At 61.0% G+C, this 57671-nt stretch carries 47 protein-coding genes and 2 pseudogenes (2 of these 49 only partly in view); 29 read left to right on the top strand and 20 right to left on the bottom strand.

All coding sequences use genetic code 11. The features are described from left to right. The 3 genes in view from tssK to tagH are tightly spaced (at most 50 nt apart) and all read right to left on the bottom strand, a layout consistent with a single transcriptional unit that may run on beyond the window. On the bottom strand, positions 1-1225 hold the 5' portion of the coding sequence (gene tssK, locus HRH33_RS00270; protein WP_034101502.1) for a type VI secretion system baseplate subunit TssK. 110 nt of this gene lie to the left of the window's left edge; the window shows 1225 of its 1335 coding nt (coding positions 1-1225); its start codon is at positions 1223-1225; the stop codon falls past the left edge of the window. Between the two features lie 15 nt (positions 1226-1240). Then, entirely contained in the window at positions 1241-1750 is a 510-nt protein-coding gene (tssJ, locus tag HRH33_RS00275; protein WP_047881779.1) for a type VI secretion system lipoprotein TssJ, read from the bottom strand. Positions 1751-1800: 50 nt separating this feature from the next. Further along, complete coding sequence (gene tagH / locus HRH33_RS00280; RefSeq protein WP_167416947.1) at positions 1801-3162, bottom strand: type VI secretion system-associated FHA domain protein TagH; 1362 nt, start codon at positions 3160-3162, stop codon at positions 1801-1803. A gap of 394 nt (positions 3163-3556) precedes the next feature. Here tagH and tssA point away from each other — a divergent pair, with 394 nt between their 5' ends. The 16 genes and pseudogenes from tssA to HRH33_RS00360 all read left to right on the top strand — a co-directional run bounded on the left by tssA (position 3557) and on the right by HRH33_RS00360 (position 24788). Next, positions 3557-4576 (top strand): type VI secretion system protein TssA, encoded by a 1020-nt coding sequence (gene tssA, locus HRH33_RS00285; RefSeq protein ID WP_167416946.1) that lies wholly within the window; start codon positions 3557-3559, stop codon positions 4574-4576. A 54-nt stretch (positions 4577-4630) separates the two neighbouring features. Then, positions 4631-5137, top strand: coding sequence for a type VI secretion system contractile sheath small subunit (tssB, locus tag HRH33_RS00290; RefSeq protein WP_034101506.1), 507 nt, complete (start codon positions 4631-4633; stop codon positions 5135-5137). 2 nt (positions 5138-5139) lie between these two features. After that, positions 5140-6636 carry a type VI secretion system contractile sheath large subunit gene (tssC, locus tag HRH33_RS00295; RefSeq protein ID WP_167416945.1) on the top strand — a complete coding sequence of 499 codons (1497 nt, stop codon included), beginning with the start codon at positions 5140-5142 and terminating at the stop codon, positions 6634-6636. 113 nt (positions 6637-6749) lie between these two features. Further along, positions 6750-7238, top strand: a complete 489-nt coding sequence (locus tag HRH33_RS00300; protein WP_017526783.1) for an Hcp family type VI secretion system effector — start codon at positions 6750-6752, stop codon at positions 7236-7238. Positions 7239-7328: 90 nt separating this feature from the next. Beyond that, a complete protein-coding gene (gene tssE / locus HRH33_RS00305) occupies positions 7329-7844 on the top strand; it encodes a type VI secretion system baseplate subunit TssE (protein ID WP_034101768.1) in 516 nt (171 codons plus the stop codon). Continuing rightward, on the top strand, positions 7841-9700 hold the full coding sequence (gene tssF, locus HRH33_RS00310; RefSeq protein ID WP_034101508.1) for a type VI secretion system baseplate subunit TssF: 1860 nt from the start codon (positions 7841-7843) through the stop codon (positions 9698-9700). The genes tssE and tssF overlap by 4 nt, the downstream gene beginning before the upstream one ends. Beyond that, positions 9664-10707 carry a type VI secretion system baseplate subunit TssG gene (gene tssG / locus HRH33_RS00315; RefSeq protein ID WP_167416944.1) on the top strand — a complete coding sequence of 348 codons (1044 nt, stop codon included), beginning with the start codon at positions 9664-9666 and terminating at the stop codon, positions 10705-10707. The genes tssF and tssG overlap by 37 nt, the downstream gene beginning before the upstream one ends. Then, the gene (tssH, locus tag HRH33_RS00320) at positions 10700-13357 is read left to right on the top strand and encodes a type VI secretion system ATPase TssH (protein WP_167416943.1); all 2658 of its coding nucleotides are present in this window, start codon (positions 10700-10702) and stop codon (positions 13355-13357) included. Before tssG ends, tssH begins: the two co-directional genes overlap by 8 nt. A 158-nt stretch (positions 13358-13515) precedes the next feature. Next, a complete protein-coding gene (locus tag HRH33_RS00325) occupies positions 13516-15456 on the top strand; it encodes a type VI secretion system Vgr family protein (protein ID WP_173603343.1) in 1941 nt (646 codons plus the stop codon). 15 nt (positions 15457-15471) lie between these two features. Next, positions 15472-15906 carry a DcrB-related protein gene (locus HRH33_RS00330; RefSeq protein WP_167416942.1) on the top strand — a complete coding sequence of 145 codons (435 nt, stop codon included), beginning with the start codon at positions 15472-15474 and terminating at the stop codon, positions 15904-15906. A gap of 12 nt (positions 15907-15918) precedes the next feature. Next, on the top strand, positions 15919-20298 hold the full coding sequence (locus HRH33_RS00335) for an RHS repeat-associated core domain-containing protein (protein ID WP_173603344.1): 4380 nt from the start codon (positions 15919-15921) through the stop codon (positions 20296-20298). An 11-nt stretch (positions 20299-20309) separates the two neighbouring features. Then, entirely contained in the window at positions 20310-20933 is a 624-nt protein-coding gene (locus tag HRH33_RS00340; protein WP_167418682.1) for a hypothetical protein, read from the top strand. 5 nt (positions 20934-20938) lie between these two features. After that, positions 20939-22278 (top strand): annotated as a pseudogene (locus HRH33_RS00345) (RHS repeat-associated core domain-containing protein); the annotation flags it as partial. A 12-nt stretch (positions 22279-22290) separates the two neighbouring features. Further along, positions 22291-22764 (top strand): SMI1/KNR4 family protein, encoded by a 474-nt coding sequence (locus HRH33_RS00350; protein WP_167418681.1) that lies wholly within the window; start codon positions 22291-22293, stop codon positions 22762-22764. 153 nt (positions 22765-22917) lie between these two features. Further along, positions 22918-24366, top strand: a pseudogene (locus tag HRH33_RS00355) (RHS repeat-associated core domain-containing protein); the annotation flags it as partial. 14 nt (positions 24367-24380) lie between these two features. Beyond that, positions 24381-24788 (top strand): hypothetical protein, encoded by a 408-nt coding sequence (locus tag HRH33_RS00360; RefSeq protein WP_167417327.1) that lies wholly within the window; start codon positions 24381-24383, stop codon positions 24786-24788. Positions 24789-24886: 98 nt separating this feature from the next. Here the strand turns inward: HRH33_RS00360 and HRH33_RS00365 are convergent, their stop codons facing one another. The 3 genes from HRH33_RS00365 to HRH33_RS00375 all read right to left on the bottom strand — a co-directional run bounded on the left by HRH33_RS00365 (position 24887) and on the right by HRH33_RS00375 (position 26706). Next, positions 24887-25162 carry an HU family DNA-binding protein gene (locus HRH33_RS00365; RefSeq protein WP_011064269.1) on the bottom strand — a complete coding sequence of 92 codons (276 nt, stop codon included), beginning with the start codon at positions 25160-25162 and terminating at the stop codon, positions 24887-24889. 191 nt (positions 25163-25353) lie between these two features. Continuing rightward, entirely contained in the window at positions 25354-26502 is a 1149-nt protein-coding gene (locus tag HRH33_RS00370) for an NAD(P)/FAD-dependent oxidoreductase (protein WP_040266718.1), read from the bottom strand. Between the two features lie 36 nt (positions 26503-26538). Beyond that, complete coding sequence (locus HRH33_RS00375; protein ID WP_167417328.1) at positions 26539-26706, bottom strand: rubredoxin; 168 nt, start codon at positions 26704-26706, stop codon at positions 26539-26541. A 196-nt stretch (positions 26707-26902) separates the two neighbouring features. Between HRH33_RS00375 and HRH33_RS00380 the strand changes: the two genes are divergently transcribed. Both HRH33_RS00380 and ubiA read left to right on the top strand, forming a co-directional pair. Beyond that, positions 26903-27466: a chorismate--pyruvate lyase family protein gene (locus HRH33_RS00380; protein ID WP_040266714.1), complete on the top strand. Its 564-nt coding sequence runs from the start codon at positions 26903-26905 to the stop codon at positions 27464-27466. Further along, a complete protein-coding gene (ubiA, locus tag HRH33_RS00385) occupies positions 27466-28356 on the top strand; it encodes a 4-hydroxybenzoate octaprenyltransferase (RefSeq protein WP_167417329.1) in 891 nt (296 codons plus the stop codon). Before HRH33_RS00380 ends, ubiA begins: the two co-directional genes overlap by 1 nt. 119 nt (positions 28357-28475) lie before the next feature. On the opposite strand, the gene HRH33_RS00390 is transcribed toward ubiA, so the two are convergent. Further along, entirely contained in the window at positions 28476-28853 is a 378-nt protein-coding gene (locus HRH33_RS00390) for a COG4315 family predicted lipoprotein (protein ID WP_040266711.1), read from the bottom strand. 155 nt (positions 28854-29008) lie between these two features. On the opposite strand from HRH33_RS00390, the gene phoB reads away from it, so the two are divergent. From phoB to HRH33_RS00405, 3 genes are all read left to right on the top strand, one after another. After that, positions 29009-29698, top strand: a complete 690-nt coding sequence (gene phoB, locus HRH33_RS00395) for a phosphate regulon transcriptional regulator PhoB (protein WP_003176964.1) — start codon at positions 29009-29011, stop codon at positions 29696-29698. A gap of 137 nt (positions 29699-29835) precedes the next feature. Further along, entirely contained in the window at positions 29836-31122 is a 1287-nt protein-coding gene (gene phoR, locus HRH33_RS00400) for a phosphate regulon sensor histidine kinase PhoR (protein WP_243269813.1), read from the top strand. 506 nt (positions 31123-31628) lie between these two features. Then, complete coding sequence (locus HRH33_RS00405) at positions 31629-32969, top strand: hemolysin family protein (RefSeq protein WP_034101519.1); 1341 nt, start codon at positions 31629-31631, stop codon at positions 32967-32969. 3 nt (positions 32970-32972) lie between these two features. On the opposite strand, the gene HRH33_RS00410 is transcribed toward HRH33_RS00405, so the two are convergent. The 7 genes from HRH33_RS00410 to HRH33_RS00440 all read right to left on the bottom strand — a co-directional run bounded on the left by HRH33_RS00410 (position 32973) and on the right by HRH33_RS00440 (position 41761). Further along, the gene (locus tag HRH33_RS00410) at positions 32973-33644 is read right to left on the bottom strand and encodes a peptidoglycan DD-metalloendopeptidase family protein (protein ID WP_094064415.1); all 672 of its coding nucleotides are present in this window, start codon (positions 33642-33644) and stop codon (positions 32973-32975) included. A 97-nt stretch (positions 33645-33741) separates the two neighbouring features. Next, positions 33742-34650, bottom strand: a complete 909-nt coding sequence (locus tag HRH33_RS00415) for a response regulator (RefSeq protein WP_034139845.1) — start codon at positions 34648-34650, stop codon at positions 33742-33744. A gap of 168 nt (positions 34651-34818) precedes the next feature. Then, positions 34819-35580, bottom strand: a complete 762-nt coding sequence (gene phoU, locus HRH33_RS00420) for a phosphate signaling complex protein PhoU (protein WP_034115469.1) — start codon at positions 35578-35580, stop codon at positions 34819-34821. 115 nt (positions 35581-35695) lie between these two features. After that, positions 35696-36529, bottom strand: coding sequence for a phosphate ABC transporter ATP-binding protein PstB (gene pstB, locus HRH33_RS00425; protein ID WP_016971675.1), 834 nt, complete (start codon positions 36527-36529; stop codon positions 35696-35698). Positions 36530-36622: 93 nt separating this feature from the next. Next, positions 36623-38293, bottom strand: a complete 1671-nt coding sequence (gene pstA, locus HRH33_RS00430; RefSeq protein WP_034101523.1) for a phosphate ABC transporter permease PstA — start codon at positions 38291-38293, stop codon at positions 36623-36625. Between the two features lie 15 nt (positions 38294-38308). Beyond that, positions 38309-40342, bottom strand: a complete 2034-nt coding sequence (locus HRH33_RS00435) for an ABC transporter permease subunit (RefSeq protein WP_173603571.1) — start codon at positions 40340-40342, stop codon at positions 38309-38311. Positions 40343-40771: 429 nt separating this feature from the next. Next, positions 40772-41761, bottom strand: coding sequence for a phosphate ABC transporter substrate-binding protein PstS (locus tag HRH33_RS00440; protein WP_034101525.1), 990 nt, complete (start codon positions 41759-41761; stop codon positions 40772-40774). 388 nt (positions 41762-42149) lie between these two features. Between HRH33_RS00440 and HRH33_RS00445 the strand changes: the two genes are divergently transcribed. Next, positions 42150-43208 carry a helix-turn-helix domain-containing protein gene (locus HRH33_RS00445; RefSeq protein ID WP_167417332.1) on the top strand — a complete coding sequence of 353 codons (1059 nt, stop codon included), beginning with the start codon at positions 42150-42152 and terminating at the stop codon, positions 43206-43208. After that, positions 43205-43696 (top strand): PIN domain-containing protein, encoded by a 492-nt coding sequence (locus tag HRH33_RS00450; RefSeq protein ID WP_047882279.1) that lies wholly within the window; start codon positions 43205-43207, stop codon positions 43694-43696. The genes HRH33_RS00445 and HRH33_RS00450 overlap by 4 nt, the downstream gene beginning before the upstream one ends. 48 nt (positions 43697-43744) lie before the next feature. Here the strand turns inward: HRH33_RS00450 and HRH33_RS00455 are convergent, their stop codons facing one another. Beyond that, positions 43745-45034 carry an MFS transporter gene (locus HRH33_RS00455; RefSeq protein WP_167417333.1) on the bottom strand — a complete coding sequence of 430 codons (1290 nt, stop codon included), beginning with the start codon at positions 45032-45034 and terminating at the stop codon, positions 43745-43747. 399 nt (positions 45035-45433) lie between these two features. On the opposite strand from HRH33_RS00455, the gene HRH33_RS00460 reads away from it, so the two are divergent. Together HRH33_RS00460 and HRH33_RS00465 are read left to right on the top strand one after the other, a co-directional pair. Further along, a complete protein-coding gene (locus tag HRH33_RS00460; RefSeq protein WP_003176975.1) occupies positions 45434-45838 on the top strand; it encodes an acyl-CoA thioesterase in 405 nt (134 codons plus the stop codon). A gap of 57 nt (positions 45839-45895) precedes the next feature. Beyond that, positions 45896-46795, top strand: coding sequence for a D-hexose-6-phosphate mutarotase (locus HRH33_RS00465; protein WP_034115471.1), 900 nt, complete (start codon positions 45896-45898; stop codon positions 46793-46795). Between the two features lie 57 nt (positions 46796-46852). Here the strand turns inward: HRH33_RS00465 and HRH33_RS00470 are convergent, their stop codons facing one another. The 5 genes from HRH33_RS00470 to HRH33_RS00490 form a co-directional block, all read right to left on the bottom strand. Beyond that, positions 46853-47389 (bottom strand): DUF3299 domain-containing protein, encoded by a 537-nt coding sequence (locus HRH33_RS00470; protein ID WP_034101528.1) that lies wholly within the window; start codon positions 47387-47389, stop codon positions 46853-46855. A 77-nt stretch (positions 47390-47466) separates the two neighbouring features. Further along, positions 47467-47712, bottom strand: coding sequence for a GlsB/YeaQ/YmgE family stress response membrane protein (locus tag HRH33_RS00475; protein ID WP_005792540.1), 246 nt, complete (start codon positions 47710-47712; stop codon positions 47467-47469). 106 nt (positions 47713-47818) lie between these two features. Beyond that, positions 47819-48904 (bottom strand): 5-(carboxyamino)imidazole ribonucleotide synthase, encoded by a 1086-nt coding sequence (locus HRH33_RS00480; RefSeq protein ID WP_034139848.1) that lies wholly within the window; start codon positions 48902-48904, stop codon positions 47819-47821. An 11-nt stretch (positions 48905-48915) separates the two neighbouring features. After that, complete coding sequence (gene purE / locus HRH33_RS00485; protein WP_003195648.1) at positions 48916-49407, bottom strand: 5-(carboxyamino)imidazole ribonucleotide mutase; 492 nt, start codon at positions 49405-49407, stop codon at positions 48916-48918. Between the two features lie 330 nt (positions 49408-49737). Beyond that, on the bottom strand, positions 49738-50646 hold the full coding sequence (locus HRH33_RS00490) for a LysR substrate-binding domain-containing protein (protein WP_010566930.1): 909 nt from the start codon (positions 50644-50646) through the stop codon (positions 49738-49740). A 182-nt stretch (positions 50647-50828) separates the two neighbouring features. On the opposite strand from HRH33_RS00490, the gene aspA reads away from it, so the two are divergent. The 4 genes from aspA to HRH33_RS00510 form a co-directional block, all read left to right on the top strand. Beyond that, positions 50829-52253, top strand: a complete 1425-nt coding sequence (aspA, locus tag HRH33_RS00495) for an aspartate ammonia-lyase (RefSeq protein WP_167417334.1) — start codon at positions 50829-50831, stop codon at positions 52251-52253. A 390-nt stretch (positions 52254-52643) separates the two neighbouring features. Beyond that, positions 52644-54095 (top strand): alanine/glycine:cation symporter family protein, encoded by a 1452-nt coding sequence (locus tag HRH33_RS00500; protein WP_167417400.1) that lies wholly within the window; start codon positions 52644-52646, stop codon positions 54093-54095. Between the two features lie 77 nt (positions 54096-54172). Then, positions 54173-55150: an asparaginase gene (locus HRH33_RS00505; protein ID WP_167417335.1), complete on the top strand. Its 978-nt coding sequence runs from the start codon at positions 54173-54175 to the stop codon at positions 55148-55150. Between the two features lie 107 nt (positions 55151-55257). Next, positions 55258-57671, top strand: the 5' portion of a protein-coding gene (locus tag HRH33_RS00510; protein ID WP_167417336.1) for a coiled-coil domain-containing protein. It continues 2188 nt past the right edge of the window; only the first 2414 of its 4602 coding nucleotides appear in the window; it begins with the start codon at positions 55258-55260; its stop codon lies off the right edge, out of view.

The raw sequence follows: 57671 nt of genomic DNA on the forward strand, positions 1-57671 counted from the left end.
CCAGTTCGTAATAGGTCGAGCCCGCGTGGTACGGCAGTTGGCGCGGCGCCACCGGCAACGGCACCAGGCCGATGCCCGGCAGTTGCAGGTTGACCATGTCGCGGATGTGCTCCACCGAACCCACTTTGCTCTGCTGGCCGAAGCGCGCGCGCAGGGTTTCGCCAGGCACATCGGCACGTACCACCAGGATGAAACTGGCGTTGTCGAGCAGGGTCTTGTCGGCCAGCATCGCCACGTGAATGCCGTAGGCTTTTTCCACAATCGGGATCGGCGTGGCTTTGCTGTCGATCAGCATCGACAGCGCCTCGCGCAACGCCGCCATCACCGGGGCGAAGCTCACGGCCAGGTCGTCGTGCTGGTACTGCGGGTATTCCTGAGGACGCCGGCCCGAGGTGGAGAATGTGGAAAACTCCCCAGCCAGGCTTACCAGTTCACTGAAGAAACGCTCCGGGTGCAGCGGGCTCAACTGGCTGAAATGCTGGATCAGCGGCTGGGCGCGGTTGACCAGTTGCAGCAGCATGAAGTCGGCGATTTCCGACGCGCCGCCAGCGCCCGAGGCCACCACGCGGCCGGCCAGAGCTTCGCCACGCTGGTGCAACAGGCCCAGTAGTTCGCTGCGAAATGCGGTCAGCGGTTTGCTTGCGGCCACGTCCAGCACGGGCGGGATGTAGCTGTCGTCGAGCACCAGCGCGCGGTCGGCGCGTTTTTCCTTGATGCGTACCACACCGATGGCCGCGTAATCACTGATGCCATCCTGGGCGGTCAACAGGCGCAAAGCGCGAGAGCCGACGGCCACCGGCGCGCGGTTTTCGAACGGCGCGTTGTCGTCGCGCACTTCACGCACTTGGCTCACGTAACGCGCGGCTTCCAGGGCCTCGCCTTCGTCGACAGTGTCGCGCACGCCGGCACGCTTGAGCGGCAGGGCCAGGTACACCAGGCCGTCACGCAGGCTGTCATCGATGTTCAGCGGGCTCGGCGCCAGGTCGTCCTGAGGGATATTGAACGGCGTGCCATCCGGCAACAGGCCCCGCGCCGTGACGATGGCCAGCTTGCCCTGGGCCAACAGGCCCTGGTCGATCAGCAACTCGGAAAAGCCCCAGGCACCGGCGGACAACGGGCGGCTGCGGGCGTCGATCAGGTTTTCCAGGTAACGGTCATGCTGCTGGAAGTGCTGCGTTCCGATGAACATGCCTTCCGACCAGACCACGCGATTGTTCCAGGACATGGGGGCTCCGATTGCTTATTGGGCAGGGCTGGATGGGGTAACCACGACGTCGGCGCGCACCGCACGCACATCGAGGCTGATCTGGTATTCGGTGTACTGACGCGCCGGCACGTTGATCACCGTGCGCCACTGCGCGCGGTCGAGTTCGCGGTAGCCCACCAGCAAACCGATCTGGCGCGTAGACGGGTCGAGATCGCGCTGAATGCTCAATTGCTGGCCGGGCTGGACCGTCACTTCGTCCTGGTCCAGCAGGTCCAGGCCCAGGGTCGATTGCGCGCGGTCGGCCAGGGAGAAATAGTCGGAACGGGCAAAGGTGGCGGCGTTCTTCAGTTCGAAAATCCGCACCCGTACCGGCGCGGCCTGGCCATTGGCGCTGGGGTTGAGCCCGGCAATCGCATGGAAGTGCAGCTCGACCGCCGCGGTATCGGCGTCAGCCTCGGCGGCGGTGTCGGGTTTGGCGGCATCTTTGGCACACGCCGTCAGCAGCAGCGCGGTGGCGACTGCGAGTAAAAACCTGGGAATCATCCTGCGTCCTCAATGACGTACTTAGCTATCCGTTAATCCGTGTGTGGCGGTCAGCGCCGCTGTCGGGCGCTGTGTTCTTCGTAGGCCCGGCTGAATTCGCGGCCGAACAGGTCCTGGAAATCCTCCTGGGCCTCACGGGAAATATTGCTGTAAAGCTCGGTGAACTGCTGCCAGTACTGGGCCTGGCGCGAACCGCTGAAAATACCCGAGAGCCCGCCGGGCTTGCCCATGCGCTCTTCGAGTTGCGCCGGTTCGAAGCGCTTGAGCAGGTGTTTGATCGCCGCTTCCACACCCGCCATCACCGCCAACTGGTGGGCGCGCAGGTCGTCGAAACTTTCCCGCACGGCGACATCCGGCGCCATAAACGCTTGGTTGCCGTGACGCAGCAACAGCAGTAACGCTTCATCGGCATTCGGTGCGAATTTCAACGGATTGTTTTCAGCCGGCTGGATCATGGTCTGCTGCATGCGGAACTCGCCCTTGAGGCTGGCCCGGGCGCGCAGGACATCGATCAGACCTTCGACCATCAGCCGGTAGCTGCGGCCGATGCTTTCCATCTGCGCGCAAGCGTCGGCCTTGTCCAGGCGCAGCTGGTCCAGGCCAGCGCCACGAAGGAAGGCTTGCAGCAAGTCCGGCTGCCCGGCGCTGGCCACCGGCGGTGCTACGTCGGGCGCAGGGGCGGACGGAGTCAGCGAAGGTGGCGGCGGTGGCGGTGATGGCATCGGTGCCGGTGCCGGCGCGCTGATAATCGGCGGCGGCGCGTCGCTGAGCAGGTCCCAGTCTTCGGGGATCACCGAAGCAGACACCAGCGGCGGTTCTGCCACCGGCACACTGACCGGCGTCGGCGGGCGGAAATCGTGTTGTTCGCTGGGGACGTGGTCGGCCACGGTGGGCGGCGGCACGGCGGTGGGGCTGAGGAAGTCAAACAGGTCCGGCAGCGTGTCCATCGACGAGGCGCCCTGGAACTGCGGCGCGATCACTGGGGTCGGCATGGGCGCAGGCACCGAGGGGCTGGCGACGGCCCCCATCAGCGCTTCGAAGCTGTTCGGCGACTCACCGGCAAAGGGTTGGCTTTCAACCGCTTGCACGCTGAAATCAATGCGTGCCTGGATTTCGTAGTCGCCGATGCGGATCAGCTCGCCGTCCTGCAGAGGTTCGCTATTGCCACGGCGCATACGAATACCGGCGTTAACCAACTCCACACCGTTTGTACTGTTATCGGTTAAATAATAACGGCCGTCTTTGTATTGAATAACGCAATGTTGGGACGACACGAGGCGCTCGGGATCAGGCAATACCCAGTCATTATCCGAGCTGCGGCCGATCGCCATCGAGCCCTGATTCATGGACTTTTCGGGACATTGCCCGGGGGTAATCTTGTGATAACTAGTGATAGTCAAACACAGCGACATCTTGCCTCCTTGCTGATACTTCGCGCGCGGTCGATTCCCGGGCCGAACATTGCCGGGAAATCCCCATCAGGTCGTGCAATCGACCCTTCACAACCCGCAGTTGCCAGCATGATCGCTGATCTTAACTGGGCCGCATGACAAAAATCCTGCCTCGGTACGTGCTTCGACCCATCAGTCGTACAGGTTGTTAAGCACCGCACATCTGTCACAGAGGGCGAATAGCTTACCTTGACAAGGCATAAGTACTACACCAAAAATGCACAACTTCTTGAACACCAGTGATGGCACATTAATAGCAATGTGCTTATATGACCAAGAAAACATGCAAAGTTCCTCGCGCAACTAATGCATGAATTGCCCGGCATTTAACGGGCCGATAGGGAGATCGATTTCAGTGGATGTGCCTTTGCTGCTCGCCGCCGTTTCCGCGAACTCGCCATGTGGCGAAGACATGGAATATGACGCGGATTTTCTCCAGCTAGAGCGTGATGCCAAGGGCCAACCCGAGCGCAGCATGGGCGACGCTATTCTGCCCGCCGAACCGCCTGAATGGCGCAGCATCCAGCAGCAGAGCCTCGACTTGCTGCAGCGCAGCAAAGACCTGCGCATCACCCATTTTCTATTGCAAAGTTCCCTGGCCCTGCAGGGCGTGGCCGGTCTGGCCGAAGTCCTCACGCTGATCGACGCACTGCTGCGCGAATACTGGGCCGACTTGCACCCGCGCCTGGACGCCGACGACGATAACGACCCCACCGTGCGCATCAATGCACTGGCCGGCCTGACCAGCGACGCGACCATTCGCCTGCTGCGCGAAAGCATCCTCACGCGCTCGCGCACCTTCGGCCCCGTGAGCCTGCGCGCCGCGCTCAATGCCAGCGGGCTGATGCACTTTCCAGATGAACAACTGGGCGCCCAGCAGCTCAACGCGGCGTTCCTCGACAGCGACCCCGACCACCTGCAAGCCACCCGCGACGCCTTGAGCACCGCGCGGGCAGCCTGCGAAGCCATTGAGCAACAGGTCAACGAACAAGTCGGTTCCGCCCAGGGCGTGGACCTGAGCGCATTGAAGCAGCCACTCAAGCAAGCGCTGCAAGTCCTCAATCAGGCGGTACCCGGTACCGACAGCAGCAGCGAACCCGAGGCCGTCAGTGAAGACAATGCCCCCTCGGTCGACTTCGCCCCTGCCCCAGCGGCGCCACGCCCGGTTGGCGATATCGCCAGCCGCGACGACGTGCTGCGCAGCCTCGACAAAATCCTTGCGTATTACACCCGGCACGAGCCTTCGAGCCCGCTGCCGGTGTTGTTGAACCGGGCCAAAAATCTGGTCCATGCCGATTTCGAAGCGATCGTGCGCAACCTGATCCCCGACGGCATGTCCCAATTTGAAAACCTGCGCGGCCCGGACGGCGAGTAAGCCGCCCGGCTGTGCAGTAACAACACCGTCGCTCAAGCGACCAGGAGCAGCAACGTGGCGAAGCAAAGTTCTCAGAAATTCATCGCGCGCAACCGCGCGCCTCGAGTGCAGATCGAGTACGACGTCGAGCTCTACGGCGCCGAGAAAAAGGTCCAGCTGCCCTTCGTGATGGGTGTGATGGCCGACCTCGCCGGCAAGCCTGCCGAGCCGCTGGCGCCCGTGGCCGACCGCAAGTTCCTTGAAGTGGATGTCGACAACTTCGACTCGCGCCTCAAGGCCATGCAGCCGCGCGTGGCATTCCATGTGCCGAACGAACTGACCGGCGAAGGCAACCTGAGCCTGGACATGACCTTCGAAAGCATGGACGACTTCAGCCCGGCCGCCGTGGCCCGCAAGGTCGATGCGCTGAACCAGTTGCTCGAAGCCCGCACCCAGCTGGCCAACCTGCTGACCTACATGGACGGCAAGACCGGCGCTGAAGAAATCATCATGAAGGCAATCAAGGACCCGGCACTGCTTCAGGCACTTGCCAGCGCGCCGAAGCCTGCAGGGGATCAGTAATCATGACCGACAACACCGCACGCGAAGGCGTCCAGAGCCTGGGCGCCACTGAAGAAACCAGCGAATTCGCATCCTTGCTGATGCAGGAATTCAAGCCCAAGACCGAACGTGCCCGCGAAGCCGTGGAAACCGCCGTGCGCACCTTGGCCGAACAAGCCCTGGCGCAGACCGATCTGGTGTCCAACGACGCGATCAAGTCGATCGAATCGATCATCGCTGCCATCGACGCCAAGTTGACCGCCCAGGTCAACCAGATCATCCACCACCCGGACTTCCAGCAGCTGGAAAGCGCCTGGCGTGGCCTGCACTACTTGGTCAACAACACCGAGACCGATGAGCAGCTCAAGATCCGTGTGCTCAATATCTCCAAGCCGGACCTGCACAAGACCCTGAAGAAATTCAAGGGCACCGCGTGGGACCAGAGCCCGATCTTCAAGAAGATGTACGAAGAAGAATACGGCCAGTTCGGCGGCGAGCCGTACGGCTGCCTGGTGGGCGACTACTACTTCGACCAGTCGCCACCGGACGTCGAACTGCTGGGCGAGTTGTCGAAAGTCTGCGCCGCCATGCACTCCCCCTTCATCGCTGCGGCATCGCCGACCGTGATGGGCATGGGCTCGTGGCAGGAACTGTCGAACCCGCGCGACCTGACCAAGATCTTCACCACCCCGGAATACGCCGGCTGGCGTTCGTTGCGTGAATCGGAAGACTCGCGCTACATCGGCCTGACCATGCCGCGCTTCCTGGCGCGCCTGCCGTATGGCGCCAAGACCGATCCGGTGGAAGCCTTCGCGTTCGAAGAAAACACCGACGGTGCCGACAGCTCCAAGTACACCTGGGCCAACGCCGCTTACGCGATGGCGGTGAACATCAACCGTTCGTTCAAACACTACGGCTGGTGCTCGCGCATCCGTGGCGTGGAGTCCGGCGGTGAAGTGGAAAACCTGCCGGCCCACACGTTCCCTACCGACGACGGTGGCGTGGACATGAAGTGCCCGACCGAGATCGCTATCAGCGACCGTCGCGAAGCGGAGCTGGCGAAGAACGGTTTCATGCCGCTGCTGCACAAGAAAAACACCGATTTCGCTGCCTTCATCGGCGCGCAATCGTTGCAGAAACCCGCCGAATACGACGATCCGGACGCCACCGCCAACGCCAACCTGGCCGCGCGTCTGCCGTACCTGTTCGCCACCTGCCGTTTCGCCCACTACTTGAAGTGCATCGTGCGCGACAAGATCGGTTCCTTCAAAGAGAAGGACGAGATGCAGCGCTGGTTGCAGGACTGGATCCTCAACTACGTGGACGGCGATCCGGCGCACTCCACCGAAACCACCAAGGCCCAGCACCCGTTGGCGGCCGCCGAGGTGATCGTGGAAGAAGTGGAAAGCAACCCGGGTTACTACAACTCCAAGTTCTACCTGCGCCCGCACTACCAGCTCGAAGGGCTGACCGTGTCGTTGCGTCTGGTGTCGAAGCTGCCTTCGGCGAAAAGCGCCTAAACCACAGATGAGCCGGCTCTTGTGTAGGAGGGGGTGTGCCCCCTCCCACACAAAAGCACTGCCCATTTGGAGTGACTCAAATATCAGTGGCAAGCGCCACACAGGGAGAAAACATGGCTGTTGATATTTTCATCAAGATCGGCGACATCAAGGGCGAGTCCATGGACAAAGCCCACAAAGACGAAATCGACGTGTTGAACTGGAGCTGGGGCATGTCCCAGTCCGGCAACATGCACGTTGGCGGTGGCGGCGGTGCGGGCAAGGTGAACATCCAGGACCTGTCGCTGACCAAGTACGTCGACAAAGCGTCGCCTAACCTGATGATGCTGTGCGCCAGCGGCAAGCACATCGACAAGGTCAAGCTGACTGTGCGCAAAGCCGGTGGTGAAAGCCAGGTCGAGTACATGGTGATCAACCTGGAAGAAGTGTTGGTGACGTCGCTGAGCACCGGCGGTTCGGGCACCGATGACCGTCTGACCGAGAACGTCACCCTGAACTTCGCCCAAGTGATGGTGGACTACCAGCCGCAGAAAGCCGACGGCACCAAAGACGGCGGCGCGGTCAAGTTTGGCTGGAACATCCGTTCCAACACCAAGCGCTGATAGCCCTGGTGCCGTGGCCCTGCGCCACGGCACTACGGTCTCAAGCGCAGCCTCTTGTTCCTCTCGCAATCCGTCCGTGGAGCTGCTTTGGTGGTAACTGAAATCGCTTCCCGCGACCGTCTGCAACCGTCCCTGTTGGACCGGTTGACCGACGAAGACCCAACCAATCCCAAGGAAAGCGCCGACAAACGCGTGCTGTCCCTGACCCAATTGAAAGCCTCGGTGCTGCGTGACCTGGCGTGGCTGCTCAATACCACGTCGTTGCTTGATGCCGATGCGACGCTGCACACCCCGGCCGGTACGTCGGTGATCAATTACGGCCTGCCGGCGCTGGCGGGCAACAGCGTGTCCAGCGTGGACATCAAAGCGCTGGAGGCCCTGATCTATCAGGCCATCGCCACCTTCGAGCCGCGCATCCTGCGCCACACCCTGCGCGTCAAAGCCCGGGTCGGCCACGGCGAGATGAACCACAACGCCTTGAGCTTCGAGATCGAAGGCGACCTGTGGGCACAGCCGGTGCCGTTGCGCCTGCTGCTGCAAACCGACCTGGACCTGGAATCCGGCCATGTGCGCGTGGTCAACGCTGACCAACGGAGGCGCTTATGAACCCGCGCCTGCTGGAGCTGTACAACCAGGAACTGCACCACGTGCGCGAAAGCGCCGCCGAGTTCGCCAAGGAATACCCGAAGATCGCCAGTCGGCTGACCCTGTCCGGTATGGACTGCGCCGACCCGTACGTCGAACGCCTGCTCGAAGGCTTTGCCTACCTGACCGCCCGCGTGCAGCTCAAGCTCGACGCCGAGTACCCGACCTTCACCCACAATTTGCTGGAAATCGCCTACCCGCATTACCTGGCGCCGACCCCGTCGATGACCGTGGTGCAATTGCAGACCGACCCCGACGAAGGTTCGCTGGTCGGCGGTTTCCCGTTGCCGCGCGACACCGTCCTGCGCGCCGCCCTCGGCCGCGAGACCCAAACCTGCTGCGAGTACCGCACCGCGCACCCGGTGACGCTGTGGCCGCTGCAGGTGAGCAATGCCGAGTACTTCGGCAACCCGGCCACCGTACTCGGGCGCCTGGCCGCCAGCGAGCCGAAGGCCAAGGCCGGCCTGCGTCTGACCCTGCGCACCGGCGCCGAGCTGCCATTCAACAGCCTCGATCTGGACAGCCTGCCGCTGTACCTCAGCGGCGCCGACGAGCAACCGTTCCGCCTTTACGAGCAACTGCTGGGCAACGCCTGCGCGGTGTTCGCGCGCAAGCCCGGTGGCGATTGGGTCGAGCGCCTACCGCAAGACGCACTGCGTTCACGCGGGTTCGACGACGCGGACGCGGCCATGCCGGTAGTGGCGCGGGCGTTCCAGGGTTATCGGTTGTTGCAGGAGTACTTCGCCCTGCCCCAGCGGTTCCTGTTCGTGGAGTTCGCCGAGCTGAGCCGGGCGGTCAAGCGCTGCGACGGTCAGGAGCTGGAATTGATCGTGCTGTTCGACCGTCACGAGCCGAGCCTGGAAGGCAGTGTCGGCGCGGCGCAGTTCCTGCCGTTCTGCACCCCGGCGATCAACCTGTTCCCCAAACGCCTGGACCGTATTCACCTGTCCGACCGTGTCAATGAACACCATGTGATCGCCGACCGCACCCGGCCGATGGATTTCGAGGTGCATTCCCTCACCGGCCTGACCGGCCATGGCACCGGACCGGAGCAGCCGTTTCTGCCGTTCTACGCGGTGCGCGACCCGTCGCGCTACGGGCGGGACAAGGCCTACTACACGGTGCGCCGCGAGCCTCGTGTGCTGTCCAGCGACCAACGCCGCAACGGCCCGCGTTCCACCTACGTGGGCAGCGAAACCTTTGTGAGCCTGGTGGACAGCCAGCAAGCGCCGTACCGTCACGACCTGCGCCAACTCGGCGTAACCGCCCTGTGCACCAACCGCGATCTGCCGCTGTTCATGAGCGTGGGCAATGGCAAGACCGACTTCACCCTGGCCGACAGCGCCCCGGTGCTGGCCGTGCGCTGCGTAGCCGGCCCGAGCCGCCCGCGCGCCAGCCATGCCCATGACGCCAAGGCTTGGCGCCTGATCAGCCAGCTGTCGCTCAATTACCTGTCCCTGAGCGAACAGGGCCAGGGCGCCGGCGCTTTGCGCGAGCTGCTGCGGCTGTATGGCGACAGCAACGATGCCGCGCTGCAATTGCAGATCGAGGGTTTGCGCGAAGTCAGCAGTAAAGCCGTGACCCGGCGCCTGCCGATGCCCGGCCCGATCGTGTTTGGCCGGGGCCTGGAAATCACCTTGGAATTCGATGAAAACGCGTTTCGCGGCACCGGCGTGTTCCTGCTCGGTGCGGTGTTGGAACGCTTCCTGGCACGTTACGTGTCGATCAACAGCTTTACCGAGACGGTGATCCGTACCACCGAACGCGGCGAGATCATGCGATGGAAAGCCAAGCCCGGACGTCGTCCGACCCTGTGAGTACCCTGGAAGCGATGCACCAGGAGCCCTGGGAATACGATTTCTTCCAGGCCCTGCGGCGCATCGAATGCGAGTCGCCGCAGCTGCCGCGCCTGGGCCATTCCCTGCGCCTGGCGGACGACCCGTTGCGCCTCGGGCAACAGGCCGACTGCACGTTCGCCCCGGCCACCCTGGCGTCGCTGGAGCCTGGCGGTGACGACCGGCCGGCGCGGCTGGAGCAGTTCTTCTTCGGCCTGGGCGGCCCCAACGGCCCGCTGCCGTTGCACATCACCGAATACGTGCGCGAGCGTCAACGCAACAACGCCGACAGCACCAGCAAACAGTTTCTGGACGTGTTCCACCATCGTCTGCTCAGCCTGTTCTACCGAGCTTGGGCCGAGGCGCGGCCGACGGTCAGCCATGACCGCCCCGACGATGACTACTGGTCCGCGCGCCTCGCCGCGTTGAGCGGTCGCGGCATGCCGAGCCTGCTCAACCAGGGGCTGATTCCCGACACGGCCAAGCTGCATTACAGCGGCCACCTGTCGGCACAGACCCGCTATCCGGACGGTCTCAAAGCCATCCTCAGCGAGTACTTCGGCCTGCCGGTAGAGATCGAGGAATACGTCGGCCAATGGCTCGAACTGCCCGAACGCAGCCGCGTGGGCGTCAACGCCAACCGGCTGGGCGTGGACCTGTGCCTGGGCAGCCATGTGTGGGACCGCCAGCATAAATTCCGTATCCGCCTGGGCCCGCTCACGCTCGATGACTACATGGGCATGCTGCCCGGCCACCAGCCGTTCAACGAACTGGTGGCGTGGGTAGCCGAGTATCTGGGCCACGAATTGGACTGGGACTTGAACCTGGTCCTGCAACAACCCGAAGTACCGGCGCTGCGGCTTAACGGCCAGTTTCGCCTGGGCTTCAACACGTGGCTCGGCCAACCTGCGCACGACGCCAACGACCTAATCCTGGCCCGGCATTACGCCGATCAAGCCACCACCTCAAGGAATCCAGAGCATGGGTGAAATCAGTCGCGCCGCACTGTTCGGCAAACTCAACAGCGTGGCCTACAAAGCCATCGAAGCCGCCACCGTGTTCTGCAAGTTGCGGGGCAATCCTTACGTGGAACTGGCCCACTGGTTCCACCAGTTGCTGCAACTGCAGGACTCGGACCTGCACCGCATCATCCGCCAGTTCAACGTCGAGCCGGCGCGCCTGGCCCGCGACCTGACCGAAGCCTTGGACCGTCTGCCGCGCGGCTCGACTTCCATCACCGACCTGTCGTCCCACGTAGAAGAAGCAGTGGAACGTGGCTGGGTCTACGGCAGCCTGATGTTCGGCGAAAGCCAGGTGCGCACCGGTTATCTGGTGCTGGGCATTCTCAAGACCCCGAGCCTGCGCCATGCGTTGTTGGGCTTGTCCGGCGAGTTCGACAAGATCAAGGCCGAGGCCCTGAGCGAGCGTTTTGACGAATACGTCGGCGACTCGCCGGAAAACGCCTTGACCGCCAGCGACGGTTTCAACGCCGGCGCCGTTCCGGGCGAAGCCAGCGGCGCCATGGCGCCCAGCGCAATGGGCAAGCAGGAAGCCCTCAAGCGCTTCACTGTGGACCTGACCGAACAGGCGCGCAGCGGCAAGCTCGACCCGATCGTGGGGCGTGACGAAGAGATCCGCCAGTTGGTCGATATCCTCATGCGTCGGCGCCAGAACAACCCAATCCTCACCGGTGAAGCCGGGGTGGGTAAAACCGCCGTGGTCGAGGGGTTTGCCCTGCGCATCGTCGCCGGCGATGTGCCGCCGTCGCTCAAGGATGTGGAACTGCGCAGCCTGGACGTGGGCTTGCTGCAAGCCGGCGCCAGCATGAAAGGCGAGTTCGAACAGCGCCTGCGCCAGGTGATTGAAGACGTGCAGGCTTCGCCCAAGCCGATCATCCTGTTTATCGACGAAGCCCATACGCTGGTGGGCGCTGGTGGCGCCGCCGGCACCGGCGATGCGGCCAACCTGCTCAAGCCTGCGCTGGCCCGCGGCACCCTGCGCACCGTGGCCGCCACCACCTGGGCCGAGTACAAGAAGCACATCGAGAAAGACCCGGCCCTGACCCGCCGCTTCCAAGTGGTGCAAGTGGCCGAGCCCTCCGAAGATAAAGCCCTGTTGATGATGCGCGGCGTGGCCTCGACCATGGAACAGCACCACCAGGTGCAGATCCTTGACGAAGCCCTGGAAGCCTCAGTGAAGCTGTCGCACCGCTACATTCCGGCGCGCCAGTTGCCGGACAAATCCGTGAGCTTGCTGGATACTGCCTGCGCCCGTGTCGCCATCAGCCTGCACGCGGTGCCGGCCGAAGTGGACGACAGCCGCCGTCGCATCGAGGCCCTGGAAACCGAGCTGCAGATCATTGCCCGCGAGCATGCCATTGGCATCGACACCGGAGCGCGCCAGAGCAACAGCGAAGCCCTGTTGGCCGCCGAACGCGAGCGCCTGGCCACCCTCGAAAGCCGTTGGGCCGAAGAGAAAGCCCTGGTGGACGAGCTGCTCGCAACCCGTGCCACCCTGCGCGAAAAGGCCGGGGTGGTGGACAGTGGCAACGACGAATTGCGCACTCAATTGGTCGACCTGCAACAACGCCTCACCGCTCTGCAAGGCGAAACCCCGCTGATCCTGCCGACCGTGGATTACCAGGCCGTGGCCTCGGTGGTCGCCGACTGGACCGGCATCCCGGTGGGCCGCATGGCCCGCAACGAATTGGAAACCGTGCTGAACCTGGATCAGCACCTGAAAAAACGCATCATCGGCCAGGACCATGCCTTGCAGATGATCGCCAAGCGCATCCAGACCTCTCGCGCCGGCCTCGACAACCCGAGCAAGCCGATCGGTGTATTCATGCTGGCCGGCACCTCCGGCGTGGGCAAGACCGAAACCGCCCTGGCCCTGGCCGAAGCCATGTATGGCGGTGAGCAGAACGTCATCACCATCAACATGAGCGAGTTCCAGGAAGCCCACACCGTGTCGACCCTCAAGGGCGCGCCACCAGGCTACATCGGCTACGGCGAGGGCGGTGTGCTGACCGAAGCGGTACGGCGCAAGCCCTACAGCGTGGTGCTGCTGGACGAGGTAGAAAAAGCCCACCCGGACGTGCACGAGATTTTCTTCCAAGTGTTCGACAAAGGCGTAATGGAAGACGGCGAAGGCCGGGTGATCGACTTCAAGAACACCTTGATCCTGCTGACCACCAACGCCGGCACCGAGCTGATTTCCCAGGTCTGCAAAGACCCGGCGAACATCCCCGAGCCCGAGGAGATTGCCAAGGCCCTGCGCCAGCCGCTGCTGGAGATCTTCCCACCGGCCCTGCTCGGCCGCCTGGTGACGATCCCTTACTACCCGCTGAGCGACGAGATGCTCAAGGCGATCACCCGCTTGCAGCTCAACCGCATCAAAAAACGTGTGGAGAACACCCACAAGGTCGCCTTCGACTACGACGACGCGGTGGTCGACCTGATCGTCTCGCGTTGCACCGAAACCGAAAGCGGCGGACGCATGATCGACACCATCCTTACCAACAGCCTGCTGCCGGACATGAGCCGTGAATTCCTCACGCGCATGCTTGAGGGCAAGGCGCTGGCGGGTGTGCGGATCAGCAGTCGGGATAATGAGCTGCACTACGACTTCAACGATTGACCTGACGAAACGCGATCAAAACTGTGGGAGGGGGCTTGCCCCCGATGGCGGTGGGTCAGCCAGTAATTTCTAACCTGATACACCACTATCGGGGGCAAGCCCCCTCCCACATTTTTAAACCGGTTTCGTCAGTTATTAAGTCATTTACGGGTTAACCGATGCTATTCAACCAAGCCTCACGCCTGGCCAAGATCACCAGCCCCCTCGGGCCGGATGTGCTGCTGCTCAATGAAATGGGCGGTGGTGAAGAGCTGGGGCGCCTGTTCAATTACGAGCTGCAACTGACGTCCCTGGACGCCAACATCGACCTCAACCAGTTGCTCGGCAAACCCATGAGCGTCGGCCTGCAATTGGCGGACGGCGGCGAGCGGCACTTCCACGGCATCGTCGCGCGGTGCAGCCAGAACATTGATCAAGGCCAGTTCGCCAGTTACCAAGTGACGCTGCGCCCGTGGTTCTGGCTGCTCACGCGCACCTCGGACTGCCGGATTTTCCAGAACCTGAGCGTCCCGCAGATCATCAAGCAGGTGTTCCGCGACCTGGGCTTTTCCGACTTCGAAGACGCCCTGAGCCGGCCGTATCGCGAGTGGGAATACTGCGTGCAGTACCGCGAAACCAGCTTCGATTTCGTCAGCCGTTTGATGGAACAGGAAGGCATCTACTACTTTTTCCGCCATGAGCAGGACCGCCATGTGCTGGTACTGGCCGATGCCTATGGCGCCCACACCACCGTGCCGGGCTACGCGTCGGTGCCGTACTACCCCAAGGATGAGCAACAGCGCGAACGCGACCATATGCACAACTGGCATTTGGCGCAGGAGGTGCAGCCGGGCTCCCTGGAACTCAACGACTACGACTTCCAGCGCCCCAGCGCCAGCATCGACGTGCGCTCGGCCATGCCGCGCCCACATACCGCCGGCGACTACCCGCTCTACGACTACCCCGGCACCTATGTGCAAAGCGAAGACGGCGAGCACTACGCGCGTACCCGCATCGAAGCCCTGCAGACCCTGCACGAACAGATCGAGTTCGCCGGCAATGCGCGCGGCCTGGGTTCGGGCCATCTGTTCAGCCTCACCGGCTTCAGCCGCCAGGACCAGAATCGCGAATACCTGATCGTTGGCATCCGCTACTACATCGTCCAGGAAAACCTCGAAAGCGGCGGCGGTTCGGCCTCGGCGCAGTTCGAAAGCAGCCTGACCTGCATCGACGCACAGCAAAGCTTCCGCCCGTTGGCCACCACTCACCGGCCCATCGTCAAAGGCCCGCAAACCGCACTGGTGGTCGGCCCCAAAGGCGAGGAAATCTGGACCGACCAGTACGGCCGCGTAAAGGTGCATTTCTATTGGGACCGTCACGACCAATCCAACGAAAACAGCTCGTGCTGGATTCGTGTGTCGCAGTCCTGGGCCGGCAAGAACTGGGGCTCGATGCAGATTCCGCGGATCGGCCAGGAAGTGATTGTGAGCTTTCTGGAAGGCGACCCGGACCGACCGATCATCACCGGGCGGGTGTACAACGCCGAGCAGACCGTGCCCTACGACCTGCCCGAGAACGCAACCCAGAGCGGCATGAAAAGTCGCTCCAGCAAGGGCGGCACGCCGGCCAACTTCAATGAAATCCGCATGGAGGACAAGAAGGGCCTGGAGCAGTTGTATATCCATGCCGAGCGCAATCAGGACATCGTGGTGGAGGTGGATGAGAGCCACTCCGTCGGGCACGACCGCAACAAGAGCATTGGCCACAACGAGACGGTCACCATCGGCAACAACCGCCTGCGCATCGTCAAGCAGGAAGACATCCTCTCGGTGGGCCAGCGCAAGACCGACAGCATCAGCCAGAGCTATGTGATCGAGGTGGGCGAAAACCTGCGCCTGGTCTGCGGCGAAAGCATCCTGGAGTTGAATGCCAGCGGGCAGATCAACCTCACCGGCGTAAACATCAGCTTCTATGCCAGCGGCGATGCCGAGATCAATACCAAAGGCGTGCTGCACCTCAATAACGGCGGCGGCCCTGGCGCCACGCCCGATGGACAGGGCCAGAAAACCAGCATCGACGCCAATATCAAAGCCGCGTTCCCCGCGCCGAAAAGCTCCTGACGAGACCCGTTTGCCATGACGTACCGAATCAACGAATTCCAGTTCAAACTGCCGGCGAGCGAGCTGCAGGATGCGACGATCAACATCCTCAAATTCCCTGAGCTGGGCACATCCCTGATCGTCAGCCGCAGCCAGCTGGCCGACGGCGAAACCCTGCACAGCAACTTCAACGACCAGCTCCAGCGCCTGGAAAAACAGGTGCAGGATCTGCGCTATCAACCGGGCGTGGACGTGCGCTTGGGCGCCGCGCAGGAAGTGGAAGGCATCGAGCTGCGCAGCCAGTTCAACAAGGGCAACGACAAGGTGTTCCAATACCAGCTGGCGCTGGTGATACCGGGCACGCGCAAGATGCTCGCCTTGAGTTATGTGAAGGCCGAGAAGCTTGGGGAGGCCGAAGCGGCGCATTGGGCGCTGATCAAGAACTCGCTGTCGTTCGACGCCATTTCCTGATGAGCTGCCTGCATGTCTGACGCGCTTTGGGCGGCCCGCATGGGCGATGCGCTCTCCCACACTTCGATGATGGCCGACATCCTCGGCGGTGTGCTGGAAGTGGCGGCCAACATCGCGATCACGGCGGTGGCGACGGCGGCGGTGGTTGCCGCCACCGGGATTACCGTGGCCACTGGCGGGCTCGGTTGCTTCCTGTTGGGCGCCGTGGTGGGCACGGTTGTCGGCCTGGCCATGAGCAAGACCGGCGCGGACAAAGGCTTATCGAATTTATGCGAGAGCTTCAGCAACGCCCTGTTTCCGCCCACGGTGCAGGCGAACATCCTCACCGGCTCCACCAACACCCTGACCAATAACATTCCGGCCGCTCGCGCCGCCGGGGCGATCACCTCTCACGTCGCACCCGCCGGCACTGAGCTGGAAGAGCCCGCGCCCGAGCCAGAAGCCAGCTTCCTGGACATGGCCGAGAGCTTCTTCTCGCAGATGTGGCGCCCCACGGTGGCCACGCCCGCCCCCGGTGCCGAACCCAAGCCGCTGGATCAGGTGACGTGCACAAAACATCCGCCGATGCCGCCGCAGTTTCTGGCCGAGGGTTCGGAAAAAGTCACCATCAATGGCCAACCGGCGGTGCGCAGCGGTGACCGCAGCACCTGCGATGCAACGGTGGTGTCGTCGGGGCTGATCTCCTCCAACGTGACCATCGGCGGCGGTTCGGTGGTGGTGCGTGAGATCCGCAGCGGCAAGACACCGGGCGTCGGGCTGGCGGTGACGGCGTTGCTGATGCTCAAGGGCGGCAAGGGCAAGTTCTTCAGCAAGTTGCCCTGCATGTTGATCGGCGGCGCGGCCTCGATGGCCGTCAGCAGTGCGATGGGGGCGATGGCCAACGCGGCGATGGGCTCGTCGAACCCGGTGCACGCGGCCACCGGCGCCAAGGTGTTGGGCGGTGACGAAGAGCTGGATTTCGTCCTGCCGGGCATCCTGCCGATTGATTGGCAGCGGTTCTACAACAGCCGTGACGAACGCACGGGCAGCCTGTTCGGCCCAGGCTGGAGCGTGCCGTATGAAGTCTGCGTCGCCATCCAGCCTCACCCCGACGGCGGTGAAACGCTGATCTACACCGATGAACAGGGCCGGCCTATCGACATGGGCAGCATCCCCCTGGGCGGCGCGGTGTTCAGCGCCGGTGAAGGGCTGGCCGTGCGCCGACATCTTAACGGGCAGTTGCTGATCGAGAGCGATGACGGCCTGTATCGTTTGTTCGAACCCTCCGCCAATCCGGCATTGCTGCGTCTCAGCCAGCTCGGCGACCGTAACGAAAACCGCATCTATGTCGATTATGACGACGCTGGGCGCCTGGTCCGACTGCGCGATACCTTCGATCTGGTGCAAGTGGAGTTGATCCGTGATCAAGGTCACGTGGTGCGGCTCGAACGGCTGTACCCGGACCAGCGCCGCGAAGTGCTGGTCAGCTATGGCTACGACGCTATCGGCAACCTGGCAGAGGTCCGCGATGCCACTGGCCAAGTGCAGCGCCGCTTCAGCTACGATGCTGGCCGGCGCATGGTGGAGCACCAGCTACCGACCGGGTTGCGCTGTTTCTATGAGTGGGCCTTGGTTGAAAACGCGGAATGGCGCGTGGTCCGGCACTGGACCGACGAAGGCGACGCCTACCAGTTCGACTATGACTTGCAGGCCGGTATCACGCGGATTACCGACGGCTTGCAACGCGTCAGTACCCGCCACTGGAACACCCAGCACCAGATCGTTCGGTACAGCGACAACCTCGGGCAAACCTGGCTGTTCGAGTGGAACGACGAACGCCAATTGCTCAGCGCCACCGATCCGCTGGGCGGGCGCTATGCGTACAGCTACGACGATGCCGGCAACCTGATCGGCGAGACTGACCCGCTGGGCCGCAGCGACTCGACCTTGTGGCTTGAGCATTGGGCACTGCCGCTGGTGGAGACCGACGCCGCCGACAATAGCTGGGCGTATCGCTACGATCAGCGCGGCAACTGCATCGCCGAAACCGACCCGCTGGGCTATGTCACTCGCTATCGCTATGACGATCACGGCCAGCCCGTAGAAATCATCGACGCCACTGGCAAAAGCAAGAAGCTGCGCTGGAACACGTTCGGGCAGTTGGTCGAGCACGTGGATTGCTCCGGCTACCCCACCCGCTTCAGCTACGACGAACGCGGCAATTTGCAGGTCATCACCGACGCCCTTGGCGAGCGCACCCTGTTCAGCTATGACGCCCAGGGGCGCCTGCTCAGCAGCCAATTGCCGGACGGGCGCACCGAGCAATATCAACGCAACACCAGCGGCCAACTGGTGGGTTACACCGACCCGGCCGGGCATACCACCCTGTACCAGCACAACCGTCGCGGCCAGGTGCGCCAGCGCATCGACGCCCATGGTCGGCAGGTGCAGTTCGGCTATGACAGCTATGGGCGCCTGCAGGCGCTGATCAACGAAAACGGCGAGCGTTATCGGTTTGCCTGGGACGCCGGCGATCGGTTGACCGAGCAGCAGGACCTGGATGGCAGCGCCAAGCGCTACCGCTACGATCCGCTGGACAATGTGATTGCGGTGACCGCTGTACCGGCCCCGTACGGCAGTGGTTTGGCGGTCGTCCCCGAGACAGCGCCCGCGCCCATCGTCCATCGATTGGAGCGCGACGCTGTTGGCCGCCTGATCGCCAAGACCACCGACGATGGCCGCACGGACTACAGCTATGACGCCGTGGATCAGCTTACGGCGGTGACGTTCACCGACTTGCACGGCAACACCCAGGCCCTGAGCTTCGCCTACGACGCCCTTGGCCAGTTGCTCACCGAACAGAGCTCGGCGGGCAGCCTGCACCACCACTACGACGAACTCGGCAACCTGATCCAGACCCAACTGCCCGACGGCCGCTGGCTCAACCGCCTGTACTACGGCAGCGGCCACCTGCATCAGATCAACCTCGATGGCCAGGTGATCAGCGACTTCGAACGCGACCGCCTGCACCGCGAAGTGCTGCGCACCCAAGGTCAGCTCAGCACCCGCAGCGAATACGACCGCAGCGGCCGTCTGCGCGCACGTCAACGTCGTCTCACAGGCCAACCATCGCTGTTACCGGCATCCGCGCAGAAACAATTCGAATACGACCCCGCTGACAACCTGATCGGCAAACTCGACCAGCAGCCCGCCACACAACACCGCCAACTGCTGCACTACGACGCCACTGGCCGCATCATCGCCAGCCAGGACAACCTGCACGGCCAACGCGAAACCTTCGCCTACGACGCCGCCGCCAACCTGCTCGACGGCCCGCAGGCGGGTGCCGGGTTAGTGGTGCATAACAAGCTGCTGACTTATCAGGACAAGCGTTATCGCTATGACGCCTTTGGCCGCACAATCGAAAAACGCAGCACCGCGCGCGGCCTGCAACGCTTTGCCTACGACGCCGAAAGCCGCCTGATCGAAGTACGCAATGAAAACGGCAGCGTGGTCAGAATGACCTACGACCCGCTGGGCCGACGCATCGCGAAAACCGAGCACGGCGGTGACGGGTATCCGCTGGGGGAAACGCGTTTTGTGTGGGATGGCTTGCGGTTGTTGCAGGAACACCGCCACAGCCAAACCAGCCTGTACGTCTACGAAAACGAAGGCTACGAACCCCTAGCCCGCATTGACGGCAGCGGGCCTCTGCAAAAAATCCGCTACTACCACAACGACCTGAACGGCTTGCCGGAGCAACTCACCGAAGCGGACGGGCACACGGTTTGGCAGGCGACGTATCGGGTGTGGGGCAACACACTGGAAGAGGTGCGCGAGCCTTATTACATTGAAGAGCAGAACCTGCGGTTTCAGGGGCAGTATCTGGATCGGGAGACGGGGCTGCACTACAACACGTTCAGGTTTTATGATCCGGATGTGGGGCGGTTTACTACGCCGGATCCGATTGGGTTGTTGGGCGGATTCCATCTCTACCAGTACACGCCTAACCCATTTATGTGGCTGGATCCGCTTGGGTTAAGTTGCTCAAGTGATGCAAAAAAACTCGGCGGCAGGCTGGGCAAGGCGCCAAGCAAGGACTATCGGGCACATCATATTGTCATGTCCAACTCAAAAGACATACGGATGCGCTTCCTAAGAAGGCGCATGGAGAGACTTGGTATCGATATAAACCAAAAAGAAAATGGCATATGGCTGCCAGTCAATTCAAAATCTCGGCTACCAAACACCAAAGCAACTGCCCATGCGGGAGAAGGCGTACATGGAAATGCATATAAACAACATGTGTGGGATACGCTAAAGGGCGCAAAAACAAAGACCGATTTCGAGCAAGGACTCAAGACACTTAACCTAGAGCTCGCTGGCGGCAAAACTTTCCCACTGGCAAAATAGGAATATTTATCATGAAGGATTTTTTGCTTTCGCTAATCAATGAATACAAAGAAAAATACAGCGACCTTATATTTCACGTAGAAAAATCGCATGTATCGAAACAATGGGGCATGGGCCTCATGCCCTCATATAACCCCGCACCTTATATCTGTGAACTTCAAGGATCTAGCCCAGGCCGCTTACTTAAAAACAGCTCTAAACCAGCCAATAACAAGCAATGCTATTTTTTAGACAATCACCAAGAAATAATAGCCGAAATACAATACGCAAAGCATATAAAACTCAAAGAGCAATGGATTATCTATAGAAGATTCTTCATAAACACTCCAGCTTCCATTATAGAACTAAATTTCGGCAGTACTTTAGAAAAAAACATGGATGCCAATCTCGACTCAGTTGCCGTTAACAAGCTCGAAGGCGGACACACGATAGCGCACTATAGTTTGCTCAATACTGGCGAATACTTTGAAACCTTTTACAAATATAATGGGGGAAAAATAGTTTCAGTTACTGAAAATATCTGGCGAGACACATTTACAACGAGAATTTATGAAATAACACACGCTAATGGCGCCCCCACCATCTACGAATTACTCCACGACAACAGCAAAATATTAATATATCCAGAAAACTGACTTTTCTATCCAACGACCGGTTTTGCGGGCGCTATGCTTACAGCTACGACGAAGCCGATAACCCTGACTCAGACACAACTGCACGACGGCTGTTGGCTCAACCGTTTGCACTACGGCAGCGGCCACCTGAACCAGATCAGCCTCAACTGCCGAGTGATCAGCGACTTCGAACGCGACCGTCAGCTGCGCGAAATGATGCGCAGGCACCTGCAGCGAATACGACGCCGCCGCCAACCTGCTCGACGGCCCGCAACCCGGCGCCGGGCTGGTGGTGCACAACAAGCTGCTGACTTATCAAGACAAGCGTTATCGCTGTGACGCCTTTGGCCGCACAATCGAAAAACGCAGCACCGCGCGCGGCCTGCAACGCTTCGCCTACGACGCCGAAAGCCGCCTGATCGAAGTACGCAATGAAAACGGCAGCGTGGTCAGAATGACCTACGACCCGCTGGGCCGACGCATCGCGAAAACCGAGCACGGCGGTGACAGGTATCCGCTGGGGGAAACCCGGTTTATGTGGGATGGCCTGCGGTTGTTGCAGGAGCATAGACACAGTCAGACCAGTCTTTACATCTACCAAGACGAAGGCTACGAGCCTATTGCCCGCATTGACGGCAGCGGGCCTCTGCAAAAAATCCGCTACTACCACAACGACCTGAACGGCTTGCCGGAACAACTCACCGAAGCGGATGGGCACACAGTTTGGCAGGCGACGTATCGGGTGTGGGGCAACACACTGGAAGAGGTGCGCGAGCCTTATTACATTGAAGAGCAGAACCTGAGGTTTCAGGGGCAGTATCTGGATCGGGAGACGGGGCTGCACTACAACACGTTCCGGTTTTATGATCCGGATGTGGGGCGGTTTACTACGCCGGATCCGATTGGGTTGGAGGGGGGGTTCAATCTTTACCAATACGCTCCGAACCCTGTAGGTTGGGCAGATCCATGGGGCTGGGCTTATGCAGGGGTTGATTTCACTGGGAGCAGTGATTTGTATCCGATAAAAGGCTCACAAAGAAATATTGTGACGATCAAGATGCAAGGCTCTAGATCACGCGACTTTACTCAAGCGTACAAGGAAGCAGGTATTCCTAGAAGTGCCAAAAACCTCTATACCTGGCACCACGTTGATGACTTCGATCCGAAGACTGGCAATACAACAATGCAACTGGTCAGAAAATCTGCACATGAGGCGACTTACCCCCATAGTGGTTCAGTTGCTCAATACGAGAAACATTTCAAAGTTAAATACGACAGCAGCGAGTCAGTTCTTGCGGCCTCCAAAAAAGGTTGGCTCGCCAACAAAATCCCCAGCAGTAAAGTCAAACCCGGACGCTGCTCATGATTGGAGATCACGATGTTTGAAAATAAATTTTCGGACTGCGAAACGGCCATTACTCCAGCTGACTTGGATGAGCTGGAGTCCGTTATAGGTAAAAAATTGCCCACGGCCTTTAGAAATCATTATCTTACGTACAACGGAGGCATGCCTGAACGACCTTATTGGGAGAGCGAAGACTTTTTCGACCCTATCGAAGTAGCATCTTTCAGGCCGATTGCATACGGGGAACCCACGCTGCTGTCTACCTATCAACTGATGCTGAAAAAAAAGGTAATCCCCTCACATCTTCTTCCCTTCGCAGACGATCTAGGAGGCAACTTTTTTTGCTTAAACCTAGATTCGGGAGGCATCAGCTATTTCACGACGGATACCTTCGATAGCGAATTGAGCCCTGAGGAGAATCACGCTGAATCCGAAAAGCCTGTGTGCTCAAATTTTCTAAGGTTCGTTCAAGGGCTGGTTGATGAGACCGATGTTGACGAGGAATAAGAGAAAAAACTGGTTTTCTCAAGCATCTTTTCTCCTTGTGGAGTCAGATTCAGCAGTTCTGGAAACTAAGGAGCTGCGTCTTAGAGATTTCCGACAACGCCCTGTTGGTGATCCCCTAGACACCACTCTCACAATCATTCATCGACTAAACGCGACGCAGTTGACCGCCTGATCCAGCCCCAACTGCCCGACGGCCGCTGGCTCAACCGCCTGTACTACGGCAGCGGTCACCTGCATCAGATCAACCTCGATGGCCAGGTGATCAGCGACTTCGAACGCGACCGCCTGCACCGCGAAGTGCTGCGCACCCAAGGCCAGCTCAGCACCCGCAGCGAATACGACCGCAGCGGCCGCCTGCGCGCACGTCAACGTCGCCTGGCGGGCCAACCATCGCTGTTACCGGCAGCCGCACAAAAACAATTCGAATACGACCCCGCCGACAACCTGATCGGCAAACTCGACCAGCAGCCCGCCACACAACACCGCCAACTGCTGCACTACGACGCCACCGGCCGCATCATCGCCAGCCAGGACAACCTGCACGGCCAACGCGAAACCTTCGCCTACGACGCCGCCGCCAACCTGCTCGACGGCCCGCAGGCGGGTGCCGGGTTAGTGGTGCATAACAAGCTGCTGACTTATCAGGACAAGCGTTATCGCTATGACGCCTTTGGCCGCACAATCGAAAAACGCAGCACCGCGCGCGGCCTGCAACGCTTTGCCTACGACGCCGAAAGCCGTCTGATCGAAGTACGCAATGAAAACGGCAGCGTGGTCCGGATGACCTACGACCCGCTGGGCCGACGCATCGCGAAAACCGAGCACGGCGGTGACGGGTATCCGCTGGGGGAAACCCGGTTTATGTGGGATGGCCTGCGGTTGTTGCAGGAGCATAGACACAGTCAGACCAGTCTTTACATCTACCAAGACGAAGGCTACGAGCCTATTGCCCGCATTGACGGCAGCGGGCCTCTGCAAAAAATCCGCTACTACCACAACGACCTGAACGGCTTGCCGGAACAACTCACCGAAGCGGATGGGCACACAGTTTGGCAGGCGACGTATCGGGTGTGGGGCAACACACTGGAAGAGGTGCGCGAGCCTTATTACATTGAAGAGCAGAACCTGAGGTTTCAGGGGCAGTATCTGGATCGGGAGACGGGGCTGCACTACAACACGTTCAGGTTTTATGATCCGGATGTGGGGCGGTTTACTACGCCGGATCCGATTGGGTTGTTGGGGGGCGTAAATTTTTATCAGTACAGCCCCAATCCAATATCCTGGATTGATCCATGGGGATTGACCCCCGAACTTTACTACCTGATAGCGAAGAAAGATGGCCTTTATGACGAGATGGCCTGGGGGCATAAAAAGCCCGTTGGTAAAGTTTTTTTGAAAAAGGGTGAAATTTGGAAAGTCGGTGAAACGGTCAATCCTAATAGGCGATACACACAGAAATGGCTGAAAGCTAATAATCTTGCTTACAAACGTGTTATGGCCGCCCCAACGAAGGGCAACATGCAGATATGGGAAAGATTAAAAATCGGAAAATATTTCAAACGCCGTGGAAAACTGCCACCAGGTAACAAATGCAGGCACTGACTGAGGATTACTTTATGCGAGTCGATACAACGTCTGACTCTCCCAGCTGGACAAAGGTCTTTGAAATCACTGACGAGCTAAATGGCTTGAGTGAGATTTTCGAAAAAAAGTATCCTGCCCTCGACTGGGAGCTAGCAGTCTGCATGCGGTGCCTGCCGAAGGGGCTGGACCGGAAAACATTTTGCCGGTACTACGCAAAAGACAAAATGTTCGGTCTAGATATTTCCATGGACGAGGAAGATTTTGTCCCGCATAAAAAAGATAAATCCGCTCAGCGCAAATTAATCGGTGCGGCATTTATTAAGTTTTTTGTCGAGAGCATTAAAAAGTACGAGAAAAAGCTGCCTAATCTTCAGCCAGTTTCAGCAGAACTGATCGCGGATGTACAGCAGTGGTGTGTCGAGAACGGGTGGACAGCCTAAACTCTAATGATTGTGCAATTTCACAAAAAATGGGCACCCAACCCCGTCGGCGTGCCCACTTTTCCTACCACCCCGCCTCCCTTCGGACGGTACTGCGCTTACGGGTTGACGCTGTCTTTAAGCGACTTGCCCGGCTTAAACGCAACGGTATTGCTGGCCTTGATCTTCACAGGCTCGCCGGTTTGCGGGTTTTTGCCGGTGCGGGCGCCGCGGTGGCGTTGCAGGAAGGTGCCGAAGCCTACCAGGGTGACGCTGTCCTTGCGGTGCAGGGCGCCGGTGATTTCTTCGAGAATGGCGTTGAGGACGCGGTTGGCCTGCTCTTTGGTGAGATCCGCTTTTTCAGCGATGGCGGCTGCGAGTTCGGGTTTACGCATAAGTGAAGCCTCTTTGACGGTTTTTTGTTGTTATGTCCGTGCCGCTCTCTGACGGAGCGGCGCCCAAAGCGCCGCAGGCTCTACTCTGCGGCAGACGGGAGTGAGGATGGCATGCCCTCGCACGCTCCGCCAGTCTCGCGGCGACCTTTCTAGAGGGAAAAATGTGCTTATTCCGACAGAACGACCGGTATTTACGCCAGCAACGGCGGAAGTTCTTTGTTGAGCGCGAGTTTTTCCATCACGGCGGTGCCCGTCAGCGCATAGCCCAGCAGGCGGCCACTGGCGTCGCGGCACAGCGCCTTGATATCGCCACCCTGCCCCTCGACATTCCACACCCCTTCGGTGCCGCGTGGCGGTGGGGAGACCACCAACGGGCACACCGGTGTTTTTACGGTGACCGGCATCGGGCCATAGCTGACGGCGGTGGCGTTGCCGGCCAGCGTCTGGGCCAGGGCGCGCGCGCAGGTCATCAGAGGCATGACGTACAACAGATTGAGGCCGTCGACCTCGGCGCAGTCGCCCAGGGCGTAGATGTTGGCGTGGGAGGTCTTGAGGTGGCGGTCCACCATGATTCCACGGTTGACCTGCAGGCCCGCCGCGGCTGCCAGGTCGATGCGCGGGCGCAGACCGATGGCCGAGACCACCAGGTCGCAACGGATCACTTCACCGTCCGACAGATGCGCTTCCAGGCCATCGGCCGTGCGTTGCAGGCGGTTGAGCACCGGACCCAGATGGAAGCGTGCGCCAAGGCTTTCCAGGCCGGCTTGCACCGCCGCAGCCGCAGCCGGGTGCAGCAGGGTGGGCATGACTTGCTCGCACGGCGCGACCAGATCGATCTCATAACCACCCAGAATCAGGTCATTGGCAAACTCGCAGCCGATCAGGCCGGCGCCGAGCAGCAGTACGCGACGCTTGCCGGCGGCGGCGGCGCGAAAACGTGCGTAGTCTTCCAGGTCGTTGATCGGGAAGATCAGCTCGGCAGCGTCGCCCTCGACCGGTACGCGCACGGTTTCGGCGCCCCAGGCCAGGATAAGGTCACGGTAAGCCACCGCTTCCTCGCCGATCCACAGGCGCTTGTGGCCAGGGTCGATGCCGCTGACGCGGGTGTGGGTGCGCACCTCGGCCTTGAGTTGCTCGGCCATCGCGCCCGGTTCAGCCATGCTCAGGCCATCGGCTTCCTTGTTCTTGCCAAAGCCGGTGGAGAGCATGGGCTTGGAGTAGGAGCGCCCGTCATCTGCGGTGATCAGCAGCAATGGGGTTTCGCTGTCGAGCTTGCGAAACTCCCGGGCCACGTTGTAGCCGGCCAATCCTGTGCCGATGATCACGACAGGTGCGTTCATTCCTTTCTCCTTGTAGTACGTTTCTTAAATTTCAGATCAGCCGATTTGGATCATTTCGAAATCCGATTTACCCACGCCGCAATCCGGGCACAGCCAATCTTCTGGGACGTCTTGCCAAGCGGTGCCCGGCGCGATGCCATCATCCGGCCAGCCGTCTGCTTCGTTGTAGATAAGGCCGCAGACGATACATTGCCACTTCTTCATTACTTACTTCCTCAGGGTCCAGGCAAATTGGCCGGCGGTCGATGGATCCAGCTTTGCCACTCGGCTCAGGGCGTTTTGTACTGACCGGGGCGTGCAGATGCAAGCGTCATCGACTCAACGGGCCGGTTGAGCCCGGCAAAAGACCGGGACGCCATGGTAAGCTCGCCGCCTCTTTTACTGCCCATACCGACTCGCCGTGCCGCACTCACTCGCCCGCCCCGCTGCTTGCCAATGGCTGCCCCAGAGCCTTCTGAACCCGGCGCCCGCGCCGTTGACCCTCGACTGGTTGTTCGACGAAGGCTCACTGACGCGGCGACTGACCGAGCTGTCCAACGAGGGCTTTAGCGTCACGCCGCTGTTCGAAGGCTGGCAGCCGCTACGCGAGGATGAGTGTGTTGCGCTGCAGCTGGCGCCGGCCAGTATCGGCTGGGTACGCGAGGTGTATTTGCGCGGGCACGGCCAACCCTGGGTGTTTGCCCGCAGCGTGGCGGCGCGCAGCGCCTTGCAGGGCGATGGGCTGCAGATGGACGAATTGGGCAGCCGTTCGCTGGGTGAGTTGCTGTTCTGCGACCGCGCGTTCACCCGCCAGGCCATTGAAGTGTGCCGCTACCCCCGGCACTGGCTGCCCACAACGGATCAGGCCGATGGGTTGTGGGCCCGCCGCTCACGTTTCGACCGCGGCGCATTGAGCGTGCTGGTGGCGGAAATCTTCCTGCCGAGCTTCTGGCATGCGCTGCATGATCCTTCGGAGAACCGCTGATGTATCAACGCCTGCTCCAATCCTTCAACCGCCTGAATCCCAGGGCTTGGGACTTCATTCAATTAACCCGCATGGACAAGCCCATCGGCATTTACCTGCTGCTGTGGCCGACGCTATGGGCGCTGTGGATTGCCGGCGAGGGCTCGCCGTCCTTGGCCAATATCGTGATTTTCGTGCTGGGCGTGACGCTGACGCGCGCTGCCGGCTGCGTGATCAATGACTGGGCCGACCGCAAGGTTGACGGGCACGTGAAACGCACCGCGCAACGCCCGTTGGCCAGCGGCAAAATCAATTCCAAAGAAGCGCTGGTGTTCTTTGCGGTCCTGATGCTGATCAGTTTCCTGCTGGTATTGCTGACCAATGCCACGACCATCTGGCTGTCCCTGGGCGGCCTGGCGCTCGCGGTCAGCTATCCCTTTATGAAGCGTTACACCTATTACCCGCAGGTGGTGCTGGGGGCCGCGTTTTCCTGGGGCATGCCGATGGCATTCACCGCCGAAACCGGCCATCTGCCCGCCACGGCTTGGCTGCTGTATATCGCCAACCTGCTGTGGACGGTGGCCTATGACACTTATTACGCCATGACTGACCGCGATGACGATCTGAAAATCGGCGTTAAATCCACCGCGATTCTGTTTGGCGATGCCGACCGCGTGATCATCCTGACCTTGCAAGGTCTTTCACTGGCGTGCCTGCTGCTGGCCGGCGCGCGCTTCGAATTGGGCGGCTGGTTCCACTTGGGGCTGCTGGCGGCTGCGGGGTGTTTTGCCTGGGAGTTCTGGTACACCCGCGATCGCGATCGCCTCAAATGCTTCAAGGCGTTTTTGCACAACCACTGGGCGGGGTTGGCGATTTTTGTCGGGATTGTGGCGGATTACGGGTTTCGCTGAGTTTTGCGGTGTTTGGCAGGGACTCATCGGGGGCAAGCCCCCTCCCACATTTGACTGTATTCACATATCAAGAGGTGGGAGGGGGGCTTGCCCCCGATGGCTTGAGCAGCGCCCAACGATCAGGGCTTGATCACATGCCACGCGCCACCCTTGCCATCGCCGGTCTTGTCACCGGCCTTTTTGTCATCCTTGTAGGTGTACACCGGCTTGCCTTTGTAGGCCCACTGGCTGGTCTGGTCGTCACGGGTGATGACCTTCCAATCGCCCGTCGCCGTGTCGGTGGACTCAGCCTTCAGCGGTGGCCAATTGGTCGCGCACGTGTCATTGCACACTGAATTGCCGTCGGCGTCCTTGTCGAAGGTATAGAGAGTCATGCCTTTGTGATCCACCAACATCCCACCTTGGGTCATCGCCGGCTCCGCCGCGAATGCTAGGCCGGGCAGGGTCAACGCCGCCGCTACCAACAGGGCTTTCCAGGAAACAGTGCTGTGAGTCATCGGAACCTTCCTTTTGTGGTTGTCAGGATTCGGACTCAAAGGGTAGTCCAGAGTGCCGTGAATTGCCCAAGCGACTAAATTACTGTCACACGACTGCAATAATTCCGTTATCTAATGCGGCGCAAGACAGTTAAATGACAAGAGGATTTTTGAGCATGGTTGGCAGGAGCATTCTGATTGTTGACGACGAAGCGCCCATTCGCGAAATGATCGCCGTTGCGTTGGAAATGGCCGGCTATGACTGCCTGGAGGCCGAGAACTCCCAGCAGGCCCATGCCATTATCGTCGACCGCAAGCCGGACCTGATCCTGCTCGACTGGATGCTACCCGGCACCTCCGGCATCGAGCTGGCCCGCCGCCTCAAGCGCGATGAGCTGACCGGGGATATCCCGATCATCATGCTCACCGCCAAGGGCGAAGAGGACAACAAGATCCAGGGCCTGGAAGTCGGTGCCGATGACTACATCACTAAACCCTTTTCCCCACGGGAGCTGGTCGCGCGGCTCAAGGCTGTGTTGCGCCGTGCCGGCCCTACCGACGGCGAAGCGCCTATTGAAGTCGGTGGCCTGCTGCTGGACCCGATCAGCCACCGCGTGACCATCGATGGCAAACCGGCCGAGATGGGCCCCACCGAATACCGTCTGCTGCAATTTTTCATGACTCACCAAGAGCGCGCCTACACCCGTGGCCAACTGTTGGACCAAGTGTGGGGCGGCAACGTATACGTGGAGGAGCGCACCGTGGACGTGCATATCCGCCGCCTGCGCAAAGCCTTGGGCGATGCTTACGAGAATCTGGTACAAACCGTGCGCGGTACAGGCTATCGGTTTTCAACCAAGGGTTGAACCGCAAGCGGTCAGCTACAAGCGGCAAGAGATGCCGCATCGCTCTAACTTGAAGCTTGCAGCTTGAAACTTGAAGCTGCCCCCCAAGGACGTATTTTCAAGTGAATTCGAATTGGCATGGCACCTTGATCCGCCACATGCTCCTGTTGGTCACCGGCTGCCTGTTGGTGGGCCTGATCAGTGGCTATTACGGCTGGAGCCTGGCCATCGGCATCGGTTTGTACTTGGGCTGGACCCTCAAACAACTCCTTCGCCTGCATGAATGGCTGCGCCAGCACAAACCCGACGAAGCGCCACCCGACGGCTATGGCCTGTGGGGCGAAGTGTTCGACAGCATCTACCACCTGCAACGCCGCGACCAGCGGGTGCGCGGGCGCCTGCAAGCGGTGATCGACCGCGTGCAGGAGTCCACCGCCGCGTTGAAAGACGCGGTAATCATGCTCGACAGCGATGGCAACCTGGAATGGTGGAACCGCGCCGCCGAAACCCTGCTGGGCCTCAAGACGCCCCAGGACAGCGGCCAGCCGGTGACCAACCTGGTGCGCCACCCGCGCTTCAAGGAATATTTCGAGCAGGACAATTACGACGAAGCGCTGGAAATCCCTTCGCCCACCAACGACCGGGTGCGCATCCAGCTATACCTGACGCGCTATGGCAACAACGAGCACCTGATGCTGGTACGCGATGTCACGCGCATCCATCAGTTGGAACAGATGCGCAAGGACTTCGTCGCCAACGTCTCCCACGAGTTGCGCACACCATTGACGGTGATCTGCGGATACCTGGAGACGCTGTTGGACAACGTCGACGAGATCAACCCGCGCTGGGGCCGCGCCCTGCAGCAGATGCAGCAACAGGGCTCACGCATGCAGACCCTGCTCAACGACCTGCTGCTGCTGGCCAAGTTGGAAGCCACCGATTACCCCTCGGACAACCAGCCCGTGGCGGTCCCGAGCCTGTTGAAAACCATCAAGAATGACGCTCTGGCCCTGTCGGGCGAGCGCGGGCAGCAGATCAGCCTGGAGGCCGACCCGGCGGTGCTGCTCAAGGGCAGCGAGGGCGAGTTGCGCAGCGCGTTTTCCAACCTGGTGTTTAACGCAGTGAAATACACCCAGGACCAGGGCACCATTCGCATCCGTTGGTGGGCCGATGAGCAAGGCGCGCACCTGAGCGTGCAGGACTCCGGCATCGGCATCGACGCCAAGCACCTGCCGCGCCTGACCGAACGTTTCTACCGTGTCGACTCCAGCCGAAACTCCAATACCGGCGGCACCGGGCTCGGCCTGGCGATCGTCAAACACGTTCTGCTGCGCCACCGCGCGCGCCTGGAGATCAGCAGCGTACTGGGGCATGGCAGTACGTTCACCTGCCACTTTCCCCCCTCTCAGATGACCCGTTCGCGGGCCATCGGCCTAGATGAATAACCCAAAAACGCCATAAGACTAATGTGGGAGGGGGCTTGCCCCGATGACCACAGGTATCTACACATCTTCGGCGTAAACATAACGCGAGAAAATAAGGTTGTTGTGGTGAGCAGGCTTGCCCTGCGCTGGGCTGCGAAGCAGCCCCATTCCAGGCGATGTGGTTTTATCTGGCAAAGCGAGGCGCCTGGGTTTGGGGCCGCTTCGCAGCCCAGCGCGGGGCAAGCCCGCTCTCCACAGAGTTATCTGTGAGCCTTTTAGTTTTGTGTAGATACCTATGCCCCGATGACGGGAGGACAGTCAACTTATCCATAACTGATCCACCGCCATCGGGGGCAAGCCCCCTCCCACAATGGATCTTCAGTGCCTTGGAAAGTAGATTCCACGCCCCGCCCGGCACCGGGCACTAGGCAAGCGCCCCGTCAGCCGCTACATTGGCCGACTTGCGCCTGCCTTTCAGGCCCGCCTGACACCCCTTACTGAACACACGGAACCTGCACAACTCCATCATGGACCCTTCCCCTGGTATCACCCTCGCGACACTCTTCGCCGATTTCGGCATGATCCTCTTTGCACTGATCCTGGTACTGCTCAACGGTTTCTTCGTTGCGGCCGAGTTCGCCATGGTCAAACTGCGGGCCACCCGGGTCGAGGCCATCGCCCACACCAACGGCTGGCGCGGGCAGATTCTGCGCACCGTACACAGCCAGCTCGACGCGTACCTGTCGGCCTGTCAGTTGGGTATCACCCTCGCCTCCCTGGGCCTGGGCTGGGTCGGTGAGCCGGCGTTTGCGCACATCCTGGAGCCGTTGTTGGGCGCGGTGGGCGTTGAGTCGCCGGAAGTGATCAAGGGCGTGTCGTTCTTTGCGGCATTTTTCGTGATTTCCTACCTGCACATCGTGGTCGGCGAGCTGGCGCCCAAGTCTTGGGCCATTCGCAAGCCCGAGTTGCTCTCGCTGTGGACGGCCGTGCCGCTGTACCTGTTCTACTGGGCCATGTACCCGGCCATCTACCTACTCAACGCCAGCGCCAACGCGATCCTGCGTATCGCCGGCCAAGGCGAGCCTGGCCCGCATCACGAACACCATTACAGCCGCGAAGAACTCAAGCTGATCCTGCACTCCAGCCGTGGTCAGGACCCGAGCGACCAAGGCATGCGAGTGCTGGCCTCGGCCGTAGAAATGGGCGAGCTGGAAGTGGTGGACTGGGCTAACTCCCGCGAAGACCTGGTGACTCTGGACTTCAACGCGCCGCTCAAGGAAATCCTCGCGCAGTTCCGCCGCCACAAATTCAGCCGTTACCCGGTGTATGACGCCGAGCGCAATGAGTTCGTCGGCCTGCTGCATATCAAGGATCTGCTGCTGGAACTGGCGGCGCTGGACCATATCCCCGAATCCTTCAACTTGGCCGAGCTGACCCGCCCGCTGGAACGCGTATCGCGGCACATGCCGCTGTCGCAGTTGCTGGAGCAGTTCCGCAAAGGCGGCGCACACTTTGCGCTGGTGGAAGAAGCCGACGGCAAGGTCATTGGCTACCTGACCATGGAAGACGTGCTGGAAGTGCTGGTCGGCGATATCCAAGACGAACACCGCAAGGCCGAACGCGGCATCCTCGCGTATCAGCCGGGCAAGCTGCTGGTACGCGGCGATACCCCGCTGTTCAAGGTGGAACGCCTGCTGGGCGTGGACCTGGACCACATCGAAGCCGAGACCCTGGCCGGGCTGATCTACGACACGCTCAAGCGCGTGCCGGAGGAAGAGGAAGTGCTGGAGGTCGAAGGGCTGCGGATCATCATCAAGAAGATGAAAGGTCCGAAGATCGTACTGGCCAAGGTGCTGCTGCTGGATTGACCGTCAGTTGCCCAACGCAAAGTTGGGCAACGCGCCCACCGGCTGGTTGAACTCATACGGGATCGACACCAACCCCGCCTCGGTGGCGCGTTGAACCACAAAATGCAGATGAGGCCCGCTGCTGTTGCCGGTATTGCCGGACAACCCCAGCGGGCTGCCAACCACCACACGCTGACCCACCTTCACACTGACCGAACCCTGCCGCAGATGCAGATAGACGCCCTGGGTGCCGTCGTCGTGCCGCACGCGCACGAAATTGCCCGACGCATCGCCGCCCCGCCCCGCCTGCTGATTTTCGGTCTTCACCACCACACCGCCCCGCGCGGCAATGATCGGCGTGCCCTCGGGCATGGCGATGTCCATGGCGTAGCGGCTCTTGGGATCGGTATGGCTGAAGCTGCCGTTAGGTCCCTGGGTCAAACGGAACGGCCCGCCACGCCACGGCAACGGGTAGCGATAAGCATGCGGGGTGTCACGAGGTATGGGCGCCTGCGGTAGCGGCCTGTGTACGCGCTCAACGCTGCGCTGCTGAATCACGAACGCCTGGGCGCCGGGGGTATGCCAGTCGCTGTAAATCACCACGCCATTGGCATCGATGGACTTATACAGCGTCATGGCCAGGGTCGACGGCGCGGCCGTTACCAGCGCGCCGCACAACAGCAGGCGAATGAACATGGCGTGCACCTGTCGGGATGACTGAACGGCAGGCTAACAAGGGTTCATGACAATCTTGTAGCCCGCTTACGACAGGTATTGCGCTGGGTCCTAGGGGTTACGCACCCGGCACAAAGTGCTTCTGCGCCGTGCCCCGTGCGATCAGGCGCGAGATGTAGTCCATCTTCTGCGCGTCCTGATCGATGAAGCGGAAAGTCAGTTGCAGCCAGTCGCTGTCCGGCCTCGGCTCAAAGGCGACGACGGCGTGCAGGTAGCCGTTAAGGCGCGCCACTTCGGCGTTGTCGCCTTGCTCCAGGTCCAGCACCGCGCTTTCCAGTACTTGAGGCAGGATTTCACCACGGCGCACCACCAACAGCGCTTCCTTGATGCTCAGCGCCTTGATGACGCATTGCTGGGTGCCGCTGGACAGCCGCAGTTGGCCCTGGCCACGGCCCGCTTGGGCAGATGCAGATGCAGCCGGGGCTTTTACCGGCTGCGTATTGAGCAGGCCGCGATTGGGCGCAGCAGCGGCCGCGGGGGCAGCCTTGATGGCTTCGGGCTTGCCGCCGGTCAGGGCGCTGAGGGAGTCGTTGCCGAAAGCCGAATTCATCTTGGTTGGCGCACTGGCGACCAACGCATCGAGGCGACCGACTTTGTGCAGGGCCTGCTTGACCTTGTTCAGCAACTGTTCGTTGGTGAACGGTTTGCTGACGTACCCGGACACACCGGCCTGGATCGCCTGGACCACGTTTTCCTTATCGCCACGGCTGGTCACCATCACGAACGGCATGGCTTTGAGATGGGTCTGTTCGCGGCACCAGGTCAGCAGCTCCAAGCCGGACATTTCCGGCATTTCCCAGTCGCACAGCACCAGGTCGAAGGTCTCGCGCATTAGAATGGCCTGGGCCTTTTTGCCGTTCACCGCATCTTCAATCTTGATCCCAGGGAAGTAGTTACGCAGGCACTTCTTCACCAAGTCGCGAATAAACGAGGCGTCATCCACCACCAATACACTGACTTTACTCATCGACCCTTTATCCTATAAAAACCGCGGCACGCAGAACGCCTAACTGATGGCATTTTGCCAAAACTCTGTAGTCACGTCGGGACTTTCTTTCACCCGCCGCGCAAATAATTCAGTCGCCACAAACAAAAACGCCCGACCAAAGGCCGGGCGTTAATTTCTCGGGCAACCTTACTTATCGTCAGTTTCGCCCGGAACATTAGGTATTTGATCGGTTGAGCCTTCAACTTCGGCTTTCATGCGTTTGAGCCCCATGTGCCGCACGTCGGTACCGCGCACCAGGTAAATCACCAGCTCCGAGATGTTGCGCGCGTGGTCGCCGATGCGCTCCAGCGAACGCAGCACCCAGATAATGCTCAAGACCCGCGAGATAGAGCGCGGGTCTTCCATCATGTAGGTGGCCAGCTCACGCAGGGCAGTCTTGTACTCGCGGTCGATGACTTTGTCGTACTGGGCCACGGACAGCGCCAGCTCGGCGTCGAAACGGGCAAAGGCGTCGAGGGCATCGCGCACCATGTTGCGCACTTGGTCGCCGATGTGGCGAACTTCCACGTAACCGCGCGGCGCTTCGCCTTCTTCGCAGAGTTGGATGGCACGGCGCGCGATCTTGGTGGCTTCGTCGCCGATCCGCTCAAGATCGATCACGGATTTGGAAATGCTGATGATCAATCGCAGGTCGGATGCCGCCGGCTGACGACGGGCCAGAATGCGCAGGCATTCTTCGTCGATGTTGCGCTCCATCTGGTTGATCTGGTCGTCGATTTCACGCACTTGCTGAGCCAGGCCCGAGTCGGCCTCGATCAGGGCGGTGACGGCGTCGTTGACTTGCTTCTCCACCAGCCCGCCCATCGCCAGGAGGTGGCTGCGCACTTCCTCAAGCTCGGCGTTGAACTGCGCAGAGATGTGATGGGTAAGGCCTTCTTTGCTAATCATGCGTTTGCTCCGCAAAAGCTGTAAGCCGCAAGCTACAAGCCGCAAGCTGATGTGTGTCGTTCCGTTGAACTGCTTTTACTTGCCGCTTGAAACTGGCGGCTTGCAGCTACCCCAACTAGCCATAGCGACCGGTGATGTAGTCTTCGGTCTGTTTCTTTGCCGGATTGGTGAACAGGGTATCGGTGTCGCCGAACTCCACCAGCTTGCCCATGTACATGAACGCGGTGTAGTCGGAAACCCGCGCCGCCTGCTGCATGTTGTGGGTCACGATGACAATGGTGAACTTGGATTTAAGCTCGTAGATCAGTTCTTCCACTTTCAGCGTCGAGATCGGGTCCAGCGCCGAGCAGGGTTCGTCGAGCAACAACACTTCCGGCTCCACGGCGATGGTCCGCGCGATCACCAGACGTTGTTGCTGGCCGCCGGACAAACCGAGCGCCGAATCGTGCAGGCGGTCCTTGACCTCATCCCACAGCGCCGCGCCCTTGAGTGCCCACTCGACCGCTTCGTCGAGGATGCGCTTCTTGTTGATGCCCTGGATGCGCAGGCCGTAGACCACGTTTTCGTAGATGGTCTTGGGGAACGGGTTGGGCTTCTGGAATACCATGCCCACCCGGCGACGCAGCTCGGCCACGTCCTCGCCCTTGCGGTAGATGTTGCTGCCATAGAGGTTAATGGCACCTTCCACGCGGCAGCCGTCCACCAGGTCGTTCATGCGGTTGAAGGTGCGCAGCAGCGTGGACTTGCCGCAGCCCGACGGGCCGATGAAGGCGGTCACGCGCTGCTTGGGAATGTTCATGCTGACGTCGAACAGCGCCTGCTTTTCACCGTAGTACAGGCTCAGGCCCGGCACTTCGATGGCCACGGTTTCTTGAGCCAGGCTCAGGCTCTGCTTGTCGCGACCCAAGGCAGACATGTTGATGCCGTGGGAATGGGTTTCATGTTGCATGGTCTCACTCCGTTCGAAGCTGCAAGCTTTTAGCTGCAAGCTGCAAGATTTGAGCAAAAGCGGCTTGTAGCTTGCCGCTTGTGGCTAATAGATTCAGCTGTCCAACGCCTTGTACTTCTCGCGCAGGTGGTTACGAATCCACACCGCCGACAGGTTGAGCGTGGCGATCACCAGCACCAGCAGCAGCGCGGTGGCGTACACCAGCGGTCGCGCGGCTTCGACGTTGGGGCTCTGGAAGCCGACGTCATAAATATGGAAGCCCAGGTGCATGATCTTTTGATCCAGGTGCAAGTACGGGTAGTTGCCGTCCAGCGGCAGCGACGGCGCCAGTTTCACCACACCTACCAGCATCAGCGGCGCCACTTCACCGGCGGCACGGGCCACGGCGAGGATCATGCCGGTCATCATGGCCGGGCTGGCCATCGGCAGTACGATTTTCCACAGCGTTTCCGCCTTCGTCGCGCCCAGGGCCAGGGACCCTTCGCGCACTGTCCGCGGGATCCGCGCCAGGCCTTCCTCGGTGGCTACGATCACCACCGGCACCGCCAGCAGCGCCAGGGTCAGCGAGGCCCACAACAGGCCCGGGGTGCCGAAGGTCGGCGCCGGCAGGGCTTCGGCGAAGAACAGCCGGTCAACCGAACCCCCCAATACATACACGAAGAAGCCCAGGCCGAACACGCCGTAGACGATGGCCGGTACACCGGCCAGGTTGTTCACGGCGATCCGGATAATGCGGGTCAGGGTGTTCTGCTTGGCGTACTCGCGCAGGTACACCGCCGCCAGCACACCGAACGGGGTCACGATCATCGCCATGATCAGCGTCATCATCACGGTGCCGAAGATAGCCGGGAAGATCCCGCCTTCGGTGTTGGCTTCCCGTGGGTCATCGCTGAGGAATTCCCAGACCTTGCTGAAGTAGAAGCCGATCTTGGTCATGGTGCCCATGGCGTTCGGCTGGTAAGCGTGCACCACTTTGCCGATGCCGATTTCCACTTCCTTGCCGTTGGCGTCACGGGCCGTCAGCGCATCGCGGTTGAACTGGGCGTGCAGGTCGGCCAGGCGTGCTTCGATGTCTTGGTAGCGCGCATTCAGCTCGGCGCGGTCGGCATCCATGTCGGCCTGGGCGGCGGCGTCGAGCTTGCCTTCCAGTTCCAGTTTACGGCCGTGCAGGCGGATACGTTCCAGGCCGGCGTTGATTGCGCCGATGTCGGTTTTTTCCAGGCTCTTGAGCTGAGCGGCCAGCTTGTTGACGCGGTCGACCCGGGCCTGCAGCTCCGGCCACGCGGCCTCGCCTTCTGCGATGACCTTGCCGTCCTGCTTGACGTTGACCAGGGTGCCGTAGAAGTTGCCCCACTCACGACGCTCAATCGCCATCAGCTCTTTAGGCTTGGTCTGGTCCTTCAACCACTCGCCGACGATCCAGGTGAAGTCGTTGCCGTTCAGGTCGCGGTTACCGACCTTGATCAGCTCGCGGGTCATGAACTCCGGGCCTTCGTCGGGCACCGGCAGACCGGCGCTTTTAAGGCGCTCGCGCGGCACTTCTTCTTTCTGCACCACTTCGCCTATGACGATGTGGTTGGCCTGGCCAGGCACGCTGTAGTTGGCCTGGATCAGGTCGGCCGGCCAGAAGTGGCCCAGGCCCCGCACCGCGATCACGGCCAATAGGCCAATGGTCATGATGACCGCGATGGACACCGCGCCACCGCTGATCCAGACGCCAGGGGCGCCGCTCTTGAACCATCCATTCAGGGAGTTCTGTTTCACAGACTTCTACCTTTCTTAAAGCGACGAGTATTTCTTGCGCAGACGCTGACGAATCAGCTCCGCGAGGGTGTTCATGATGAAGGTGAACAGCAGCAGTACCAGCGCCGAGAGGAACAGCACACGGTAGTGACTGCCGCCCACTTCCGACTCGGGCATTTCCACCGCGACGTTGGCCGCCAGGGTGCGCAGGCCTTCGAACAGGTTCATCTCCATCACCGGGGTGTTGCCGGTGGCCATCAGCACGATCATGGTCTCGCCGACGGCGCGGCCCATGCCGATCATCAGCGCCGAGAAGATGCCCGGGCTGGCGGTGAGGATCACCACGCGAGTCATGGTCTGCCACGGCGTGGCGCCCAGGGCCAGGGAGCCCAGGGTCAGCCCGCGCGGCACGCTGAACACGGCGTCTTCGGCGATGGAGTAGATGTTCGGAATCACCGCAAAACCCATGGCCAAGCCCACCACCAGAGCGTTGCGCTGGTCGTAGGTGATGCCCAGGTCGTGGGAGATCCACATACGCATGTCGCCGCCGAAGAACCAGGTTTCCAGGTACGGGCTCATGTACAGCGACAGCCAGCCCACGAACAGGATCACCGGGATCAGGATCGCGCTTTCCCAACCGTCGGGTACACGCAGACGCAGGGATTCAGGCAGGCGGCTGAAGATAAAACCGGCCACCAGGATGCCAATCGGCAACAGCATCAGCAGGCTGAAAATCCCCGGTAGATGCCCTTCGACATACGGCGCCAGGAACAGACCGGCGAAGAAGCCCAGGATCACCGTCGGCATCGCTTCCATCAGCTCGATCACCGGCTTGACCTTGCGACGCAGGCTCGGCGCCATGAAGTAGGCGGTGTAGATCGCCGCCGCAACGGCCAGCGGCGCGGCCAGCAGCATGGCGTAGAACGCAGCCTTGAGCGTGCCGAAAGTCAGCGGCGCCAGGCTCATCTTGGGTTCGAAATCGGTGTTGGCGGCGGTCGATTGCCAGACGTACTTAGGCTCGTCGTAGTTCTCGTACCAGACCTTGCTCCACAACGCGCTCCAAGAGACTTCAGGGTGCGGGTTATCCAGCAGCAGCGGTTGCAGCTTGCCGCCGGCTTCCACGATCACGCGGTTGGCCCGTGGCGACATACCGAACAAGCCTTGGCCGTCGACTACCGGGTCCACCAGCAGGGTGCGGTGCGCGGTGCTGTGGAACACGCCGAACTTGCCGGAAGCATCCAGGGCGGTGAAGCCCTTACGACGTTCTTCGGCGGTGATTTCCACAATCGGCGCGCTGCCCATCTGGAAGGTACGGATCGGCTTGAAGCGCTGCTCGCCGTCCGGGTCGCGGGCCATGAACCACTGGGCCAGGCCGCCCTTGGAGTTACCGAAGATCAGCGAAATGCCGCCCACCAACTGCGTGCTGGCGGTGATTTCGGCGTTGCCATCTTCCAACAATTTGTATCGACCGTTGAGGCTCTTGTCGCGCAGGCTGAACACGTCGGCCAGGGCGCGGCCGTTGATCACGTACAACCACTGCTGGCGTGGGTCGATAAAGATCGCCTTCACCGGCTCGGTCATTTGCGGCAGCTCGATACGCTTCTGCTCGCTGGTGACTTCACCGGTCATCATGTTTTCTTCGCGGCTCAGGGTCAGCACGTTCAAGTACGAACCGGACGAACCGGCGGCCACCAGCGAGGAGTCGGTGGCGTTGAGCGCGACGTGCTCCAGTGGGCGACCGGCCTCGTCCAGCACGATCGGAGTTTCACCGTAGGGGTATTCGATCGCGGGGGTGATGGTCTTCTTACCGTCCGGGTAGGACACCTTGTAGGTGTGGCGGAACACCATGGCTTGGCCATTGGACAAACCGAGGATCACCAGCGGGCTGCCCGGTTGGTCCTTACCGATGGACGCCACGCTCACACCGGCCGGCAGCGGCAGGTCGATGCGCTTGAGTTCGGCACCGGTGTCCACTTCAAAGAACAACGCCTGGCCTTTGTCGGAAACCCGCATGGCGACTTGATTCTGTTCTTCCAGAGAGATCAGCAACGGCTTGCCAGCGTCTTGCATCCACGCGGGCGTGAGCGCGTCTTCCTTGGTCAGCGAAGCACCTTGGAACAACGGCGCTACCACGTAGGCCAGGAAGAAGAAGATCAGGGTAATGGCGGCCAGCACGGCAAGGCCGCCGACCAGCACATACCAGCGAGTGAAGCGATCTTTGAGCGCGCGGATGCGGCGCTTGCGTTGCAGCTCAGGCGTATTGAAATCAATGCGCTTGGGAGGAGAAGTCGTCGTCATGGTGGAATTGGCCAGATCATTCATGCGCACACCCTAGCGATCCTGTATGACAGAAAGATGACAATGCAGTGACGCAGGAAATCCGCCGCGTAGCAGGGCTGGCAGCGGACTAGAAATTAGGAGGCGAGGTCCAGCTCCTTCGGACCTGCCCGGGCCTTGAACCCAGCCAAGCGGCGGGTTCAAGGCGATTTGACCGGTGGCTTACTTGCCGCCTTCTTTCAGACCCAGATCAGCCAGTGCCTTGGCGGCAACTTTGGCTGGCAGTGGGATGTAACCGTCTTTGACCACCACTTCCTGGCCCTGCTTGGACAGCACCAGCTTCACGAACTCAGCTTCCAGCGGAGCCAGAGGCTTGTTCGGGGCCTTGTTGACGTACACGTAGAGGAAGCGCGACAGCGGGTATTTGCCATTCAGGGCGTTTTCTTCGCTGTCTTCGATGAACTCAGTGCTGCCTTTTTTGGCCAGCGGTACGGTTTTCACGCTGGCGGTCTTGTAGCCGATGCCCGAGTAACCGATGCCGTTCAGCGAGGAACTGATCGACTGCACAACCGACGCCGAGCCTGGTTGCTCGTTCACGTTAGGCTTGTAGTCGCCTTTGCACAGGGCTTCTTCTTTGAAGTAGCCGTAGGTACCGGATACCGAGTTACGACCGAACAGCTGCACCGGCTTGTTGGCCAGGTCGCCGGTCACACCCAGGTCGCCCCAGGTTTTCACGTCGGCTTTAGCACCGCACAGGCGAGTCGAGGAGAAGATCGCGTCGACTTGTTCCATGGTCAGGTGCTGGATCGGGTTGTCCTTGTGTACGAACACGGCCAGGGCGTCCACGGCCACCGGAATAGCGGTTGGCTTGTAGCCGTACTTCTGCTCGAAGGCCGCCAGTTCGGTGTCCTTCATCTTGCGGCTCATCGGGCCCAGGTTGGAGGTGCCTTCAGTCAGCGCAGGTGGCGCAGTGGCGGAACCGGCAGCTTGAATCTGGATGTTGACGTTCGGGTATTCCTTTTTGTAACCCTCAGCCCACAGGGTCATCAGGTTGGCCAGGGTGTCAGACCCGACGCTGGACAAGTTGCCCGACACACCAGTGGTCTTCACATACGCCGGAATTGCCGGGTCAACACCAGCGGCCACCGCGTTGGCGGTCGCAACGCCAGCAGCGACAAACGTCATTGCCGCCATCAAACGTTTCAGTTTCATGCCTTGCTCCTAGCAGATAGGGATAGTTGGATCGGGGCCAAGTATCGGTAGGCCGTGTGAACACTCTATGTCTGGAATGTGACAATTAGATGAAAGGCCAGTATGGAACGAGGGCGGCGATTGGAGGGCAACCCCCCGCACCGAACGGGCTGCATGAGCAGATAGATGTTTCGAGGCTCAGGCTTGGAAACACTCTGTAATTGTTAGTGGAAAACTTCCCACAGTTCTCTAGGGTTGTAGCTAGGAATCGACCTGACTAACCTGCCTCGCGTCATTGCATATTCAACCATCAGAGACTCCAAGCCTTTGCAGGCTGAAAAAGCTTCCTAGACCTTAGGTTGACAAAACAAAAGCAAAGCATAACCTTGTCAACCGAAGGAGACCTCACATGATCAACGACCGAATCCGCCGCGCAAGGTTGTTGCGTGGAATGTCGCTGGAAGCGCTTGCGCTCAGCCTTGGCGACATAACCAAGCAAGGCTTGAGCAAATATGAGAAAGGATTGAGCCAACCCAGCTCTCGGCGCCTTCTGCAATTGGCAAAAGCGCTGGAGGTGAGTCCTGAGTACTTCTTTCGTCCCCCAGCTCTGCCCCTCGCGCCACTGGAGTTCCGAAAACTGGCGAAAATGCCTCAATACCGCCAGGTTCAGGTCGAAGAACAGATCCGAGAACATCTGGAGCGCTATATCGCCCTTGAAGCGTGCTTCGACCCGGAGGATATACAAACTGCCAAGACCCCCGCTCAAATGCTGTCGGTATCATCCATTGAGGAGGCTGAACGAGCGGCAGATGAGCTCCGCAGATATTGGGACATTGGTGAAGACCCCATCGCTCATTTGACCGAGCAATTGGAAGAACACGGCATCAAGGTGGTGATGCTCAGCGGCCTAGAGGATTTTGATGGCGCCTGTGCCTCGACCAATGACGGCCAACATGTGCTGATTGCTCTGAATGCACAACGACCAGGCGAACGCATTCGCTTTACCGCGGCACATGAATTGGGCCATTGGGTCATGCGATTGCCAGACGACATGCCCGAGCGCGATAAAGAAAACTGCTGCCACCGCTTTGCAGGCGCTTTTTTATACCCAGCTAAGCGTGTCACCGCAGACTTTGGCGGCCATCAGCGGTCTCGGGTTCATCCCCGGGAACTCTTGATCGTCAAACGCCAATACGGACTATCCATGCAGGCGGTACTCCGTCGCCTGAAAGACCTCAACCTACTGGGTGAGGGCGGCTATAAGTCTCTGACTATTCAATTCAGCAGCAACGGCTGGCGAAAGGCAGAACCTGAACCGCTGCCTTGTAAACCCCCTCAGCGTTTCGAGTCACTTGTGTTCTGGGGGTTGGCGGAGGGACTTATTACCAAGTCACGAGCGGCGGAGTTACTGCGCCGTTCAGTGAAGGCTCTGGACCCCAATTTTCTGGGCTCACTGGAGAGCGCATGAGCCTGATCTATATCAGCGATACCAACATCTGGATTGACTTCAGAAATGCAGGATTGCTGGATCACATGTTCAGGCTGCCGTTCACGTTCTGTTGTACTGACTTTGTGATGTACGAACTTGAGGATTTCCCTCATGACGAACTTCTTGCCAAAGGGCTGGTTGTAGAAACATTCGATGGGGATGGCGTACAAAAGCTCGTCGGCCTGAAAGCCGAACACAACAACAGCTCGCTGGCTGACGTTTCCTGCTACCTGCTCGCACAAGTTACCGGCAGACCATTGTTGACAGGGGATGGGAAGCTACGGCGCCAGGCCATTCGGGACGGATTACACGTGCATGGCGCACTGTGGCTGCTCGATCTGATGGTCGAATATCAAGTCGTCAATACGAGCGAAGCCGCAATGGCTCTGGACAATATGCTCACAGGGGGAGCCCGTCTGCCAGCATCAGAGTGCCTGGCGAGACTCTCCACATGGCGCCCCCTCTAAACTCCGACTAACAGGTACATCCGTGTACACAGTCGGCGTTCTGATCACTCAGCGCCCACGCTTCCACAGATACCCACCCACCAAGATCCCCATCACACACAGCACGGCCACGTAGTACGCCGGGCCCATCGGGCTTTCCTTCATCAGCAGCGACACCACCAACGGCGTCAGCCCGCCGAACACCGCGTAGGCCACGTTGTAGGAGAACGACAGGCCGCTGAAGCGCACCACCGGTGGGAAAGCTTTGACCATCACGTAAGGCACCACGCCGATGGTGCCGACGAACAGGCCGGTCAGGGCGTACAGCGGGAACAGCCAGTCGGGGTGGTCGAGAAGGCTGTGGTAGAGCGTCCAGGAGGTCGCCAGCAGCAACGCGCAACCGGCGGTCAGCACGCGCCCGGCGCCGAAGCGGTCGGCCAGGGCGCCGGAGGCGATGCAGCCCAGGCTCAGGGTCACGATGGCCAGGCTGTTGGCTTGCAGCGCCACGGTGGGGCTGAAGTGATATATGGTCTGCAGCACGGTCGGCGTCATCAGGATGACCACCACCACGCCGGCCGATAGCAGCCAGGTCAGCAGCATCGACAGCACGACGGCGCCACGGTGATCGCGCAGCACCGCGCGCAACGGCAACTCGGCGGCCAGGGTCTTGCGTTGCTGCATCTCGGCAAAAATCGGCGTTTCATGCAACCAGCGACGCAGGTACACCGACAACAGGCCGAACACACCGCCGAGCAGGAACGGGATACGCCAGGCGTAATCCGACACCTGTTCCGGGCTATACAGCGTGTTGATGGCAGTGGCCACCAGCGACCCCAGCAGAATACCGGCGGTCAGGCCGCTGGTCAGGGTGCCGCAGGCATAGCCGATATGCCGTGGCGGCACGTGCTCGGACACAAATACCCATGCTCCCGGCACCTCCCCGCCGATTGCCGCGCCTTGGATGATGCGCATCAGCAGCAACAACAGCGGCGCCCACAAACCGATCTGCGCGTAGGTCGGCAGCAAGCCCATGATCAAGGTCGGCACGGCCATCATGAAGATGCTCAAGGTGAACATCTTCTTGCGCCCCAGCAGGTCGCCGAAGTGCGCCATGATGATGCCCCCCAGCGGACGCGCCAGGTAGCCGGCGGCGAAGATGCCGAAGGTCTGCATCATGCGCAGCCATTCGGGCATGTCGACCGGAAAGAAGAGTTTTCCGACCACGGTGGCGAAAAACACAAAAATGATGAAGTCGTAGAACTCCAGCGCCCCGCCCAAGGCGGACAGCGACAGGGTTTTGTAGTCGTTGCGGGTCAGCGGGCGCGAGGGTTGCGCACTGCTTGCGGGCACGGAGGACATGGCAAGGCTTCTCTTATTAGTCAGAACGGCAGATCCCAGGTGCTGGCTGCGCCAGGACGGGTTCGGCAAGATAGCAAATCGCCTGGAAAAGCACACCAGAAGCACAGTTGACGGAAAAAGCCGCATTACAGCCGCTAAATGCCGACCAAATGAGCGCCGGGAGGTCGTCGTGGCGCATGGGTGTCGATATACTCGGCCCTTGCACGCGCCAGACCCGCAGTCTTGAGGGCTGCTGTGCCAAAACGACGTTGGCGCCACCCAGCCGCTTTGGCAGAGTTTCCCTTTAGTACGCCTTACGAGAAACGCATCAGGCGGGGTATGGTGCTGAAACGTTTTTCCAGAAGACGGCTATCCACTTGAAATACCCATGAAGCGTCACGGGTCAGAGGCACCCTCGGCATGATCGAACTCGAACAAGAAGATCCTATCCCGCAAGGCGATCTCGCCCTGCAAATCACTGCGCTTCCGCGTGAAACCAACGGCTTTGGCGACATCTTCGGCGGCTGGCTGGTCGCGCAGATGGACCTGGCCGGCACCGCCATGGCCAGCAAGGTCGCTGGCGGGCGTGTGGCCACGGTAGCCATCGATCGTATGGCGTTCCTGGTGCCAGTGGCGGTGGGCGCGCAATTGTCCTTTTACACCCAGGCCCTGGAAATCGGCCGCAGCTCGATACAGATGATGGTCGAAGTGTGGAGCGACGACCCCCTGTCCAGCGAATGGCGCAAGGTGACCGAGGCGGTCTTCGTGTTCGTCGCCATCGACGGCAGCGGCCGCACGCGTTCGGTACCGTCACGCGCGCGTTAAACCTCATCGGGTTTTGACGGTCAATTGCCCCATTACCTGCCATTGAGAGTGCTTCGTATGCCTACGCCCCACGTTGAAACCGTGACAATCGACGAGCTGGACTGCTGGCGCATCCGCCATAACGGCGCTGAGCTGCAGGTGGCCCGGCAGGGTGCGCATATCTTCAGCTACCAGCGCGATGGTGAGCAGCCGTTGATCTGGCCGAACCCCGAAGCGGTATTCAAGCAGGGCAAAGGCATTCGTACCGGCGTGCCGGTGTGTTGGCCATGGTTTGGCGTTTTCGACCGCAACCCCGATAGCGTCAAAGCGATGCGCCAGAGTGACCAACCGGCCGGCGCTCACGGGTTTGCGCGCACCGCACGCTGGGAGTTGGCCGGAGCCGAGCTTGAAGGTGACGCCTTGCGCATCGACCTGGTGCTACCGGTACCCGCGGGCGGCTTCCCCGGCTGGCCCCATCAGGTCGATCTCACCCTGAGCCTGCTGCTGGACGAGCAACTGCACATCCGCCTGACCAGCCACAACCGTGGCACCGACACCGTGACTCTGAGCCAGGCGCTGCATACCTACTTCGCCGTCAGCGATGTGCGTCAGGTTCAGGTTGAAGGCCTGGACGGCACGACATATATCGACACCGCCGACGGCTGGACCAGTAAGACCCAGTCTGGCCCGCTGCGCTTCAATGCCGAGACCGACCGCATCTACCTCGACACGCCCGCGCAGGTGAGCATCGTCGACAAAGACTGGCAGCGCCGCATCCAGCTCACGGCCCAGGGCTCTAAATCGACAGTGATCTGGAACCCCTGGACCGAGCGGGCCAAAGCCTTCGACGATATGGCCGATGACGGCTGGCAAAACATGCTGTGCATCGAGACGGCGAACGTGCTGGACGATGTGGTAACGCTGGCGCCGAACGAACGCCATACCCTGGGCGTAAGCATCACCGGCATCGCGCTGTAGATAAAGAACCCAATGTGGGAAGGGGCAACCCCCCTCCCACATTGATGGTATTGCGGCTTAGAGATCGGATTCCTTGACTACTCGCACCTTGCCCGCATCCAGCGCATAGGCCGCGTCGGCCAAATCGTTATTCACCGTCTCCACCTTCAACGTGCCGGTCACCCACAGCGGCGTGTAGATGTCGTCCAGCTTCAACCCCTTGGGATAACGCACCAGCACCAGTTGGTTGGGCGGCGGTGGCGGTACGTGAATGCAGGCCCCTGGGTACGGCACCAGAAAGAACAGCGTGCTGCGGCCCTTGGCGTCGGTTTCCAGCGGAACCGGGTAACCGCCGATGCGGATATTCTTGCCGTTCATGGCGGCCACGGTCTTGGTGGAATACATCACCGCCGGCAAGCCTTTGCTCTGCTTCAAGCCGCCTTTGTCGGTAAAGGTGCCCTGGGCTTCGGGGGAGTTGTGATCGATCTCGGGCATGGCCTCAAGGGCCTTTTGGTCCGACAGCGGCATCAGGTCGAGCCAGTCGGTTTCCGGCAGTTCGCCGGCGTGTGCCAGGCCAGTGCCCAGCAGGAGAAAAATCAATAGAAAACGGCGCATGGAGAGGCTCGGCAAGTACAAGTGCCGAGCATTCTAGCCCTCTGCGCCTGCGCAGCGCAGAGGACTTTGTCGGCTGATTACTTCTTTTTGATCAGGCCGTAGATCACCAGCAAGACGATTGCGCCGACCAGCGCACCGATGAAGCCAGCACCTTGACCTGCCTGATAGATACCCAGCGCCTGGCCACCGTAAGTCGCGGCCAGGGAGCCGGCGATACCGAGCAGGATGGTCATGATCCAGCCCATGCTGTCGTCGCCAGGCTTGAGGAAACGCGCGAGCAGACCGACGATCAGGCCGATAAAAATGGTTCCGATGATACCCATGGCATTTCCCTCTGAATGAATGTGTGTCATGGCAAAGCCTAGCCAGGCTTTACCATCCTGCATTCAGAGAGACGGCGGGCCCCAATGGTTCCCGCCGTGCCGAGGCTTATTGCTCGGCGATCAGCGCTTCGACCTTGAGGATCTGCGCCTGCAGCGTCGCGCGGTCCTGGCAACGCAGGTTGGCGTGGCCGACCTTGCGCCCGGCCTTGAAGGCCTTGCCGTAGTGGTGCAGGTGGCAGTCGTCGATCGCAATCACGCGCTCTACCGGCGGGACCACGCCGATGAAATTGAGCATCGCGCTCTCGCCCACCTTGGCCGTGGAGCCCAGCGGCAAGCCCGCTACCGCCCGCAGGTGGTTCTCGAACTGGCTGCACTCGGCGCCTTCGGTGGTCCAGTGCCCGGAGTTGTGAACGCGTGGGGCGATCTCGTTGGCCTTGAGGCCACCGTCGACTTCAAAGAACTCGAACGCCATCACGCCGACGTAATCCAGTTGCTTGAGCACACGGCTGGAATAGTCTTCGGCCAGGGCCTGCAATGGGTGATCGGTGCTGGCTACCGACAGCTTGAGGATGCCGCTGTCGTGGGTGTTGTGCACCAGCGGGTAAAAACGGGTTTCGCCATCGCGGGCGCGCACGGCGATCAGTGAGACCTCGCCGGTGAAGGGCACAAAGCCTTCCAGCAGGCAGGCAACGCTGCCCAGTTCAGCGAAGGTGCCAATCACATCCGCTTCGGTGCGCAGCACTTTCTGGCCCTTGCCGTCGTAACCCAGGGTGCGGGTTTTCAGCACGGCCGGCAGGCCGATGCGGGCGACGGCGGCTTCCAGGTCCGCTTGGGACTGGATATCGGCGAAGTCCGGGGTCGGAATGCCCAGGTCCTTAAACATGCTTTTCTCGAACCAACGGTCGCGGGCGATGCGCAAGGCTTCGGCGCTCGGGTACACGGGCACGAATTGCGACAGGAAGGCCACGGTTTCAGCCGGGACGCTTTCGAACTCGAAGGTCACCAGGTCCACTTCGTCGGCCAGTTGGCGCAGGTGATCCGGGTCGCTGTAGTCAGCGCGCAGATGCTCACCCAAGGCCGCGGCGCAGGCGTCCGGCGCCGGGTCCAGGAAAGCGAAGTTCATCCCCAGCGGGGTGCCCGCCAGGGCGAGCATGCGGCCCAGCTGGCCGCCACCGATTACACCGATCTTCATGGTCTACAACCTCAGGCGATGCGTGGGTCTGGATTGTCCAGCACGCTGTCTGTCTGTTCAGCACGGAATTTTTTCAGCACCGCGTGGAACTGCGGGTGCTTGGCGCCCAGGATGCTGGCAGACAGCAACGCGGCGTTGATCGCGCCGGCCTTGCCGATCGCCAGGGTCGCCACCGGGATGCCGGCCGGCATCTGCACGATGGACAACAGCGAATCCACGCCCGAGAGCATCGACGATTGCACCGGCACACCGAGCACCGGCAGGTGGGTCTTGGCCGCACACATGCCGGGAAGGTGCGCTGCGCCGCCGGCGCCAGCGATGATCACCTCGATGCCTCGGGATTCTGCTTCATCGGCATACTGGAACAGCAGGTCCGGGGTGCGGTGGGCAGAGACCACCTTCACTTCGTACGGAATGCCGAGTTTTTCCAGCATATCGGCGGTGTGGCTAAGGGTGGACCAATCGGACTTGGAGCCCATGATCACGCCAACCAATGCACTCATCGTCGTGCCTCTTCTCTCTGGGCGCCCGCAGGCGCGTCAAAAAACAACAAGCCACGCGGGAAATCCGGCGTGGCTTGTTGTACGAATGGTGGCCGGTTGGACCGGCCGAAGGCCGCGCAGTATACCGTAATAATTCAGATAAACAGCCCCTGGAACGACCATCTGTCCAGTGCCGCAAACCGGCGATTTTATTGACTTTCAGGTCAGCGAAAACACTACAAACCCTGTGGGAGCCGGCTTGCCTGCGATGGCGGAAGGTCAGTGCCTGAAATGTCGGCTGATACACCACTATCGCAGGCAAGCCAGCTCCCACATTTGATCTGTGTTGGCTCAAGTATTCTGCGCCGCCCCACCTTCCAACTTACGCCACAACAACCGCACATTCGCCTTACGCACCAACGCACAGCGGTACAGACGAATTTCCAGCGGCACATGCCATTGCGGCCCGCCGCAGACCACCAACTCGCCGCGGGCCAGTTCGGCACGCACGCTCAGTTGCGGCACCCACGCAATACCCAAGCCTTCCAGCGCCATGCTTTTGAGGCTGTCGGCCATGGCGGTTTCGTACACAGTGGTAAAGCGCAAGGCGCGCTGGCGCAGCAGCAAATGCACCGAGCGGCCCAGGAAGGCACCGGCGCTGTAGGCCAGCAACGGCACGCTGCCCTCGCCTTCCAGATCGAACAGCGGCTTGCCATCCGCATCGGCGGCGCACACCGGCAGCATTTCGGTGTTGCCCAGGTGCAGGGACGGGAAGATTTCGGCGTCCATCTGCATTGCTGCGTCCGGGTCGTAGAACGCTAGCATCAAATCACAGCCACCTTCACGCAGGGCATGCACGGCATCGCCGACGTTGGTGGCCACCAGCCGCGTGGCGATGTTCAGGCCTTCGTTGCGCAGTTGCGCGATCCAGCGTGGGAAGAACCCCAGCGCCAGAGAGTGGGCGGCCGCCACTTGCATGACTTCGCCCTGCCCGCCTTCCAAGTGATGCAAATGGCGCAGCACTTCGCCGAGTTGCTCGACCACGGTGCGCGCGGTGACCAGGAACAACTGCCCCGCCGCCGTCAGTTCCACGGGGGTGCGCGAGCGGTTGACCAGGGTCAGGCCCAACGCGGCTTCCAGGCTGCGGATGCGTCGGCTGAACGCCGGCTGGGTGACGAAGCGCCGCTCCGCCGCCTGGGAAAAGCTGCGGGTCGCCGCCAGGGCACTGAAGTCTTCCAGCCATTTGCTCTCAAGGTTCATCACTTCCTCCCACGGATATGCACCATTTTGGCACACACGCCCGCCACGTTAGCCGGGTCACACGCTCATTATGCCGTTTGTGCATAGGATAGTGTTTAACAGCATTGGCCCTGAAACGTCCAGAAGCCTAGGATTCACAGCGTTCCGGCTTAGCCCGGGTCCATATCGAGATGATTTCCGTCATGTCCTCCGCTGCATCATTCCGCACAGAAAAAGACCTGCTTGGCGTACTCGAAGTACCCGCTCAAGCGTATTACGGCATCCAAACCCTGCGAGCGGTGAACAACTTCCGCCTCTCGGGCGTTCCGATTTCGCATTACCCGAAATTGGTGGTCGGCCTGGCAATGGTCAAGCAAGCCGCCGCTGATGCCAACCGCGAGTTGGGCCAGCTCAGCGAAGCCAAGCACGCTGCCATCAGCGAAGCCTGTGCCCGTCTGATCCGCGGCGATTTCCACGAAGAATTCGTGGTGGACATGATTCAAGGCGGCGCCGGCACTTCAACCAACATGAATGCCAACGAAGTCATCGCCAACATCGCGCTGGAGGCCATGGGCCATCAGAAGGGCGAATACCAGTACCTGCACCCCAACAACGACGTGAACATGGCGCAGTCGACCAACGACGCCTACCCGACCGCGATCCGCCTGGGTCTGCTGCTGGGCCATGACGCGCTGTTGGCCAGCCTCGACAGCCTGATCCAGGCGTTCGCCGCCAAGGGCGAAGAGTTCAGCCACGTGCTGAAAATGGGCCGCACCCAACTGCAAGACGCCGTGCCGATGACCCTCGGCCAGGAATTCCGCGCCTTCGCCACCACCCTCGGTGAAGACCTGGCCCGCCTGAAAACCCTGGCGCCAGAGCTGCTGACCGAAGTGAACCTGGGCGGCACCGCCATCGGCACCGGCATCAACGCCGACCCGCGCTACCAGGCCCTGGCCGTACAGCGCCTGGCCGTCATCAGCGGCCAGCCCGTGGTTGCGGCGGCCGACCTGATCGAAGCCACTTCCGACATGGGCGCCTTCGTGCTGTTTTCCGGCATGCTCAAGCGTACCGCGGTGAAGCTGTCGAAGATCTGCAACGACCTGCGTCTGTTGTCCAGCGGCCCACGCACCGGCATCAACGAGATCAACCTGCCGGCGCGCCAGCCAGGCAGCTCGATCATGCCTGGCAAGGTCAACCCGGTGATTCCGGAAGCGGTCAACCAGGTGGCGTTCCAAGTCATCGGCAACGACCTGGCCCTGACCATGGCGGCCGAAGGCGGCCAGCTGCAACTGAACGTGATGGAGCCGCTGATCGCTTTCAAGATCTTCGACTCGATCCGCCTGCTGCAACGCGCCATGGACATGCTGCGTGAGCACTGCATCGTCGGCATCACCGCCAACGAAGCCCGCTGCCGCGAACTGGTGGAGCACTCCATCGGCCTGGTCACCGCGCTGAACCCGTACATCGGCTATGAAAACGCCACCCGCATTGCGCGTATCGCCCTGGAAAGCGGCCGCGGTGTGCTGGAACTGGTGCGCGAAGAAGGCTTGCTCGACGACGCCATGCTCGACGACATCCTGCGCCCCGAAAACATGATTGCCCCACGCTTGGTCCCGCTGAAGGCCTAAGCGTTAGATGCACCGCTCACCAGGTTGAGGGACTAGACACCTCTCACCTTTTGAGGGCCTGAAGGCTCGTTCTTCAGGCCCTTTTTTTTGCCTCAAGGTTGTGAAATGAAGCCCATAAAAAATCCAATATCGCCCTGCAAACCCACCTTGCCTGCAACAGCTTGGCTGAAACCTTTAATCAGGCCGAGCAGACGGATCACGTTCGCCTAGGTATAGTGCCGCCCCTCTTCGCGTCTGCGGCTGTCGGTAACGACGCCCGGAAACCCGCGAAACCGCATGAATAACAACCCGCAAAAGGATTGGGTCGAACCGTCGCGCACTGCCTGGTGCGATGCGACGTCTTTGAGCCGTCCTGCGTTTGCCATTAGAAAAATCAGCGAGGAACACTCCATGCTCGAAGTCATCAACGACTTCCTCTCAGGGAAAGTACTGATCGTGCTCATTGTCGGGCTCGGCGGTTATTTCACGATCCGCTCGCGTTTCGTACAGCTGCGCCACTTTTTCCACATGTTTTCGGTGTTTCGCGACAGCCTCAAGAGTAGCGCCGGCCAGCTCAGCTCGTTCCAGGCGCTGATGCTCAGCCTCGCCGGGCGCGTGGGTGCCGGCAACATCGCCGGTGTCGGCATTGCCGTTACCCTCGGCGGCCCGGGTGCCGTGTTCTGGATGTGGGTCACCGCATTGGTAGGCATGTCTTCGAGCTTTATCGAGTGCTCCCTCGGCCAGTTGTACAAGCGTACCGACGCGGAAGGCACCTTCCGTGGCGGCCCGGCTTATTACATCCAGCACGGTCTGCACAAACGCTGGCTGGGCATGGTCATGGCGTTCCTGTTGTTGGTGACCTTCGGTTTTGCCTTCAACGGCCTGCAAGCCCATGCCGTGACCCACTCGCTGAACAACGCCTTCGGCCTGGACACCACCTACACCGGCCTGGCGCTGGCGGTATTGCTGGGCCTGGTGTTTATCGGCGGGATCAAGCGCATCGCGTCGATCGCCGACCTGCTGGTGCCGGTCAAGACCCTGGTCTACATCGCCGTGACTCTGTACGTGATCGTGCTGCAATTCGACCACGTACCGGCCATGCTCGCGACCATCGTCAAGAGCGCCTTCGGCCTCGACCAAGCCTTCGGTGGCCTGGTGGGCAGCGCGATCATCATGGGCGTCAAGCGCGGCGTGTTCGCCAACGAAGCCGGTTTGGGCAGTGCGCCTAACGTGGCGGCAGTTGCCTCGGTTGACCACCCGATCGCCCAGGGCGTGGTCCAGGCATTCAGCGTGTTCCTCGACACTTTCGTGATCTGCACCTGCACCGCGCTGCTGATCCTGCTCTCCGGTTTCTACACACCAGGCTTTGAAGGCGATGGCATTGCCCTGACCCAGAACTCCCTGGCGGCAGTGGTCGGCGATTGGGGCCGCATGTTCATTTCGGTGGCCCTGGCGTTGTTCGTGTTCACCTCGATCATGTACAACTACTACCTCGGCGAGAGCAACCTGCGCTTCCTGGTGGGCAACAACCGCAAAGTGCTGATGGGCTACCGCACCCTGGTACTGGTGCTGATTTTCTGGGGTTCGATCGAGAACCTGAGCACCGTGTTTGCCTTCGCTGACATCACCATGACCATGCTGGCGTTCGTCAACCTGTTCGCCCTGGCGTTCCTGTTCAAGATCGCCATGCGCATCCTCAAGGACTACGACGACCAGCGCGCAGCGGGCATCAAGACCCCGGTGTTCGACTCCAGCCAGTTCCCTGACCTGGACCTGGACCGCAAGGCTTGGCCGGCCAACCCGGTCAAGTCCGAGCCAGCCGCTCAAGCGAGCGCTGAACTGAACGCTCAAACGCAACGTTGAGCGTAGGTAGATGACACGCCGCCCGGCCTTGGGCATGCTCGGGGCCCGGCGGCGTTTTTCGTTCAGGAGAATTCTCGATGTCCCCAGCCAACAACATCATGGTGCTCTACACCGGCGGCACCATCGGCATGCAGGCCAGCGCCAACGGCCTGGCGCCCGCGTCGGGTTTCGAAGCGCGCATGCGCGAACAGTTTGCCGACGTGAACGTGCCCACCTGGCGCTTCCGTGAAATGTCCCCGCTGATCGACAGCGCCAACATGACTCCGACCTACTGGCAGCACCTGCGCTGCGCCGTAGTCGAGGCCGTGGACGACGGCTGCGACGCGGTGCTGATCCTGCACGGCACCGACACCCTGGCCTACAGCGCGGCGGCCATGGCCTTCCAACTGCTGGGCCTGCCGGCGCCGGTGGTGTTCACCGGTTCCATGCTGCCGGCGGGCGTGCCCGACAGCGATGCCTGGGAAAACGTCCACGGCGCCCTGCTGGCGCTGGGCGCGGGCCTGGCACCGGGCGTGCATTTGTACTTCCACGGCGCGCTGATGGCGCCGACCCGCTGCGCGAAAATCCGCAGCTTCGGCCGTCACCCTTTCGCCGCGCTACAGCGTCAGGGCGGCGCAGCCAAGGTCGATGCCATTGCCGATACCTTGGGCTATCGCCAGCCCAAGGCGCTGGCGAACGTCGGCGTGCTGCCTCTGGTGCCCGGTCTTTCGGCGGCGCTGCTCGACAGCCTGATCGACAGCGGCATCCAAGCGCTGGTCTTGGAATGCTACGGCAGCGGCACCGGGCCCAGCGACAATCCGGCCTTCCTCGCCAGCCTGCAGCGCGCACAGAATCAGGGCGTGGTGGTGGTGGCCGTCACCCAATGCCATGAAGGCGGCGTTGAACTGGACGTGTATGAAGCCGGCAGCCGCTTGCGCGGCGTCGGTGTGCTGTCCGGTGGCGGCATGACCCGTGAGGCGGCGTTCGGCAAGCTCAACGCCCTGCTCGGGGCGGGGCTGCCAACTGCCGAGGTCCGTCGTCTGGTCGAACTGGACCTGTGCGGCGAACTGAGCTGACGTCCGATACATAGTCACTCCCGCCGCTGACCTGGCGGTGCCTAGCATGGAAAACCCGAGCCCTCGCTCGGGTTTTTTCCATCAGCCGGCACCACAGGAATGCCCCCATGACCTCTTCAACCTCCACTGCCACGCAACAGCCCACGGGCAATGACCCCAGCCTGGAGCTGATCGCGCAGTTCTATGCAGGCCCCTCCTTCCGCGAAGCCGCCACCGCAACGTTGCGCCAGGCGCTGAACGAACACTATCCGAACCTGAACATCGACCCCGGCAGCACCCTGATGGGGTCGCCAACCTGGACCCTGGTAGGCGATGAACTTGTGGCCGGGCCGCCCGACTATCACGCGCTGAGCGATCTGCTGGCGCGCCAGGCAGTGCTTGCCGTACCGGCGCAGTGTATCGAGGGCGAACATTTTCTCACCCGCCAACCGGTGACCGACCCGCCGGTGCATTTGCCCGTGCGCATGACCGACATCGCAAAAATCCTCAACACCCGCGCCCCGGTGATGCTCAGTGTGTTTCAGGAATACCTGGTCGATTACTGGAACGAAAGCAATACCCTGGGCCCGCGCTGGCAGGAACTGTCCAGCACCCTGCGCAATGGCTGGAACGTGCAAAACGTCGAAGGCTGGGACGAGACCGACCACGCCATGGCACGTCGGCTGTTCCGCTTGCCCGAGCGCGCCACTCGGCAGGTCGACGACCCGTACACCAGCACCGCCAGCATCGTGGAGGTCCAGCAGCTGCATGGCGAATCGGCCCAGGGGTTCACTGCGCTGATGTTCGCGGTGCTGTCGGGGCAGGTTCAAGGGCGCCCGGTCATCCTCAGTTACTCCCTGCTCAAGGGCTATGAGAAGTTCGATTCTTTGCAGCAGTTAGGCCAGTCATTGGCCGATCACGTTGGGCCACAGGCACAGCTGTCAGGGTTGCAATGGCGCCTGTATGAGCCCGACGGTCACTTTTTCGATTACCTGGCCTGCACCTTCATCGCTCAACAGGTGGACGCCGTTGGCGCGATGGATTTCTCCGATCTGCGCCAGGGCAGCCCCAGCCGGATCAACAGCGCGTTGAACTCAACCCCTGGCGCGGATGATGCGGCGGCGCAGAAAGGCCCAGGCTTGGAGTGGTATCGCGATGCCCTGCCCGACTGGCTGAGCGCCGGCTCCACCGCAGACTTGAACAACTACGCGCGGCACCTCAAAGACCTCGCGGCCCTTAATAGCCAGCATGCCGGCCAGTCCTACCTCGATGGCATCCCCGGCATCGAGGAGTACGCCCTGGCCCAGCTCAGGCAACAGGTGCTGATCGACCACCCGGACGCCCAGCATCTGCCCTTGGACAAAGTCGTGGTGAGGGTGCAAAGCGTCGTCACCTGGGGCACGTTCATCGTGCCCGGCGCCACCGAGACCACCACCTTTACCCTGGTGGAGCTGGCGCTGCAGAACTTGATCGCACTGCCCCTGGGCACCAAGACGGTTCAACTGCCCAACGGCGCACAGCTGCCCGCCTGGCTGACCGTCGATTACGTGGAGCAACTGATCCAAGAGGTGGATATCGGCAAGAACTACCCCGAGCTGATCAAAGCCCAACTGGTGGATATTCGCCAGGAAGCCACGCGGCGCAGGAATCTGTACACCGAACAGGTGCGTATCCAACTGCCGCTGATGGCGCTGCAAAGCAAACTTCGCCAACAGAACGGAATCGACGAGCAAGGCTACCGTTACATCGCCGCGCTGATGAATGCCGAGGCCCACGAGCGCAAAGTCGATAACCAGACGATTGTCATGCGCCCGTTGGCGTTCGCGCCCAAACGCCGCACGGATGGCACGTATGACACGGTGGAAAACATGTACGTGATCGGCCCGCAAAGCCTCACGGCCGGCCCCTGCCTGCTGTATCGCCCACTGTTCGACCCACCGCTGGTTCAATACGCCTCGCCCGCCAACCTGATCTATGCGATCGCGCAATCGGAATCGCTGCGCAGCTCGGTCCTGGCCTGGCTGCCTGACGCGGTGCGCGAGGACTACGCCAACTACGTGTTCCCAGGGGACCTGCCGTCGCCGTGGGCGGTTGCCGAGTACCTGGTCGAGCCCGATAAACTCTGGACCCTGAGCGGTCCTATGACCCTGGCCAACACCGTGTTGGACGGCAACCTGCTGGGGACGTTGTTCAATGCCAACGCGCAGGCACTGATCGCCCTGGCGGACCGCACGTCGGTGTCCAACGCCGAAAGCCGCTGGGCAACGTTCAAGCAGGCCGGCTGGACCCTGCTCAATGCCGTGCTGCCCTTTCTCAGCCCGACACTTGGCACCGCGGCGTGGATTTGGCAGATCCTCGATCAACTCAAGCAATTGGCCGAGGCCGAACAGCAACACGACACCGCGACGCAACAAGCCACCCTCACCGATGTGCTGCTCAACCTCGGCCTGGCGATCACCCTGCACATCGCCACACGCCATTCGCGTACAGGCCCGACACTGGCAGCGCGCCGGGGGCCGGAGGCGGAACCGCCAGTCAAGAA

Origin of the sequence: Pseudomonas rhodesiae, from assembly GCF_013285305.1 — a bacterium.
GTDB lineage: Bacteria > Pseudomonadota > Gammaproteobacteria > Pseudomonadales > Pseudomonadaceae > Aquipseudomonas > Aquipseudomonas rhodesiae.

What these genes read in the sequence shown, in the direction of transcription:
- tssJ (WP_047881779.1), bottom strand. Translation starts at nt 1,750, where the DNA reads ATGATTCCCAGGTTTTTACTCGCAGTCGCCACCGCGCTGCTGCTGACG.
- tagH (WP_167416947.1), bottom strand. Translation starts at nt 3,162, where the DNA reads ATGTCGCTGTGTTTGACTATCACTAGTTATCACAAGATTACCCCCGGG.
- tssC (WP_167416945.1), top strand. Translation starts at nt 5,140, where the DNA reads ATGACCGACAACACCGCACGCGAAGGCGTCCAGAGCCTGGGCGCCACT.
- HRH33_RS00300 (WP_017526783.1), top strand. Translation starts at nt 6,750, where the DNA reads ATGGCTGTTGATATTTTCATCAAGATCGGCGACATCAAGGGCGAGTCC.
- tssF (WP_034101508.1), top strand. Translation starts at nt 7,841, where the DNA reads ATGAACCCGCGCCTGCTGGAGCTGTACAACCAGGAACTGCACCACGTG.
- tssG (WP_167416944.1), top strand. Translation starts at nt 9,664, where the DNA reads ATGGAAAGCCAAGCCCGGACGTCGTCCGACCCTGTGAGTACCCTGGAA.
- tssH (WP_167416943.1), top strand. Translation starts at nt 10,700, where the DNA reads ATGGGTGAAATCAGTCGCGCCGCACTGTTCGGCAAACTCAACAGCGTG.
- HRH33_RS00325 (WP_173603343.1), top strand. Translation starts at nt 13,516, where the DNA reads ATGCTATTCAACCAAGCCTCACGCCTGGCCAAGATCACCAGCCCCCTC.
- HRH33_RS00330 (WP_167416942.1), top strand. Translation starts at nt 15,472, where the DNA reads ATGACGTACCGAATCAACGAATTCCAGTTCAAACTGCCGGCGAGCGAG.
- HRH33_RS00335 (WP_173603344.1), top strand. Translation starts at nt 15,919, where the DNA reads ATGTCTGACGCGCTTTGGGCGGCCCGCATGGGCGATGCGCTCTCCCAC.
- HRH33_RS00340 (WP_167418682.1), top strand. Translation starts at nt 20,310, where the DNA reads ATGAAGGATTTTTTGCTTTCGCTAATCAATGAATACAAAGAAAAATAC.
- HRH33_RS00350 (WP_167418681.1), top strand. Translation starts at nt 22,291, where the DNA reads ATGTTTGAAAATAAATTTTCGGACTGCGAAACGGCCATTACTCCAGCT.
- HRH33_RS00360 (WP_167417327.1), top strand. Translation starts at nt 24,381, where the DNA reads ATGCGAGTCGATACAACGTCTGACTCTCCCAGCTGGACAAAGGTCTTT.
- HRH33_RS00365 (WP_011064269.1), bottom strand. Translation starts at nt 25,162, where the DNA reads ATGCGTAAACCCGAACTCGCAGCCGCCATCGCTGAAAAAGCGGATCTC.
- HRH33_RS00370 (WP_040266718.1), bottom strand. Translation starts at nt 26,502, where the DNA reads ATGAACGCACCTGTCGTGATCATCGGCACAGGATTGGCCGGCTACAAC.
- HRH33_RS00375 (WP_167417328.1), bottom strand. Translation starts at nt 26,706, where the DNA reads ATGAAGAAGTGGCAATGTATCGTCTGCGGCCTTATCTACAACGAAGCA.
- ubiA (WP_167417329.1), top strand. Translation starts at nt 27,466, where the DNA reads ATGTATCAACGCCTGCTCCAATCCTTCAACCGCCTGAATCCCAGGGCT.
- HRH33_RS00390 (WP_040266711.1), bottom strand. Translation starts at nt 28,853, where the DNA reads ATGACTCACAGCACTGTTTCCTGGAAAGCCCTGTTGGTAGCGGCGGCG.
- phoB (WP_003176964.1), top strand. Translation starts at nt 29,009, where the DNA reads ATGGTTGGCAGGAGCATTCTGATTGTTGACGACGAAGCGCCCATTCGC.
- phoR (WP_243269813.1), top strand. Translation starts at nt 29,836, where the DNA reads ATGCTCCTGTTGGTCACCGGCTGCCTGTTGGTGGGCCTGATCAGTGGC.
- HRH33_RS00405 (WP_034101519.1), top strand. Translation starts at nt 31,629, where the DNA reads ATGGACCCTTCCCCTGGTATCACCCTCGCGACACTCTTCGCCGATTTC.
- HRH33_RS00410 (WP_094064415.1), bottom strand. Translation starts at nt 33,644, where the DNA reads ATGTTCATTCGCCTGCTGTTGTGCGGCGCGCTGGTAACGGCCGCGCCG.
- HRH33_RS00415 (WP_034139845.1), bottom strand. Translation starts at nt 34,650, where the DNA reads ATGAGTAAAGTCAGTGTATTGGTGGTGGATGACGCCTCGTTTATTCGC.
- phoU (WP_034115469.1), bottom strand. Translation starts at nt 35,580, where the DNA reads ATGATTAGCAAAGAAGGCCTTACCCATCACATCTCTGCGCAGTTCAAC.
- pstB (WP_016971675.1), bottom strand. Translation starts at nt 36,529, where the DNA reads ATGCAACATGAAACCCATTCCCACGGCATCAACATGTCTGCCTTGGGT.
- HRH33_RS00435 (WP_173603571.1), bottom strand. Translation starts at nt 40,342, where the DNA reads ATGCAAGACGCTGGCAAGCCGTTGCTGATCTCTCTGGAAGAACAGAAT.
- HRH33_RS00440 (WP_034101525.1), bottom strand. Translation starts at nt 41,761, where the DNA reads ATGAAACTGAAACGTTTGATGGCGGCAATGACGTTTGTCGCTGCTGGC.
- HRH33_RS00445 (WP_167417332.1), top strand. Translation starts at nt 42,150, where the DNA reads ATGATCAACGACCGAATCCGCCGCGCAAGGTTGTTGCGTGGAATGTCG.
- HRH33_RS00450 (WP_047882279.1), top strand. Translation starts at nt 43,205, where the DNA reads ATGAGCCTGATCTATATCAGCGATACCAACATCTGGATTGACTTCAGA.
- HRH33_RS00455 (WP_167417333.1), bottom strand. Translation starts at nt 45,034, where the DNA reads ATGTCCTCCGTGCCCGCAAGCAGTGCGCAACCCTCGCGCCCGCTGACC.
- HRH33_RS00460 (WP_003176975.1), top strand. Translation starts at nt 45,434, where the DNA reads ATGATCGAACTCGAACAAGAAGATCCTATCCCGCAAGGCGATCTCGCC.
- HRH33_RS00465 (WP_034115471.1), top strand. Translation starts at nt 45,896, where the DNA reads ATGCCTACGCCCCACGTTGAAACCGTGACAATCGACGAGCTGGACTGC.
- HRH33_RS00470 (WP_034101528.1), bottom strand. Translation starts at nt 47,389, where the DNA reads ATGCGCCGTTTTCTATTGATTTTTCTCCTGCTGGGCACTGGCCTGGCA.
- HRH33_RS00475 (WP_005792540.1), bottom strand. Translation starts at nt 47,712, where the DNA reads ATGGGTATCATCGGAACCATTTTTATCGGCCTGATCGTCGGTCTGCTC.
- HRH33_RS00480 (WP_034139848.1), bottom strand. Translation starts at nt 48,904, where the DNA reads ATGAAGATCGGTGTAATCGGTGGCGGCCAGCTGGGCCGCATGCTCGCC.
- purE (WP_003195648.1), bottom strand. Translation starts at nt 49,407, where the DNA reads ATGAGTGCATTGGTTGGCGTGATCATGGGCTCCAAGTCCGATTGGTCC.
- HRH33_RS00490 (WP_010566930.1), bottom strand. Translation starts at nt 50,646, where the DNA reads ATGAACCTTGAGAGCAAATGGCTGGAAGACTTCAGTGCCCTGGCGGCG.
- aspA (WP_167417334.1), top strand. Translation starts at nt 50,829, where the DNA reads ATGTCCTCCGCTGCATCATTCCGCACAGAAAAAGACCTGCTTGGCGTA.
- HRH33_RS00500 (WP_167417400.1), top strand. Translation starts at nt 52,644, where the DNA reads ATGCTCGAAGTCATCAACGACTTCCTCTCAGGGAAAGTACTGATCGTG.
- HRH33_RS00505 (WP_167417335.1), top strand. Translation starts at nt 54,173, where the DNA reads ATGTCCCCAGCCAACAACATCATGGTGCTCTACACCGGCGGCACCATC.